54 protein-coding genes and 1 pseudogene (1 of these 55 running past the window's edge) are annotated in these 56,972 nt (G+C 60.4%); 40 read left to right on the plus strand and 15 right to left on the minus strand.

Going from position 1 to position 56,972, the window contains the following annotated elements; all coding sequences use genetic code 11:
* Positions 1–150: pseudogene (locus QVF59_RS15020) on the minus strand (chemotaxis protein CheV); the annotation flags it as partial.
* A gap of 329 nt (positions 151–479) precedes the next feature.
* On the opposite strand from QVF59_RS15020, the gene QVF59_RS15025 reads away from it, so the two are divergent.
* Positions 480–839 (plus strand): TetR/AcrR family transcriptional regulator C-terminal domain-containing protein, encoded by a 360-nt coding sequence (locus tag QVF59_RS15025; protein WP_287881016.1) that lies wholly within the window; start codon positions 480–482, stop codon positions 837–839.
* 132 nt (positions 840–971) lie between these two features.
* Here QVF59_RS15025 and QVF59_RS15030 read toward each other — a convergent pair whose 3' ends face one another.
* Complete coding sequence (locus QVF59_RS15030) at positions 972–1,349, minus strand: hypothetical protein (protein WP_287881017.1); 378 nt, start codon at positions 1,347–1,349, stop codon at positions 972–974.
* 310 nt (positions 1,350–1,659) lie between these two features.
* On the opposite strand from QVF59_RS15030, the gene QVF59_RS15035 reads away from it, so the two are divergent.
* Complete coding sequence (locus tag QVF59_RS15035; protein WP_287881019.1) at positions 1,660–3,762, plus strand: putative bifunctional diguanylate cyclase/phosphodiesterase; 2,103 nt, start codon at positions 1,660–1,662, stop codon at positions 3,760–3,762.
* Between the two features lie 46 nt (positions 3,763–3,808).
* On the opposite strand, the gene eutC is transcribed toward QVF59_RS15035, so the two are convergent.
* The 3 genes from eutC to eat are packed head-to-tail and all read right to left on the minus strand — an operon-like array spanning position 3,809 to position 7,454.
* Positions 3,809–4,621: an ethanolamine ammonia-lyase subunit EutC gene (gene eutC, locus QVF59_RS15040; protein ID WP_287881021.1), complete on the minus strand. Its 813-nt coding sequence runs from the start codon at positions 4,619–4,621 to the stop codon at positions 3,809–3,811.
* The gene (locus QVF59_RS15045) at positions 4,618–6,000 is read right to left on the minus strand and encodes an ethanolamine ammonia-lyase subunit EutB (RefSeq protein ID WP_287881023.1); all 1,383 of its coding nucleotides are present in this window, start codon (positions 5,998–6,000) and stop codon (positions 4,618–4,620) included. The genes eutC and QVF59_RS15045 overlap by 4 nt, the downstream gene beginning before the upstream one ends.
* A gap of 38 nt (positions 6,001–6,038) precedes the next feature.
* Positions 6,039–7,454: an ethanolamine permease gene (gene eat, locus QVF59_RS15050; protein WP_287881024.1), complete on the minus strand. Its 1,416-nt coding sequence runs from the start codon at positions 7,452–7,454 to the stop codon at positions 6,039–6,041.
* Positions 7,455–7,832: 378 nt separating this feature from the next.
* Between eat and QVF59_RS15055 the strand changes: the two genes are divergently transcribed.
* A complete protein-coding gene (locus QVF59_RS15055) occupies positions 7,833–8,807 on the plus strand; it encodes a helix-turn-helix domain-containing protein (protein WP_287881026.1) in 975 nt (324 codons plus the stop codon).
* Between the two features lie 7 nt (positions 8,808–8,814).
* On the opposite strand, the gene QVF59_RS15060 is transcribed toward QVF59_RS15055, so the two are convergent.
* The gene (locus QVF59_RS15060; protein WP_287881027.1) at positions 8,815–10,284 is read right to left on the minus strand and encodes an aminotransferase-like domain-containing protein; all 1,470 of its coding nucleotides are present in this window, start codon (positions 10,282–10,284) and stop codon (positions 8,815–8,817) included.
* Between the two features lie 226 nt (positions 10,285–10,510).
* Between QVF59_RS15060 and QVF59_RS15065 the strand changes: the two genes are divergently transcribed.
* The 6 genes from QVF59_RS15065 to QVF59_RS15090 all read left to right on the plus strand — a co-directional run bounded on the left by QVF59_RS15065 (position 10,511) and on the right by QVF59_RS15090 (position 15,716).
* The gene (locus tag QVF59_RS15065; protein WP_159878267.1) at positions 10,511–11,131 is read left to right on the plus strand and encodes a LysE family translocator; all 621 of its coding nucleotides are present in this window, start codon (positions 10,511–10,513) and stop codon (positions 11,129–11,131) included.
* 105 nt (positions 11,132–11,236) lie between these two features.
* Positions 11,237–11,782 (plus strand): isochorismatase family protein, encoded by a 546-nt coding sequence (locus QVF59_RS15070; protein WP_287881033.1) that lies wholly within the window; start codon positions 11,237–11,239, stop codon positions 11,780–11,782.
* 62 nt (positions 11,783–11,844) lie between these two features.
* On the plus strand, positions 11,845–12,753 hold the full coding sequence (locus QVF59_RS15075) for an EamA family transporter (protein WP_159878263.1): 909 nt from the start codon (positions 11,845–11,847) through the stop codon (positions 12,751–12,753).
* Positions 12,743–13,666 (plus strand): GlxA family transcriptional regulator, encoded by a 924-nt coding sequence (locus QVF59_RS15080; protein ID WP_287881035.1) that lies wholly within the window; start codon positions 12,743–12,745, stop codon positions 13,664–13,666. The genes QVF59_RS15075 and QVF59_RS15080 overlap by 11 nt, the downstream gene beginning before the upstream one ends.
* A gap of 104 nt (positions 13,667–13,770) precedes the next feature.
* A complete protein-coding gene (locus QVF59_RS15085; protein ID WP_159878259.1) occupies positions 13,771–14,421 on the plus strand; it encodes an LPP20 family lipoprotein in 651 nt (216 codons plus the stop codon).
* On the plus strand, positions 14,421–15,716 hold the full coding sequence (locus tag QVF59_RS15090; protein ID WP_287881037.1) for a flagellar assembly protein T N-terminal domain-containing protein: 1,296 nt from the start codon (positions 14,421–14,423) through the stop codon (positions 15,714–15,716). Before QVF59_RS15085 ends, QVF59_RS15090 begins: the two co-directional genes overlap by 1 nt.
* A gap of 54 nt (positions 15,717–15,770) precedes the next feature.
* On the opposite strand, the gene QVF59_RS15095 is transcribed toward QVF59_RS15090, so the two are convergent.
* Positions 15,771–16,253 carry a GNAT family N-acetyltransferase gene (locus QVF59_RS15095; protein WP_287881039.1) on the minus strand — a complete coding sequence of 161 codons (483 nt, stop codon included), beginning with the start codon at positions 16,251–16,253 and terminating at the stop codon, positions 15,771–15,773.
* An 81-nt stretch (positions 16,254–16,334) separates the two neighbouring features.
* Positions 16,335–17,204 carry a serine hydrolase gene (locus QVF59_RS15100; RefSeq protein WP_159878253.1) on the minus strand — a complete coding sequence of 290 codons (870 nt, stop codon included), beginning with the start codon at positions 17,202–17,204 and terminating at the stop codon, positions 16,335–16,337.
* A 236-nt stretch (positions 17,205–17,440) separates the two neighbouring features.
* Here QVF59_RS15100 and uvrB point away from each other — a divergent pair, with 236 nt between their 5' ends.
* A complete protein-coding gene (uvrB, locus tag QVF59_RS15105; RefSeq protein ID WP_287881040.1) occupies positions 17,441–19,453 on the plus strand; it encodes an excinuclease ABC subunit UvrB in 2,013 nt (670 codons plus the stop codon).
* 72 nt (positions 19,454–19,525) lie between these two features.
* Here the strand turns inward: uvrB and QVF59_RS15110 are convergent, their stop codons facing one another.
* Positions 19,526–20,497: a bile acid:sodium symporter family protein gene (locus QVF59_RS15110; protein ID WP_287881042.1), complete on the minus strand. Its 972-nt coding sequence runs from the start codon at positions 20,495–20,497 to the stop codon at positions 19,526–19,528.
* Between the two features lie 99 nt (positions 20,498–20,596).
* Between QVF59_RS15110 and QVF59_RS15115 the strand changes: the two genes are divergently transcribed.
* From QVF59_RS15115 to fliJ, 14 genes are all read left to right on the plus strand, one after another.
* A complete protein-coding gene (locus QVF59_RS15115) occupies positions 20,597–21,544 on the plus strand; it encodes a LysR family transcriptional regulator (RefSeq protein WP_159878247.1) in 948 nt (315 codons plus the stop codon).
* Between the two features lie 97 nt (positions 21,545–21,641).
* Positions 21,642–22,247: a hypothetical protein gene (locus QVF59_RS15120; protein ID WP_159878245.1), complete on the plus strand. Its 606-nt coding sequence runs from the start codon at positions 21,642–21,644 to the stop codon at positions 22,245–22,247.
* A gap of 290 nt (positions 22,248–22,537) precedes the next feature.
* Positions 22,538–26,716 carry a sensor domain-containing protein gene (locus QVF59_RS15125; protein ID WP_287881044.1) on the plus strand — a complete coding sequence of 1,393 codons (4,179 nt, stop codon included), beginning with the start codon at positions 22,538–22,540 and terminating at the stop codon, positions 26,714–26,716.
* Positions 26,717–26,739: 23 nt separating this feature from the next.
* A complete protein-coding gene (locus QVF59_RS15130; RefSeq protein WP_287881045.1) occupies positions 26,740–27,516 on the plus strand; it encodes a substrate-binding periplasmic protein in 777 nt (258 codons plus the stop codon).
* Between the two features lie 92 nt (positions 27,517–27,608).
* Positions 27,609–28,607 carry a 23S rRNA (adenine(1618)-N(6))-methyltransferase RlmF gene (rlmF, locus tag QVF59_RS15135; protein WP_287881046.1) on the plus strand — a complete coding sequence of 333 codons (999 nt, stop codon included), beginning with the start codon at positions 27,609–27,611 and terminating at the stop codon, positions 28,605–28,607.
* 86 nt (positions 28,608–28,693) lie between these two features.
* The gene (locus QVF59_RS15140; protein ID WP_287881048.1) at positions 28,694–29,191 is read left to right on the plus strand and encodes a low molecular weight protein-tyrosine-phosphatase; all 498 of its coding nucleotides are present in this window, start codon (positions 28,694–28,696) and stop codon (positions 29,189–29,191) included.
* A gap of 82 nt (positions 29,192–29,273) precedes the next feature.
* Entirely contained in the window at positions 29,274–29,963 is a 690-nt protein-coding gene (locus QVF59_RS15145; RefSeq protein WP_159878237.1) for a chemotaxis protein CheB, read from the plus strand.
* 9 nt (positions 29,964–29,972) lie between these two features.
* A complete protein-coding gene (locus QVF59_RS15150; RefSeq protein ID WP_159878235.1) occupies positions 29,973–31,346 on the plus strand; it encodes a sigma-54-dependent transcriptional regulator in 1,374 nt (457 codons plus the stop codon).
* 2 nt (positions 31,347–31,348) lie between these two features.
* The gene (gene fliE / locus QVF59_RS15155; RefSeq protein WP_159878233.1) at positions 31,349–31,669 is read left to right on the plus strand and encodes a flagellar hook-basal body complex protein FliE; all 321 of its coding nucleotides are present in this window, start codon (positions 31,349–31,351) and stop codon (positions 31,667–31,669) included.
* Positions 31,670–31,731: 62 nt separating this feature from the next.
* Positions 31,732–33,489 carry a flagellar basal-body MS-ring/collar protein FliF gene (fliF, locus tag QVF59_RS15160; protein ID WP_287881051.1) on the plus strand — a complete coding sequence of 586 codons (1,758 nt, stop codon included), beginning with the start codon at positions 31,732–31,734 and terminating at the stop codon, positions 33,487–33,489.
* Positions 33,482–34,480, plus strand: a complete 999-nt coding sequence (fliG, locus tag QVF59_RS15165; protein WP_059286226.1) for a flagellar motor switch protein FliG — start codon at positions 33,482–33,484, stop codon at positions 34,478–34,480. The genes fliF and fliG overlap by 8 nt, the downstream gene beginning before the upstream one ends.
* Positions 34,470–35,273 (plus strand): FliH/SctL family protein, encoded by an 804-nt coding sequence (locus QVF59_RS15170; protein WP_287881055.1) that lies wholly within the window; start codon positions 34,470–34,472, stop codon positions 35,271–35,273. The genes fliG and QVF59_RS15170 overlap by 11 nt, the downstream gene beginning before the upstream one ends.
* Positions 35,257–36,648: a flagellar protein export ATPase FliI gene (gene fliI, locus QVF59_RS15175; protein WP_159878227.1), complete on the plus strand. Its 1,392-nt coding sequence runs from the start codon at positions 35,257–35,259 to the stop codon at positions 36,646–36,648. The genes QVF59_RS15170 and fliI overlap by 17 nt, the downstream gene beginning before the upstream one ends.
* Before the next feature lie 11 nt (positions 36,649–36,659).
* Positions 36,660–37,109 carry a flagellar export protein FliJ gene (gene fliJ, locus QVF59_RS15180; protein ID WP_159878225.1) on the plus strand — a complete coding sequence of 150 codons (450 nt, stop codon included), beginning with the start codon at positions 36,660–36,662 and terminating at the stop codon, positions 37,107–37,109.
* 22 nt (positions 37,110–37,131) lie between these two features.
* Here the strand turns inward: fliJ and QVF59_RS15185 are convergent, their stop codons facing one another.
* From QVF59_RS15185 to QVF59_RS15195, 3 genes are read right to left on the minus strand one after another with little or no spacing between them, the layout of a single operon-like run.
* Complete coding sequence (locus QVF59_RS15185; RefSeq protein ID WP_287881056.1) at positions 37,132–38,172, minus strand: ABC transporter ATP-binding protein; 1,041 nt, start codon at positions 38,170–38,172, stop codon at positions 37,132–37,134.
* Positions 38,169–39,776, minus strand: a complete 1,608-nt coding sequence (locus QVF59_RS15190; RefSeq protein ID WP_287881058.1) for an ABC transporter permease — start codon at positions 39,774–39,776, stop codon at positions 38,169–38,171. The genes QVF59_RS15185 and QVF59_RS15190 overlap by 4 nt, the downstream gene beginning before the upstream one ends.
* A gap of 4 nt (positions 39,777–39,780) precedes the next feature.
* Positions 39,781–40,794, minus strand: coding sequence for an iron ABC transporter substrate-binding protein (locus QVF59_RS15195; protein WP_287881059.1), 1,014 nt, complete (start codon positions 40,792–40,794; stop codon positions 39,781–39,783).
* Positions 40,795–41,000: 206 nt separating this feature from the next.
* Between QVF59_RS15195 and QVF59_RS15200 the strand changes: the two genes are divergently transcribed.
* The 16 genes from QVF59_RS15200 to QVF59_RS15275 all read left to right on the plus strand — a co-directional run bounded on the left by QVF59_RS15200 (position 41,001) and on the right by QVF59_RS15275 (position 53,384).
* Positions 41,001–41,963 (plus strand): flagellar hook-length control protein FliK, encoded by a 963-nt coding sequence (locus tag QVF59_RS15200; RefSeq protein WP_287881060.1) that lies wholly within the window; start codon positions 41,001–41,003, stop codon positions 41,961–41,963.
* A gap of 106 nt (positions 41,964–42,069) precedes the next feature.
* Complete coding sequence (locus QVF59_RS15205) at positions 42,070–42,600, plus strand: flagellar basal body-associated FliL family protein (RefSeq protein WP_159878215.1); 531 nt, start codon at positions 42,070–42,072, stop codon at positions 42,598–42,600.
* A 3-nt stretch (positions 42,601–42,603) separates the two neighbouring features.
* Positions 42,604–43,608, plus strand: a complete 1,005-nt coding sequence (gene fliM, locus QVF59_RS15210; RefSeq protein ID WP_059287390.1) for a flagellar motor switch protein FliM — start codon at positions 42,604–42,606, stop codon at positions 43,606–43,608.
* A complete protein-coding gene (fliN, locus tag QVF59_RS15215; protein ID WP_159878211.1) occupies positions 43,605–44,051 on the plus strand; it encodes a flagellar motor switch protein FliN in 447 nt (148 codons plus the stop codon). Before fliM ends, fliN begins: the two co-directional genes overlap by 4 nt.
* The gene (gene fliO, locus QVF59_RS15220) at positions 44,051–44,509 is read left to right on the plus strand and encodes a flagellar biosynthetic protein FliO (RefSeq protein WP_287881061.1); all 459 of its coding nucleotides are present in this window, start codon (positions 44,051–44,053) and stop codon (positions 44,507–44,509) included. The genes fliN and fliO overlap by 1 nt, the downstream gene beginning before the upstream one ends.
* Complete coding sequence (gene fliP, locus QVF59_RS15225) at positions 44,509–45,252, plus strand: flagellar type III secretion system pore protein FliP (protein ID WP_287881062.1); 744 nt, start codon at positions 44,509–44,511, stop codon at positions 45,250–45,252. Before fliO ends, fliP begins: the two co-directional genes overlap by 1 nt.
* 2 nt (positions 45,253–45,254) lie before the next feature.
* A complete protein-coding gene (locus QVF59_RS15230; protein WP_287881063.1) occupies positions 45,255–45,755 on the plus strand; it encodes a GNAT family N-acetyltransferase in 501 nt (166 codons plus the stop codon).
* Positions 45,752–46,021 (plus strand): flagellar biosynthesis protein FliQ, encoded by a 270-nt coding sequence (gene fliQ / locus QVF59_RS15235; protein WP_045848343.1) that lies wholly within the window; start codon positions 45,752–45,754, stop codon positions 46,019–46,021. The genes QVF59_RS15230 and fliQ overlap by 4 nt, the downstream gene beginning before the upstream one ends.
* An 11-nt stretch (positions 46,022–46,032) precedes the next feature.
* A complete protein-coding gene (gene fliR / locus QVF59_RS15240; protein ID WP_287881064.1) occupies positions 46,033–46,809 on the plus strand; it encodes a flagellar biosynthetic protein FliR in 777 nt (258 codons plus the stop codon).
* A gap of 75 nt (positions 46,810–46,884) precedes the next feature.
* Positions 46,885–47,610: a YebC/PmpR family DNA-binding transcriptional regulator gene (locus tag QVF59_RS15245; protein ID WP_124644319.1), complete on the plus strand. Its 726-nt coding sequence runs from the start codon at positions 46,885–46,887 to the stop codon at positions 47,608–47,610.
* Positions 47,611–47,761: 151 nt separating this feature from the next.
* Entirely contained in the window at positions 47,762–49,057 is a 1,296-nt protein-coding gene (locus tag QVF59_RS15250) for an aminopeptidase P N-terminal domain-containing protein (RefSeq protein WP_287881065.1), read from the plus strand.
* 2 nt (positions 49,058–49,059) lie between these two features.
* Complete coding sequence (locus QVF59_RS15255; RefSeq protein ID WP_287881066.1) at positions 49,060–50,256, plus strand: FAD-dependent monooxygenase; 1,197 nt, start codon at positions 49,060–49,062, stop codon at positions 50,254–50,256.
* Between the two features lie 11 nt (positions 50,257–50,267).
* Positions 50,268–51,416: a UbiH/UbiF family hydroxylase gene (locus tag QVF59_RS15260; protein ID WP_287881067.1), complete on the plus strand. Its 1,149-nt coding sequence runs from the start codon at positions 50,268–50,270 to the stop codon at positions 51,414–51,416.
* Positions 51,417–51,431: 15 nt separating this feature from the next.
* Complete coding sequence (locus QVF59_RS15265) at positions 51,432–52,169, plus strand: DsbC family protein (RefSeq protein WP_287881069.1); 738 nt, start codon at positions 51,432–51,434, stop codon at positions 52,167–52,169.
* A gap of 27 nt (positions 52,170–52,196) precedes the next feature.
* Positions 52,197–52,982: an energy transducer TonB gene (locus tag QVF59_RS15270; protein WP_287881071.1), complete on the plus strand. Its 786-nt coding sequence runs from the start codon at positions 52,197–52,199 to the stop codon at positions 52,980–52,982.
* A gap of 141 nt (positions 52,983–53,123) precedes the next feature.
* A complete protein-coding gene (locus QVF59_RS15275; RefSeq protein WP_159878191.1) occupies positions 53,124–53,384 on the plus strand; it encodes an acyl-CoA-binding protein in 261 nt (86 codons plus the stop codon).
* Between the two features lie 98 nt (positions 53,385–53,482).
* Here QVF59_RS15275 and ald read toward each other — a convergent pair whose 3' ends face one another.
* The 3 genes from ald to QVF59_RS15290 all read right to left on the minus strand — a co-directional run.
* Positions 53,483–54,607, minus strand: a complete 1,125-nt coding sequence (gene ald / locus QVF59_RS15280; protein ID WP_159878189.1) for an alanine dehydrogenase — start codon at positions 54,605–54,607, stop codon at positions 53,483–53,485.
* 369 nt (positions 54,608–54,976) lie between these two features.
* Positions 54,977–56,578, minus strand: coding sequence for a GGDEF domain-containing protein (locus tag QVF59_RS15285; protein ID WP_287881073.1), 1,602 nt, complete (start codon positions 56,576–56,578; stop codon positions 54,977–54,979).
* A gap of 106 nt (positions 56,579–56,684) precedes the next feature.
* Positions 56,685–56,972, minus strand: the 3' portion of a protein-coding gene (locus QVF59_RS15290; protein ID WP_287881074.1) for a site-specific recombinase. The gene runs 1,758 nt beyond the window's last position; only the last 288 of its 2,046 coding nucleotides appear in the window; its start codon lies off the right edge, out of view; its stop codon occupies positions 56,685–56,687.

The raw sequence follows: 56,972 nt of genomic DNA on the forward strand, positions 1-56,972 counted from the left end.
CATGACTTCGCGGACTTTGAATACATTGATGCCGAAGACTTCCTTTCTCCCGGTACGCTGGTCGTGACCCAGGGAGAACAGCAGGATTTCCAGCTTGTTGGTCCCTGCCAGTTTTGTTCTGGCATCGATTTTTTTAAGAAGGTCTGACACAAGGGCATCCTAGACTAAGTGTGGAAGATAACCGGTACAGGACGATGCCCTTACAGGTGTGCTGCATGCCATGGCGTGCAGCGGTAATTTTTTGTGCATGAAAGACTGGTGCATCCTGCTGCTGGCAGTGAAGGCCAGGGTCTGAATGTTGTTTTATCAGAGAATATTTAAATAATTTTTATTTTTATTTATTATTCTCCAGATCTGGCAATAAGGCACACTATAGCTACTGTTATTGAAAACAACCAAGCACCATCAAAATATCTGTGATGCAGGTCAGGATATCGCAATAATCCCGGACTGCCAGGTAAACCTGCAAGCTGTTTTACATGTTTGCCGTGGTCATCCAGCAGGAGTGCGCCTCGCTGATGAGCACGATACCCACTATCAATGCCAAGTCGCAGGGCTTGGGCTCCACACTGAAAGACATCGGCACCAACTATCTGAACCTCATCCTTTCATCCTCCGGCCTGGCTTTGTACCGGGTGATCGTGGAGGAGGTTCCGCGCTTTCCCGATCTGGCGCGGCAGTTTTATCTGGCCGGCCCCAAGCGGGTGTCCGACCTGCTGACGCAGCGTATGCTGTTTTTTGTCGCGCCGGGGGATTTACAGCTCAAGGGCGTGGGGAGGCTGATGTCACCAAGCTGTTTGTCAGCCTGTTGCGGCATGATGCGCAATTTGAACTGCTGACCCACCCCTCATCCAGGCCATCTGCCGCGTAGATCGACCAGTGGGTGGGGCTGGCGGTCAATGTCTTTCTGCGGGCATTCGGGCGTGACGTTGGCATGGCCTGATGTCCGCAAGGCTGCTGCGTACTCAGGGTTACCAGATTTTGAATATGCCGGCGGCGTTGAGCGGGTGACACATTACACTGCTGCGGATACGGTTGCGGTTGCTATCGCCCGGCAGATCCACAATCCAGCCGCCGGCTGCCGCGGACATTTGCAGGGGGATTTCCTTGCCCTTGCTGAGCATGATGTCGTGGTAGACCGCGGCATCGTCTACATGCAGCTGGCCCTGGTCGGTGGTAATGCTGTAGCTGCTGGCAAAGGCGCTACCGCTGGCTTCCTTGTATTCCCGGCCCCAGCCGATCAGGTATTTCCTGACGTAACAGTCGGTTGCTGGCGTACCCGGCGGGTTGCTGGCAGTGGTACTGGCGCTGGCCTGTGGTCCTGAGAAGGCCTTGTTCAGGGATTGCATAAAGTCCCGGCTGCTTTGCATCAGATTGCTGCAGCCGCCAAGCAGCAGAAGAGTGCTGAGAATGACAATGGCCCGCATGGGTCTCCGGGATCAGGCGAAACTGCGCAAGCGCAGCCGGGTTGCAGAAGTTGGCACCGGACACTGGGCAAGTTGGTGCCTGCATGGCGCATGCTACCGTATTCACCTTGGTGGCGGAATGCTTGCTCATGTAAAGACGCATGCCCCATGCCGTCATTACCCTGCACGAAAAACGGGCATGTTTATTGCTGCGTAACAGCCTGTTATCCAAAGACTGACAGGTTGCACTACCTTGACGCCAAGCACCCAGATTTCCCGTCCCGATCTGCCTCATCCCTTGTCGCTATACCAGCCGAGTGCACTGGAAAACCTGATCCATCACCTGGATGGCATGGCCTATCGCGGTCGGGATGATCCGGCCCGGCGCATGCAGTTTGTCAGCCGTGGTTGTCTGGCGCTGTCCGGCTATTCTGCTGCAGTGCTGATGGCTAGTGATGCCGGCTGGATGGGCGTGATTCACAAGGATGACCGTGTGGTGGTGGCCGACATGCTGGCCAGCAGCTTGCGTGGCAATGGTCGCTTTGAGCTGCAATACCGGATCCGTACTGCTGGCGGGCAGATACGCCATGTGCGGGAGAGTGGAGTGGCTTCCGGAGAGGACGGCTGCATGGTGCTGGAGGGCTTTGTGATGGATGTCACCAGCCAGCAGCGCACCATTCGTGCACTGGCGCAGGCTGAAATGCGTTATCGCACCATTTTCGAGCATGCACAGGAAGGGATATTCCAGAGCAGCAAGACCGGGCGCTATCTGGCGGCCAATCCGGCGCTGGCGCGGCTGTACGGCTATGCCTCGCCGGAGGAGCTGATTCTCAACCTGTCCGACATCAGCTGCCAGTTGTATGTGGAGGCCGGGCGGCGTGAAGCCTTTTTGCACCTGATGGCGACGGCGGGGGAGGTGGTTAACTTCGAGTCCGAGGTATACCGCAAGGATGGCAAGCGCATCTGGATTTCGGAAAACGCCCATGTGGTGTCCTCGGAAAACGGCCGTTTCCTGTATTACGAAGGCACGGTGCAGGATATTTCCGAGCGCAAGCACTACCAGCAGCAACTGGAGATGCAGGCCAATTTTGATGCCCTGACCGGCTTGCCCAACCGCGCCTTGCTGTATGACCGGCTCAGGCAGTGCGTGGCACGGTCGGCACGGGCGCAAAGCCGGCTGGCGGTGGTGTTCATCGACCTGGACAACTTCAAGTTCATCAATGACAACCTGGGGCATGCCGCCGGCGACCAGTTGCTGAAGATTGTGGCCGAGCGTATTGCCGGCAGCATCCGCAAGCTGGATACCGTGGCGCGGCTGGGCGGCGACGAGTTTGTGCTGATTCTCAACGATCTGGACAGCGAAGCAGGCTTGGCCACCCTGCTGGAGCGTATCCGGCTGCGTACCAGCCAGCCAGTGCAGCTGCAGGCGCAAAGCTGCAATGTCAGCGCCAGCCTGGGCGTGGCGCTCTACCCACGCGACGGGCTGGATGAACAAACCCTGCTGCGCCATGCCGATGTCGCCATGTACGCGGCCAAGGCGGCTGGCAAGGATAATCTGCACTTTTTCACCGGCCAGCTGGACCGCCAGTCCGACGAGCGCTTCACTCTGGAGCGGGAAATGCGGCTGGCGTTGGAGCAGGATGGTTTTTCCGTGGCCTACCAGCCCAAGTTTGATCGTGCCGGGCAGATTGTCGGCGTGGAGGCGCTGGCGCGCTGGCAGCATGCGCAGTTGGGAAACATTAGTCCGGACCGCTTCATTCCGGTGGCAGAAGAGTGTGGGCTGATCCAGCCGCTCACCATGGCCATTCTGCGCCAGGCCTGTCGGGCCGTTGCCCGCTGCAATCTGGCGCGCACCCGGCCCATCAGCCTGGCAGTCAACCTGTCGCCACGGCTGTTCGAGCGCGATCATCTGTGCCGTGAACTGGCCAGCGTGCTGGCTGATTGCGGCTTTCCGCCGCAAGATCTGGAGCTGGAAATCACCGAGTCGCTGCTGCTGGGCGATACCGAACACATCATCGGCCAGCTGCAGGACCTGAAAAACTGGGGTGCCCGGCTGGCGATGGATGATTTTGGAACCGGCTACTCTTCCTTGGGGTATCTGGTGCGCTTCCCGCTGGACATCATCAAGATAGACCGCAGCCTGGTGGCGGGAATTGAAAGCAATGAACAGCAACGCATGGTGGTAAGTGCCGTGGTCACGCTGGGGCGCAATCTGGGCAAGGAAGTGGTGGCCGAGGGGGTGGAAACTCCGGCCCAGTTGCAATTTCTGCAGGAGATGGCCTGCAGCCAGTTTCAGGGTTTTGGCCTGTCGATGCCGCTGGATGAGGACGCCCTGCGGCAGCTGTTGGCGGATTGAATCCGTCGGATAGCCGCCACAGGGCTGTGGCGGGGTGGGGTAGCTGCTAGTCGGCAGCCAGTGCCAGCTGTGTTTGCAGCTGTAGCCAGCCGGCCTCTGCCGCGCTGCCATCCTTGAGTGCCACCCCGGTGCCACTGCTGCGACCGGCCCGGATCAGCCAGGCCAGTTTGTAAGCTGCCAGCGGGTAGGGCAGGCCTTGCGGGCGCACATTGGAAATGCAGTTGCGCTCGGAATCCATGCGCCCGCTGCGTGGCGCGCTGGTGAGATACACCCCTAGGCTGTCCGGCGAACTGAGGCCGGGACGCTCGCCAATCAGCATCACCACCATGGCCGCCTGCAGGCATTCACCCACTTCATCGGCCAGCGCTACCCGCGCTTCGGTGGCCAGTACCACCGGCCCCACCCGCAAGCCCTGCTCTTGCAAATAGGGCAGGGTGGCGGCAATCAGCGGCAGCGCATGGCTGGCCACGGCACGGGCCGACAAGCCATCGCCAATCACGAACAGTACATCACAAGGTTCCACTGCGGCAGCCAGCAGGCTGGCACGGCTGTCCGGATGCAGGCGGCGGCCCTGGTCCGGCCGTTGCAGATAGGCGGCGCGGCTGGGTGCGGCGCTGCGCACTTGCAGGCTGGGCAGTTGCAGGTCTTGCAGGGACGCGCTCAGTGCGGACAGCTCCAGCGGCGTGTGCACGGCATCGCGGGCCTGGGCATGGGCCAGGGCAAAGCGCAGGGTTTCGCGGGTGGGCAGGCTGGCTCCCACCCGTCCCAGCGCAATGCGCGCCACGGTGTGGCTGGCCAGGTCCTGCCAACTGTCTTCGGTAATCGGGCTGATACTGCCGTGGCTGAGGGGCGCATTCATGACAAGGTCTCCATCAATTGCAACAGGGCCTGCTGGCGGTCTTGTGCCTGCAGCTTGCCGGCGCGGGTAATGGCCATGCCCTCCAGCCAGTCTTCGAACTCCGGCGCGCGCTTCAGGCCCAGCAACTGGCGCAGGTAGAGCGCATCGTGGAAGGAGGTGCTCTGATAGCCCAGCATGATGTCGTCGGCACCTGGCACGCCAATGATGAAGTGGATGCCCGCCGCACCCAGCAGGGTGAGCAGGCTGTCCATATCGTCCTGGTCGGCTTCGGCGTGATTGGTGTAGCAGATGTCGCAGCCCATGGGCAGGCCCATCAGCTTGCCGCAGAAGTGGTCTTCCAGCCCGGCGCGGATGATCTGCTTGCCGTTGTACAGGTATTCCGGGCCGATAAAGCCCACCACGGTGTTCACCAGCAAGGGTGAGAAGTGCCGCGCCACCGCATAGGCGCGCACTTCGCAGCTTTGCTGGTCCACGTCCCAGTGGGCATTGGCCGACAGCGCGCTGCCCTGGCCGGTTTCGAAATACATCACATTGTCGCCTACCGTGCCGCGGCGCAGCTCCAGTGCGGCCTGCTGCGCTTCGCCCAGTACCGCCAGGTTGATGCCGAAGCCGCTATTGGCTTGTTCCGTACCGGCAATGGACTGAAACACCAGATCCACCGGCGCGCCGCGCTGGATCAGCTCCAGCGTGCTGGTAACGTGGGTGAGTACACAGCTTTGGGTGGGAATGGCATAGCGCTGGCGCACTTCGTCCATCATCGCCAGCATGGTGTGGATGGCTTCCGGGCTGTCGCTGGCCGGATTGATGCCGATCACCGCATCGCCCGCGCCGTACAGCAGGCCGTCCAGCATGGCGGCGGCAATGCCGCGTGCGTCGTCGGTGGGATGGTTGGGCTGCAGCCGCACGCCCATGTGGCCGGGCAGGCCCTGGGTATTGCGAAAGCGGGTGATCACCCGGCATTTGCTGGCCACCCACACCAGGTCCTGGTTGCGCATCAGCTTGCTGACGGCGGACACCATTTCCGGCGTCAGGCCGGGTGCCACTGCCGCCAGCGTGCTGCTATTGGCTGCATCGGACAGCAGCCAGTCGCGCAGGCCGCCAACCGTCAGGTGGCTGATGGGGGCAAAGGCGTGGGCGTCGTGGCTGTCGATGATCAGGCGGCTGACTTCGTCCTGCTCGTAAGGAATCAGCAGCTCTTGCAGGAAGGTGGTGAGTGGCACGTCGGCCAGACACATTTGTGCCGCCACCCGCTCTTCGGCGCTGCTGGCGGCAATCCCGGCCAGCTGGTCGCCAGAACGCAGCGGTGTGGCGCGGGCCAGCAGGGTTTTCAGGTCGTCGAAGCGGTAACGGCGCGGGCCGATGGTGATGGCGTAGGACATGGTTTACCGGGGTGTGCCGGGCACACCCCGCCTCTCTCTTATTCGCTGCGGGCTACAGCAGGTTTCAGCGTGATGGCATCGCCACCTTCCAGCAGATGATCACTGGCGGCTGCCGCGCGCTGGCGGTGGGTGAGCAGGTAGTAGGCATAGGCCACGGCCAGGCTGCCGGCAAAAATCAGTGCCAGTAGCTGGTTGTACCAGATCATGGCCACCAGGCAGACCACGGCGCAGGCCAGTGCCAGGCCGGGCAGCAGCGGGTAGGCCGGTGCGCTGAACGGACGGGCCAGGGTGGGTTCGCTGCGGCGCAGCTTGAACAGCGCCAGCATGGACACGATGTACATCACGATGGCACCGAATACCGACAGGGTGACGATGTTGGCGGTCAGCGGCTGACCGGCGATCTGGATCAGGTCGTCACTGAAAATGGCGGCAATGCCGATAAGGCCGCCCACGATGATGGCGCGATGCGGCGTCTTGAAGCGCGGGTGGATCACCGCCAGCATCGGCGGCAGGTAACCGGCACGGGCCAGCGCGAAGATCTGGCGCGAATAGCCCATGATGATGCCGTGGAAGCTGGCAATCAGGCCCAGCAGGCCCAGCCATACCAGCATGTGCAGCCAGCCGCTGTTGCTGCCCACGATCAGCTTCATCGCCTGCGGCAGCGGGTCGTTGATATTGGCCAGCTTGCTCCAGTCACCGGCACCACCGGCCATGATCATCACGCCCATGGCCAGTGCCACCAGGGTGAGGATGCCGGCCACATAGGCGCGCGGAATGGTACGGCTGGGGTCCTTGGCTTCTTCGGCGGCCATGGCAGCGCCTTCGATGGCGAGGAAGAACCAGATGGCAAACGGAATGGCGGCAAACATGCCACCCACGGCGCTCAGACTGAAGCTGTCGCTACCGGCCCAGCCGTGATGGGTGAAGTTGTCCCAGCTAAAGCCCGGCGACACCACGCCCATGAACAGCAGCAATTCGAAAATGGCCAGCAGGGTGACTACCAGCTCGAACGCTGCGGCCACGCTGACACCGACGATATTCAGCGCCATGAACACGATGTAGGCACCGCAGGCAATCCACTTGGCGCTCAGCTCGGGAAACTGCACGTTCAGATAAGCACCGATGGCCAGCGCGATGGCCGGCGGGGCAAACACGAATTCGCACAAGGTGGCAAAACCGGCGACAAAACCGCCAACCGGGCCAAAGGCGCGGCGCGCATAGGCAAACGGGCCGCCGGCATGTGGAATGGCGGTGGTCAGCTCGGTAAAGCTGAAAATGAAGGCCGTGTACATGATGGCCACGAAGATGGAGCTGAGCAGAAAGCCCAGCGTACCGGCCTGGGCCCAGCCATAGCTCCAGCCAAAGTATTCGCCCGAGATCACCAGCCCGACGGCGATCCCCCATAGTTGCCAGCCGCCCAGCTTGCGCGCCAGGCCGTGATTGTTGCTGCTCATGACATTTCCCTTTTGGTATCACTTCTCCCTGCCCGGTGCGGTGGCATCCGGGGCCTGTGATGCATGCTAGGCAGAGAGGTGCAGGCGGCGTTATCGGAAATCGGAAAAGAAAAACCGTCCACCAACCCGGCTGAAGCCAGCAGCTACGCCAGCTGGATGGTGCAGTGCAAGAGTCGTGCCCGGACCATGATTGCTGACGGTGCGTGCTGGCGGGCTTGTTGCGCCAATCCGGCACCGTGATGAGGCATACTGCTGTCGCGCATGCACCGTGGCGGGGAATTTGCCGATTTACGATAGCGCTGGCGCAGAAAAGCGCCATCAGGGCTGGTGTGCTTCTTGCTAATCATCTGCAGGATCAACGATTTCACGGAGCCGCAGATGGACCCGCTGGCACATGGCTTATCACTGCAGTTTGTCACCCGCCTGGCCGATGATGCTGCCGATCAGGCCGCCTTCATCAGTGGCTGGCAGCAGGATTACGCGCAGATCTCCTGTGGCCGTTTTTCCGGGCGGCTGGATGAGCTGTGCCTGGGGCGCTTGCAGGTGTTCCGCGAATACTCGGCCCGCGAAACCTACCAGCAATGCCAGCCGTGGCAGGGGGCCATCTGGTTTGGCATCCCCGCGCCCGGTAGTGGCGAGCGGCTGCGCTTTCATGGCCGCAGCGTGCCGCCGTCTGCCGTGCTGGTGGCCATGGGCGGCACCGACTTCACCCTGCGCACCCCGGACGACTTCACCATTTACGGCATCGTGCTGGAACAGCAGGTACTGGCGCAGCGCCATCTGGAGCTGTTTGGCCGCGACCTCCCGCCGCACTGGCTGCAGACGGCTGCGGTCTGCCTGGCACCAGACAGGCAGCAGGCCCTGTGCGGACAGATTGCCGAACTGCTGGCGCTGGCGCGGCACACGCCGGACAGCATTGGCCGCCAATTACTGCTGGATTGTTCGGTGGATGCCTTGCTGCTGGCCTTGTCACAGTCTGCCGCAGAACCATTGCTGCGGCGTGAGGGCAGCAGTCAGCGCCACTGGCAATGGGTGGAGCAGGCACGCCAGCGGGCCTTGCAGCCGGCGCAGAACTGGCTGAGCGTGGAGGGCTTGTGCCGTGAGCTGCATGTGACACGCCGCACCTTGCAGAACGGCTTTCAGGAAGTCACCGCCATGAGTCCGCTGCCTTTCCTGCGCGCACTCCGGCTTAATCAGGTGCGTCGCCTGCTGCGCTCACCGGTCAGCGGACAGGAGAGTATCCAGCAACTGGCCGAAGACTGGGGTTTTGCCAGTCCCAGCCATTTCACCTACGACTATCGCCGCCTGTTTGGCGAAACCCCCAGCCAGACGCGGCAGCAGCCACGACACTAAGCCGATATCAGCCGCCTTGCTGCGCCAGTTGCTGTTGCACCAGCATGCCCACGCGGGTGAGGGCGGCGACATAGCGCTCGTCCAGCGGATAGCAGCAGGACAGGCGCATGGCATTGCGGTAACGGCCGCCGGGTGAATACAGCGGGCCGGGCATGATGCTGATGTTCTCGGCAATGGCTGCATGAAACAGCGCCACGCTGTCGCAGCCTTCCGGCAGTTCCAGCCAGATCAGAAAGCCGCCCGCCGGGTCCGTGGCACGGGTGCCGGCCGGGAAGTGACGGGCAATCAGGCCACGCACTTTTTCCACATGCTGGGCGTAATGGCGCTTGAGCGCCCGCAGATGGTGGTCGTAGCCGCCGGATTCCAGAAACGCGCCCAGGGTTTCCGACAGCACCATGGGCTGGGCCACCGAAGAAGCAAACTTCAGCTTGCGCAGCGCCGCGCCAAAGCGCCCGCCTTCCATCCAGCCGATGCGGAAATCCGGTGCCAGCGTCTTGGTATAACTGGTGCAGAAGATGATCCAGCCGTCTTCGTCAAACGCCTTGGCCGCCGGGGCTTGGGTATCGCTGAACTGCAGCTCGGCATACAGGCCGTCCTCAATCAGCGGCACCTGGTATTGATTCACCAGCCGTGCCAGCCTCTTCTTGGCTTCCAGCGGCATGCTGCAGCCCAGCGGATTGTGCACATTGGGCATGGCCACCAGTGCGCTGATGCGGCCTTCGGACAGCAATAGCTCCACCGCATCCACCGACAGGCCGTGCTGCGGGTCGGTGGGAATCTCTACCGCCTTCAAGCCCAGGCTGGCAAACAGCGGCAGCAGGTTGAAATAGGTGGGCGATTCCAGCCCCACGGCATCGCCGGGCCGGGTGACCGCGCGCAGCGCCAGTTGCAGCGCCTCCATGCAGCCATTGGTGAGGATGATGTTTTCCGCCTGCAAGGCCATGCCCAGCTCCATGCTGCGGCGGGCAATCTGTACCCGCAACCGCTCGGAGCCGGGCGGCAGGGCATAGGTGCTGACCATGCCGGGCTGGCGACGCAATATCTGCCCCATCAGCCTGGCCAGCTTGTTGCCGGGGTAGAAGTCGCTGCCGCGCGGGCAGGCCAGTGCCAGGTCGATGAAGCCGGGAGTCTGCTGCGCATCCAGTACCGCACCGATCAGATCCAGCACCTTGCTTTCCGTGGGCTTGGCCACGCTGCTCTGGGTCATCACCGGACGGGCGGGCGAGGGCAGGCGCGCCCGCACATAGTAGCCGGACTGTGGCCGGGCCTCGATCAGCCCCCGATCTTCCAGTACCCGGTAGGCCGCCACCACCGTGTTCAGGCTCAGTTGCCGGCTTTGCGAGGTGCGCCGTACCGATGGCAGGCGCGAGCCGGGCGGCAAGGTGCCACGGGCAATGGCCAGCGACAGGTCTTCCGCCAGTTGCTGGTATAGGGTGGCACTGGCGGCGGTGCTGCGGGGCAGGCTTTCTGGAGGCATGGCGGGTATTCCGGGCAAGACAGGGCAAGGATCAACAATGCCGCAGCATGGCTGCCGGCGACAGTGACAGTGCTCATCATAGTCTGTGGTGACAGTTTCGGTAAAATCGCAACTGTCACCGTGACAATAGTAGATTGTTGCAGCTGTCACCATGTGCCGCTCCCGCCTTAGCATGATGGAAGCGCATCACCAAACCGGCTGATGCATTGCCATGAGGAGCCCTGACATGCTGGAAGTCGCCTTGCTGTCCTATGTGGGTGTGATGTCCATCACGCCCGGTCCCAACAACCTGATGCTGGCTACCTCCGGGGTCAATTACGGTTTCCGTCGCACCTTGCCGCACATGCTGGGCATCAGTATCGGTTGCGCGGCCCAGGTATTCATTACCGCCAGCCTGCTGGCCTGGGCCTTGCAATGGATACAGGCGGCGCGGCTGCCGCTGGCGGTGGCCGGCTGTATCTATTTGCTGTGGCTGTCGTGGAAGATTGCCCGTTCTGCCGCACCGCAGGGCGGGGAGAGCGGCAAGCCGATGAGCTTTCTGGCGGCCGCACTGTTCCAGTGGGTCAACCCCAAGGCCTGGGTGATGGTGCTCAATGCTTCCATTCTGTTCATGCCTGCCGATGCCGAGGCACGTCTGGGCGCGGCCATGCTGCTGGCTGTCATCTTTGCGCTGGTCAACCTGCCCTGTATCAGCCTGTGGGCGTGGATGGGCGAGCGGCTGCGTCATCTGCTCAGCGCAGCACCTGCCTTGCTGCTGTTCAACCTGCTGATGGGTCTGCTGATGGGAGGCACCGCGCTGTGGTTGCTGCTGGATGAAATCCGCCATGCCTGGCCCGGCCTGCTGTAAGCTGAAAACAATGTCCTGATCTGGCAGCATCTTGTCTGTAAGCAGCATCTGGCCTGGCTATGGGTGTCCTTAGACTGTGTCCATGATCTGAACCGGAGCATGGACATGAACAAGGCAGCACTGCTGGTGATTGATGTGCAGGATTCCTTCTTGCAGCGTGATTATTGGGATGAAACGGCCTTGCCGCCATTTCGCCAGAACGTGCTGGCGCTGATTGCCGGCGCGCGCGCGGCAGGCATGCCGGTGGTGTATGTGTTGCATGAGGACGGTGACGGCCCGTTTGCTGCGGAAAGTGGTCTGGTGCGGCCTATGGCGTGGTTGCCGGCTAATCCGGATGCCATCTTCATCAAACATGTGCACAATGCCATGCTGGATTCCGGCTTGCAGCCCTGGCTGGCCGAGCGCGGCATCCGCAAGCTGCTGGTGTCGGGCATCCGCACCGAGCAGTGCTGCGAAACCACCACCCGGGTGGCGTCCGATCTGGGTTTTGCGGTGGATTTTGTCAGTGAGGCCACGCTCACCTTTGCCATGTGCCACCCGCTCAGTGGCAAGCTGTTTGGCGCTGAGGAAATCCGGGAAAAGACCGAACTGGTGCTGGCCGGGCGCTTTGCCAGCATTGTGACCGTGGAGCAGGCGCTGGCGCGTCTGTAGGTAGTGTTTTTATCGATCAGCCCATTCGCGCCGGGTGTGGCTGGTATGACGGAGCGTATTTCATGCCTTTGAAGGATGTGTTGCAGGCGCTGGCCATCGTGCTGATCTGGGGCGTCAATTTCGTGGTGATCAAGTACGGCGTGGCCGATGTGCCGCCCTTGTTGCTGGGTGCCCTGCGTTTCATGCTGGCTGCCTTCCCGGCGGTGCTGCTGGTGCGCAGGCCCCGCCTACCCTGGGGCTGGGTGGCGGCTTATGGCCTGTCTGTTGGCGTGGGGCAGTTTGCCTTCTTGTTTTCCGCCATCAAGCTGGGCATGCCGGCGGGTCTCGCCTCGGTGGTATTGCAGTCGCAGGCCTTCTTTACCCTGATTCTGGCCGGGCTGATGCTGCATGAGCGCTGGCAGGCCGCACAGATTCTCGGCCTGTTGTGCGCCTGTGCCGGTCTGGCGCTGATCGGGCTGGCCAAGGGCGGCAGCATGACGGCCATCGGTTTTGGCCTGACGCTGGCGGCGGCTTTCTGCTGGGCTTCGTCCAATATCATCGTGCGGCTGATGGGTAAGGCCGGGCACAAGGTGGAGCCGCTGAATCTGGTGGTGTGGTCCAGCCTGGTGCCGCCGCTGCCGTATCTGGCCTTGTCCTGGTGGCTGGAGGGGCCGCAGCGCATGGAAATCGCCTTGCGCCATTTCTCGCTCGGTTCTTTCCTGGCGGTGGCCTATCTTGCCTTCATGGCCACTTTGCTGGGTTATGGCATGTGGAGCCGCCTGCTCAGCCGCCATCCGGCCAACAAGGTCGCCCCATTCTCGCTGCTGGTGCCGGTGGTGGGCGTGCTGACTTCGGCCCTGCTGCTGGGTGAGCGGCTGAGTCTGCTGCAGGCCGCCGGCAGCGTGCTGTTGCTGGCCGGACTGGTGGTGAACGTGTTTGGCGGCATGCTGCTGGCTCGCTGGCGGCGCGGGACATTGGCCCATGGCGCGTGAAGTCTGGTTTGTCCTGCCGCCGCGCTTCATGCTGCTGGATTTTGCCGGTCCGGCAGAAGCCATGCGCATTGCCACCGAGTTTGGTGCGGATTTTCAGCTGCACTATGCTGCCTGCGATGTGCAGACATCTTGCTCGCTGGGCTTGCCGCTAGGTGGTTTGCAGCCCTTGCCGGTACAACTGCCGGACGACAGCCTGATTATCATCCCCGGGGCTGATTGCTCGGCTGAAGCCTATGCCCTGCCGGAGGCACGCCGGATTGTAGGCTGGCTGAACAGCTGCTTCGACCCGCAACGGCATGTGCTGGCTACCATCTGCTCTGCGGCCTTGCTTGCCGGCATGGCCGGTTTGCTGGCACATCGCCAATGTACAACGCACCACAGCCTGATCACCCGGCTGCAAGACAGTGACAATAGCGCCAGCGTGCTGGAAAACCGGGTGTTTGTGCAGGATGGTGCGGTATGGACCAGCGCCGGCATCACCGCCGGCATCGATCTGGCGTTGCAGCTGATCAGCCAACTGGCCAGCCCGGCCATCACCCGCGAGGTGGCGCGGGAAATGGTGGTGTACTTCCGCCGCTCCGGCCAGGATGTGCAGCTGTCACCGTGGCTGGCGCATCGCAACCATCTGCATCCTGCGGTACACAAGGTGCAGGATCTGATTGCCGCCAGCCCGGAGCAGGACTGGAGCCTTTCCGCGCTGGCCGGACAGGTACATGTCAGCGTGCGTCACCTGTCGCGTTTGTTCCGCGAGCACGCGGGTGTTTCGGTGCATGACTACCATCTGGCGCTACGCGCTGCGCGGGCCAACCAGTGGCGGACAGCCGGCTTGTCCAAGGAGAAGGCGGCGCTGGCCGCCGGTTTTTCTTCGGCGCGGCAGTGGCAGCGGGTGCAGGCTGCGGCAAAGGTTTCCTGACAAAAATTAACTCAAGTTTACCTGATGACTGTCGATATAATGCTGACGTCGCGCCGTGCTGCGCCGGTATGTCGCCCCCAGAACAAGTAGAAATGGTTACCGTCATGAACATCCGCACCCGCCGTATGGCTGCCGTATCCCTGTTGCTGGGCCTGACTGCCTGTGCCTCCGCCAGTCAGCCGCTTGCCGAGTCCGCCCGTCCGCAGGCCATGCCGGTGGCTGCTACGGCCTCCTTTACCGGCGTGGGCTATGCTGGTCCGGGCATCGAGCCGGAAGCCCCCAGGGTGGTGGTGAAGGAAATCAATCCCAATGCGCCCATTGTCATCCGGGCCACTGGCAGCGGGGCGGCACCTTATTCCTCGGCACTGACTCCGTCGCAGCGCAAGCTGCTGTCCATGCGTGCTGCGCGGCTGGATGCCTTCCGTTCTATCGCCGAACAGGTGCAGGGCATGAAGCTGGTGGGTAACAGCTCGGTAGCCAATATGGTGGCCACCAGCGACGGCTTCCGCACTTATGTCGATGCCTATCTGCGCGGCGTGCATCTGGTGTCCACCAATATATTGCCGGATGGCACCAGCGAGGCGGTGGCGGAAATCACCCTCGACCAGGATTTCTACAAACAGTACAAGAATGCGCTGGAAAAAACCGGCAGTGTGATGAAGGCTGCCCAGCAAGATGGCGTGGCCGGCCTGGAGTGCGCCGAAGGCAACTGCGGTGCCACGCGTTATGAAAGCAACTTCTACGTAGCCCACTGATGACGACACGGCTTGTTTCCCGCATGGTAGCCGCCCTTGTGGCGGCTTTTGCGTTGGCGGCTTCACTGCATGCCGCTCCCATCATTGCCGAAGGGGTGGCTGATATGGAGGCCGGCAGTCCGGCTGCGCGTGAAATGGCCATCCGTGATGCCCTGCAGCAGGCGGCCATCAGCAACGGTGCTGCGCTGCAATCTCTGCAATTGCTTCAGTCCGGCAATGTCAGCGAAAGCAGCGCCTTGTCGGCACCTTCCCTGCAAGGCAAGGTAAAGATCCTGCAGGAGTACAGCAGCGACGGCATGTACCATGTCCGTCTCAGCATCGATCCGCAAGCCAGTGCCGCCGGTCCGGTCGGGGCTGCGCCGCAGCCGGCGCAGAATGCCAATTGCGGCATGCCCGCCGGGCGCAGCCTGCGGCGCAAATTGCTGACCACCTATTTTTATGTGGTGAATCCGGCTGAAGCCAACGATCTGCGTAATCTGGCCAGTCGCCTGCCGGCCGATCTGGCCCGCCGTCTGCGCCAGCAAAACCAGTTTGATGTACGCAATGCCGGCCATCTCACCGTGCTAAGCAATATGGCGGCGGATGAACCGGTAGCTGGCTGGGAGACCGTGCGCGAGCTGGGGAGGCGCGAAGATGTGCAGTTTGTGGTGGCTGGGCGGGTATTGTCTACCGGGGTGGTGAGCAAGAGCCTGCGTCACACCATGTATGAATCCAACAATACCAGTCAGCAGGGGGCGTATTACACCGGACCGCTGGCCGGCCTGTTTGGCGGTGCACTCAAATATGCGCCGTCGGCGCGGCAGTTTGATCTGGAAGTATGGATTTACGATGCGCTGACTGGCGCGGTGCTGGCCGACCAGCGCATCAGCCGCATTGCCCAGGGCCAGGTGGTGGCACAGCTGCCGGCAGACTTTGCCACTACTGCCTTCTGGCAGGGTGATTATGGCCGGGTGGTGGATGATCTGCTCGACCAAGCCACCCGTCAGCTGGTGGAGGTAGTTAGCTGTATTCCGCTATCGGCCAAGGTGGTTAAAGTGGAGGAGGGCAGGCAGGTATTCGTCAATGTCGGCGGGCTGGATGGCATGAAGGTGGGCGACCAGATGCTGCTGTACAAGCCGCGTTCGGCGCAGATCGTGCGTAGTGGCGGCGGTGTGCGCGAACTGGGCGTGCCAGAGGAGCTGTCCGGCACCATCACCCTGACCCAGGTGCAGCCCAATTTCTCCATTGCCCAGGTACAAAGCGCCAAGCTCAAGGTGGAAGAGGGCGATTACGTCCGTTTCATGACCCGGCGTTGAGCCACTGAATAAAGCCCCGCCAGATGCGGGGCTTTTTGCTGGAAGCGGGGTAAATCAGGCCTGCTCGGCAAACTTCAGCAGCGCATCGCCCGTCAGGCGGTATTTCACCCATTCCGCCTGGGCAGCTGCACCGAATGATTCATAAAAATCAATGGCCGGCTGATTCCAGTCCAGCACGCTCCATTCGAAGCGGCCACAGCCACGGGCAACAGCCAGTTGCGCCAGGTGACGCAACAGCTTTTTGCCGGCACCGCTGCCACGCGCTGCCGGGGTGATGTAGAGGTCTTCCAGATACAGGCCGGACTTGCCCTGCCAGGTGGAATAATTGAAGAAATACACCGCATAGCCCACCGGCTGGCCATCCTGCAGGCAGATCAGGCCATGGGCGGTGCTGTCCGGGCCGAACAGCGACTGTTCGATATCGGCCACACTGGCCACCACTTCGTGTTCGGCCTTTTCATAAATGGCCAGTTCGCGGATATAGCCCAGAATCAGTGCGGCATCGTCATGGGTGGCGGGGCGAATTTCTATGGTCACAAGCGAAGTCCTTTGATACGCCATCAGGCGTGCAAAATGAAAAAGGCCGGTTGCCCGGCCCTGTGTCTGTGCCTGCAGGGTTCAACCTGCCAGCCAGTTGCCCGGATGGGCCTCCAGCCAGGTCTTGATGCTGCGTGCATCGTTGACGCGGGCGGAATTGCCGCCTGCGGCCAGCAACACGATGATCAGCGGCTGCGAGCCCACGGTGGTTTGCATCACCATGCAGCGGCCAGCTTCCTGGATGTAGCCGGTTTTCTGGATGCTGATATCCCAGTTGCCCTCGCGCACCAGCGCATTGCTGTTGCGATATTGCAGCACACGGTTGCGTACCGAGACAATCTGGTGATCCGGCGTGGTGGTGAAGGCGCGGATCAGCGGGTAGTTGTGCGCGGCTTTCACCATGCGTGCCAGATCATGCGCGGTGGAAGTGTTGCGCAGGTCCAGGCCGGTGGGGTCGTAGAACACTGATTCGTTCATGCCCAGGCTGCGCGCCTTCTTGTTCATGCGCTCGACAAAGGCGGCGGTGCCACCAGGCAGGGCGGTGCGGGCCAGCGTGGCGGCGGCACGGTTTTCCGAGGACATCAGCGCCAGCAACAGCATTTCCTTGCGCGGCAGCGTGGTGCCCACGGCCAGGCGCGAGGTAGTGTTCTTCAGGCGGTCGATCTCGGCATCGGAAACTGAAACTTCCTGATCCAGTGACACGCCGGAGTCCAGCAGCACCATGGCCGTCATCAGCTTGGTGATGGAGGCAATGGGCATGCGCTGGTGAATGTTCTTTTCGTACAGCGGCTCGCCGGTATTGCCATTGAGCACCAGCACCGAATGGGAATTCAGGCGCGGTACGGCATGGTCGGCCATCTGACTGGCAACCATAACGCCAGGCGGCGGCGCAGCCACTGCCGGCATCGCCAGGGCGGCGGAAACCAGCAGGGCGGCAAATTTTCTCAGCATAAGAGATACACTCCCGTGTCTTGTCGTTGGAGATACAGCCTTGCAGAAACGCCTGTCACCACCATGTTGATGGGCAAGGATTCTTCATCTCGGCTCGTGATCGGGTTGCCTACATTTTAAACAATGTTTTGCCTCTGTGGCAGGCAATTTCACAGATAAAAATCAATTGTGCGCCGGGAGTGAGTTCATCCTGTTATCGGCGTAAAATCGCTACACTTGAACCGCGCGAAAACACCATGCTGCTTACCTTTCCGGATAGTCCCTTCCGTTTGCACCAGCCCTTCCCGCCTGCTGGCGACCAGCCCAATGCCATTGCCCAACTGGTGGACGGTCTGGAGGATGGCCTGTCCTATCAAACCCTGCTGGGGGTCACCGGTTCGGGCAAGACCTACACCATGGCCAATGTCATTGCCCGCACCGGCAGGCCGGCCATCATCATGGCGCACAACAAGACGCTGGCGGCGCAGCTGTACAGCGAAATGCGCGAGTTTTTCCCGGAGAATGCAGTCGAGTATTTTGTTTCCTACTACGACTACTACCAGCCGGAGGCTTACGTTCCCAGCCGCGACCTGTTCATTGAAAAAGACTCCAGCATCAATGAACACATCGAACAGATGCGGCTGTCCGCCACCAAATCCATTCTGGAGCGGCCGGACTGCATCATCGTGGCCACCGTGTCGGCCATTTACGGTATTGGCGATCCGTCCGACTACCACCAGATGATCCTGCATCTGAAGGAAGGGGAAACCACGCCACAGCGCAGCATCATCAGCCGTCTCACCACCATGCAGTACGACCGCAATGATGTGGATTTCGGCCGCGGCACCTTCCGTGTGCGCGGTGATGTGATTGACATCTTCCCGGCGGAAAGCAGCGACACCGCCTTGCGGGTCAGCCTGTTCGACGATGAAGTGGAAACGCTTACCCTGTTCGATCCGTTGACAGGCGTCACCAAACAGCGGGTGGGCCGCTATACCGTGTTTCCGTCCAGCCACTATGTGACGCCGCGCGACACCGTGCTCAAGGCTTGCGAAAAGATCAAGCTGGAGCTGGCCGAGCGCATCCAGTGGTATCAGAAGGAAGGCAAGCTGGTGGAGGCGCAGCGCATCGAGCAGCGCACCCGGTTTGACCTGGAAATGTTGTACGAGATGGGCTTTTGCAAGGGCATCGAAAACTACTCGCGCCATTTTTCCGGTCGGGCACCGGGTGATGCGCCGCCGACGCTGATCGACTACCTGCCCAAGAACGCCTTGATGTTCATCGACGAATCCCACGTCACCGTGCCGCAGGTGGGGGCGATGTACAAGGGCGATGCCGCGCGCAAGAGCAATCTGGTGGATTACGGTTTCCGCCTGCCATCCGCCGTGGATAACCGGCCGCTGAAATTCCACGAATTCGAACAGCTGATGCCGCAAACCATCTTTGTTTCCGCTACCCCGGCCGCGTATGAAAAAGAGCATGCCGGTCAGGTGGTGGAGCAGGTGGTGCGTCCTACCGGCCTGGTAGACCCGGTGATCGAAATCCGCCCGGTGGCCACCCAGGTGGACGATTTGCTGTCGGAAATCCGCTTGCGCATGGACCTGGGCGAGCGGGTGCTGGTGACCACGCTGACCAAGCGCATGGCCGAACAGCTGGCCGACTACTACACCGAGCACGGTATCAAGGTGCGCTACCTGCATAGCGACATCGATACCGTGGAACGGGTAGAAATCATCCGCGACCTGCGGCTGGGCATGTTCGACGTGCTGATTGGCATCAACCTGCTGCGCGAGGGGCTGGATATTCCCGAGGTCAGCCTGGTGGCCATTCTGGATGCCGACAAGGAAGGCTTCCTGCGCTCGGACCGCTCGCTGATCCAGACCATCGGTCGTGCCGCGCGTAACCTCAACGGCAAGGCGCTGTTGTACGCTGACCGCATCACCGACTCCATGCGCCGTGCCATGGACGAAACCGAACGCCGCCGCGCCAAGCAGTTGGCTTTCAATGCCGAGCACGGCATTGTGCCGCAGGGCATCAACAAGAAGATCAAGGACATCATCGACGGCGTCTACAGCGTGGAAGACCAGCGCAAGAAACTGGTGGATGAAGCCAAAGTGGCGATGATGGATGAAAAGACGCTGGCCAAGGAAATCAAACGGCTGGAGAAGGAAATGATGGAAGCGGCGCGCAATCTGGAATTCGAAAAAGCCGCCCGTCTGCGCGACGAGTTGAAGGCGCTGAAGGAGAAGATGTTCATCAGCGATCTGTAAGCGCTGCTGTCACGCCAACAGAAAGCCCCGCCAGTGTAATGCTGACGGGGCTTTGTCCTGAGTGAGCCGTATTTATGCAGTCTGGGCTGCCAGCTGCTGCTTGCGATAGCGCTGGGCCAGTACCGCGCAGGTCATCAGCTGGATCTGATGAAACAGCATCAAGGGCAACACGATGGAACCGATGGGGTGGCCGGCAAACAGCACCTTGGCCATTGGCACCCCGCTGGCCAGGCTCTTTTTCGAACCGCAAAATACGATGGTGATCTGGTCGGCGCGGTCAAAACCCAGCTTGCGGCTGGAGTAAGCAGTCAGCCCCAGCAGGATGGCCAGCAGCAGGCCACACACCACCAGCAGGCCCAGCAAGGATTGCGGCGGGGTTTGCTGCCACAGGCCGGTAATCACCGCCGCACTGAAGGCGGTGTACACCACCAGCAGGATGGAGCCCTGGTCTACATAGCGCAGCAGCGGCTTGTGCTTGTCCACCCAGCCGCCAATCCAGCGGCGGGCAATCTGCCCGGCAATAAAGGGCAGCAGCAGTTGCAACACGATGTCGGTGATGGAGCCCATGCCCTGATCGCTGCCGTGATGGCTGATCACCAGCATGCCCACCAGCAAGGGCGTGATGAAAATGCCGAAGATATTGGACGCAGTGGCGCTGCAGATGGCCGCCGGGATATTGCCTTGTGCCATCGAGGTAAAGGCAATCGACGATTGCACCGTGGACGGTAGCATGCATAGATAGAGCACGCCCAGGTACAGCTCTGGAGTCACCAGCGGCCCCAGCAGCGGCTTGAGCGCCAGCCCCAGCACCGGAAACAGCACAAAAGTGCAGGCCATCACCGTCAGGTGCAGCTTCCAGTGGGTGGCACCGGCAATCACGGCTTCGCGCGACAGCTTGGCCCCGTGCAGGAAAAACAGCAGGCCGATGGCCAGGGTGGTGATCAGGTTCATGGCCTGTGCCACCTCGCCCTGACAGGGCAGCAGGCTGGCCAGGGTGACCGTGGCAATCAGCGCCAGGGTGAAGGAGTCGATCATTTTCAGCATGAGAGCACCGTCTTGCAGCAAGGAAACATGCTTGCTATTGAAACCTGAATTAATTCAGACTACAAATTGATTTATCAGATCAATACATGATTATTTTTTATGAATATCAGTTTGCGTCAGCTGCAAGTGTTTCGGGCCGTGGCCCGTCTGCGTAGCTTCAGCCGTGCCGGTGATGAAATCGGCCTTACCCAGCCGGCGGTCAGCCGCTGCATCCGCGAGCTGGAAGCCGAGCTGGGCATGCGCCTGTTGGACCGCACCACGCGCGAGGTGGCGCTGACCGCCGCCGGCCTGCGTTTTGCCGGTCAACTGGCTCGTTTGCTGGACGAATTGCAGCTGCTGCTGGAAGAGGCGCGCAAGGAGGGTGAACAGGCCCACGGCACCGTGCACATCGCCAGCAGCCCCACCTTGTCGGCCAGCCTGATGCCGGATTTGCTGGCACAATGCGCGCGGCAGTTTCCGCATATCAGGCCGGTATTGCACGACCAGGTGCAGCGCTTGAACGTGGAGAGCGTACGCAGCGGCGAGGTGGATTTCGGCATCGTGGTGGAACCGGGGGAGGTGGATGATCTGGAATGCCTGCCCTTGCTGGATGACGGCTTCTGGCTGATCTGTCGCGACGATCATCTGCTGGCCGCGCTGCCTGCCGTGTCATGGCAGCAACTGGAAGGCTTGCCGCTGGTGTTGCTGGATTACAGCTCCGGCAGCCGCCCCATCATCGACCGCATTCTGGCCGCCCAGGGCGTGCGCTGCCCGGTGGCGCAGCAGCTGGGCCATTCCAGCTCGGTCTTTCAGATGGTGCAGGCCGGCATCGGCATCAGCGTATCGCCGGGACTGGCGCTGCCGCTGCCAGCCGGCAGCCGGCTGACGGTAAGACCGCTGCTGCCGGAACAGCGCCGCAACATCATGCTGATCCGCCGCCGTCAGCGTTCGCTGTCACCAGTGGCCGAGCGGCTGTGGCAGCTGGCGCTGCAACTGGGGCCGCAATTGCAGGCCATTGCCAGCCAGCATGGTGCTGCCAGCCAAGGCCCGCTAGCCTGGGCTGGGTGATTACGCCAAGCGGCAGCAGGTGTTTTCTGCTAGCCTGCCGGCACTTTCCGCCGGTCCTGTGACTGGTACTGATTCCGCTATTTTCCGGATATTCCTGATGAACAAGACCCTGCGCCCGCTGGCGCTGCTGTTGGGGCTGCTGTGTGGCAGCAGCCATGCCGACGAAACCATCGTGCTGTTCCGCCATGCCGAAAAACCGGCGGCCGGTCTGGGGCAGCTTAGCTGTCAGGGCCTTAACCGCGCGTTGGCCCTGCCGGCGGTGTTGCAGCGCAAGTTTGATCGCCCGGCAGCCCTGTTTGCACCCAATCCCGGCGTGCGCAAGAAAGACGGCGGTATCGAATACAACTATATCCGTCCGCTGGCTACCATTGAGCCCACCGCCATCCGCCTTGGCATGCCGGTGAATGTCGATTTCGGGCTGGATGATCTGGCCGCACTGCAGACTGCCATCACCCAGCCGGCGTACCGGGATGCCACCGTGTTGGTGGCCTGGGAGCACCGTCTGGTGGCAAAGCTGGCCGGGCAGCTGCTGGGCGCTTACGGTGCCGATGCTGCCCAGGTGCCGGCATGGCATTACAGTGATTTCGATAGCCTGTATGTCATTACCCTGCATCGGCAAGACGGGCAGACCAGAGCCAGCTTCCGCGTAGAGCAGCAGGGGCTCAATCAGCAGCCCGCCCGCTGTCCGGGCACGGAAAACTAGGTAACAAAGGGTATTTCAGCCAGCATGTTGAGAAATCACCATAGTGTGCAGACTGTGTCGCGGACTGTGGCAAGGCCAGGTCTGGTCCATGTATATGTAGATTCAGGCTGTTTCCGGCAATGGAAGGCTTGGCAGTTTTCTGTTATCTACTACCGTTGAAGAATATTCTGTTTGATTTTGCCGTTGTATCTTGTTGTGTTTGCGGTTTTTCTGGTGGTCGATTTTTGCCTGATAATGGCTGTATCGGCTTTTTCTTACCGTATCTTCAGTGAGGCAAGGCTGTCGCCGGTATGGTCGCTCCCGCTCGAACCCGCTTCATCCGGCTGGTGGTCGCCGCCTATTGCGTGCTGGCCCTGCTGTGGATCCTGTTGTCGGACAGCTTGCTCTCCTTGCTGGCTGATGCCGACACCATGGTGCAGTTGTCGACCTGGAAAGGCGTCGTCTTTGTCCTGATGACGGCGGTGATGCTGTATTTTTCACTGCGCGCAGTGCCCGCTGCCGAACACAACCCGGCTGCCGGTTTGCTGGAAAGCTGGTCGGAGCGTATGTCGCGCGACCGTATTCCGGCCTGGCTGGCCTATCTGTTTTCCTTTCTTGCCACCGTGGCCGTGCTGGGGCTGCGTCATCTGTTGCCGATGAGCGTATATGAGCGGCCCATGCTCATCATGTTCATGTTTCCCATCATCCTGAGTGCCTTGCTGGGTGGTATCGGTCCAGGCTTGCTGGCAACGGTGCTGACGGTTGCCGGCATCGACCTGCTGGCATCCCCGCACTTTCACAGTGCGGCAGCCGAGCCGGCCTTTGCTTTGCAATGGGGGTTTCTTGGCCTGTGCGGAATTACCGTCAGCCTGTTCAGCGGTTTGCTGCGCGGGTTGTCCGAGCGCAACGAGACACACCGCAGCCTGCTGGATGCGGTTGTCAGTGGTACTTCCGATGCCGTCTTCGTCAAGGACCGGCAGGGCCGCTACCTGATGGTGAACGAGGCAGCGGCCCGCTTTGTCGGGCGCGCAGCTGCCGACATCATCGGCCAGGATGACCGCGCCTTGTTTGATGCTGACTCTGCCGTGGCACTGATGGAGGGAGACGATGCCATCATGAAGGCTGGCAAGCTGCATGCCGCCGAGGAGTATCTGCGCTTGCAGGATGGGGCGGAAATGGTGTTCCAGGTCAGCAAGGGCCCGGTATTTGGTATGGACGGGCAGGTTGTCGGTTTGTTTGGCATCTCGCGTGATATCACCCGGCAACAGCAGGATCAGCAGCGACTGCAGCAAAATGAAGCCGATTTGCGCGCAGCACAGCGCATGGCCGGTATTGGCAACTGGAGTTGGGATGTTGTGCACGACCGGCACGAGTGGTCGAGCGAGATCTATTGCATTTATGGCCGTGCAGCGGATTTGCCGCCGGCAGTGTATCCAGAAGTAGCCAGCTACTTTACGCCGGAAAGCTGGGCCAGCCTGTCAGCGCTGGTGGAGCAGTGCCTGCAGGATGGCAAGTCCTACCAGTGTGATGCCGAGGTGATCCGCCCTGATGGTGAGCGCCGCTGGATTACCGCCCGTGGCGAAGCATTGTGCGATGCAGAAGGCCGGGTACAGCGCTTGCAAGGCACGGTGCAGGACATCAGTGAACGTATGCGGCTGACCATGCAGATCCGCAGCAGCGAACGCCGTTTGCAGCAGGTGGTGGAAGCCACCAGCGATGGTTTCTGGGACTGGGATCTGCGCACCGGCTATGTGTATCGCTCGGCACGCTATTACACCCTTACCGGCTACCGGCCGGAAGACGATACCCATGATGTCCAGTTTTTCCGCCAGTTGCTGCTCAGTGATGACGTGGCTATCTGGCAGCAGGCGCTGAATGCCCACCTGCGAGGGGAAACTGCCCAGATGGAGTTTGATGTCCGGCTGATTACCCGTAGTGGGGAATTGCGCTGGATCCGCGTGCGGGGCCGGGCCGTGGAGCGCGGTGATAGCGGCGAAGTACTACGCCTGGTCGGCACCCTGTCTGATATCACCGAGCGGCGCCGGCTGGATGAAGATCTCCACTTGGTATTGAACGAAGCCGGCGATGCAATTTGGATAGCTGATGAAAACGGTCGCTATCTGTTTGCCAACCCTTCGGCCTGCCGCATGACAGGGCACAGCCAGAGCCAGTTGCTGCAAATGCATATTGTCGACCTGTTGGCACCATCCAGTCTGGTTGTATTGCCAAGCCACCTGCGCGCGCTGGAGGAGCAGCGCTTCATCCGAAGCGAATGGGAGCTGAACCGGGTGGATGGCAGCGTTGTGGTGGCCGAACTCACCACCGTACGCATGCAGGATGGCCGCTATATGGCATTTGGCCGCGACCTGACGGAAAAAAAGGCAGCGGAGCGCACTCTGCAGTCGCGCGAACAGCAACTGGCACGGGTAATCGAGGGCTCCGACCAAGGCTATTGGGACTGGAATGTCCAGACCGACGATTTCCAGGTCAGCCTGCGCTGGAAAGCCATGCTGGGCTATGAGCCCGATGCCATGGACATCACGCGGCAGGTGTGGCTGTCCCATATTCATCCCGAAGACCTGCCGCTGGTGGAAGACACCATGCAGCGCCATCTTGATGGCCTGACACCGGCCTATGAAATGGAAATGCGCTGCAAAAGCCTGCGCGGCGGATGGCGCTGGATACTGTCGCGCGGCAGGGTGGTGGAGCGGGACGAACATGGCCAGCCACTGATGATGTCTGGCACCCATACCGACATTACCGAACACAAGATCCACGCGCTGGCGCAAAAAGAAGCGGCCATCGTGTTCGACAGCAGCTACGAAGGCATCATGGTGGTATCGCCAGCCCGGCGCATCACCAAGGTCAATACGGCCTTTACCCGCATTACCGGCTTTGCCGAGAACGAAGCCCTGGGCCAGTCTCCCGGCATACTGTCATCCGGCCAGCATGGCCCCGGTTTCTATCAGGAAATGTGGTCCATGGTGCGCCAGCACGACTTCTGGCGTGGCGAAATATGGAACCGGCGCAAGAATGGCGATCTTTACGCCGAGCTGCTGTCCATCTCGGTAGTGCGTGACCAGTTTGGCCAGATCCAGCACTACATCGGGATATTCTCCGACATCACCCAGCTCAAGGCACATGAGGCCGAGCTGAACCGCATTGCCAATTACGACCCGCTCACCGGTGTACCCAACCGGCGCTTGCTGTCAGACCGGCTGGAGCAAGCCCTCACCCGCAGCCGGCGCAAGGGGCAGACCTGCGCCGTATGCTTTCTCGACCTGGACGGGTTCAAGACCGTCAACGATTTGCATGGGCACGAATCCGGCGATCAATTGCTGATTGCCGTGACCGAACGGCTCAAGGGCGTGCTGCGGGCGGATGACACCCTGGCACGGCTGGGCGGAGACGAGTTTGTGCTGCTGCTGTCCGATCTGGATGGCAGTGACGAATGCATTCCCATCCTGGACCGGGTGCTCAGTGCCGTCAGCCAGGAAGTCATTATCGACAAGGCCTGCATCAGTACCAGTGCCAGCGTCGGCGTCACCCTGTATCCGCAGGATGATGCCGACGCGGACACCCTGCTGCGCCATGCCGACCAGGCCATGTACCAGGCTAAGGAGGCCGGCAAAAACCGCTATCAACTGTTCGACCCGGAAAGCGACCGCAAGGCGCAGCTGCACCGGCGCACGCTGGAATCGCTGGGCCGGGCTTTGCAACAACAGCAATTCCTGCTGTACTACCAGCCCAAGGTGGATCTGACCGATGGCCGGGTGATCGGCGTGGAAGCCCTCATTCGCTGGCGGCATCCGGAACGCGGCTTGCTGGCCCCGGCCGATTTCCTGCCTGCCCTGCAAAACAGCGAGCTGGAAGTGACATTCGGCCGCTGGGTGCTAGAGGAAAGCATGGCGCAGGCAGCGCGCTGGCAGGAAGACAGCATGGCAATGGCCATCAGCGTCAATATCAGCGCCAATTACCTGTTGCACCCGGATTTCTACAGCCACCTGCAGCAGGTGATGCAGCGTCATCCCGTCGTCAACCCGGCCCAGCTGGAACTGGAAGTACTGGAGTCGGCAGCGTTGGATGACATGGAAGAAGCCTTGCGCGTGATGCAGCAATGCCGGGCGTTGGGAGTGCACTTTGCGCTGGATGATTTTGGTACCGGCTACTCTTCGCTCACCTATCTGCGCAAGTTGCCGCTGGACACGCTGAAAATCGACCAGAGCTTTGTGCTGGGAATGCTGGATGATGCCGATGACCTGGGTATCGTGGCCGGTGTCATCCAGCTGGCAACCGTATTCAAGCGGCAGGTCATTGCCGAAGGGGTGGAAACCTTGGAGCATGGGGCCGCCCTGCGGCAAATGGGCTGCAGCCAGGTGCAGGGCTATGGCATTGCAGCGCCGATGCCGGCTGCAGCACTGTCCGCGTGGGCAAGCCAATGGCAGCAGCAAGGGGTATGGCAACAACTTGGCGATGGGCCGTCCATCTGATCATGGTGGCAAGGGCAGGGGAAATGATAACAAGACAGACCCTTTTTCTAGGTATCTGCTGTCTGCTGGGCAGCCTGCCGGTACTGGCGGTTACTGGAAGCGGTGGCCGGGCCGTGATTCTGCAGATCGGCTTTGGCAGCAACAAACCACCTTATGTGTTCGAGTCCGAGCGGCGCGGACTGGAGGTCGACATCATCGTGGCCGCCGCTCGGCGTGCCGGCATGGATGTTCAACCCTTCTTCGCACCCATGGAGCGCCTGCAGAGCATGCTGCAGCAGGGCAGGCTGGACGGTATTGCCACTACCAACCCCTACAGCCAGCTCAAGGCCTTTTTTTCCCAGCCTTATCTGGAGTATCACAATGTGGCGGTGGCCCTGACACAGCGCAAGCTGGTGCTGAACGATATCAGCGATCTGTCACGCTATTCGGTCAGTACCTTCCAGCGTGCCCGGCAGTTGCTGGGGCCGCAGTTCGAAGCCATGGCCAATGCCAACTCGCGCTATCGCGAAGAGGGCGACCAGCAAGTGCGCAATCTGCTGCTTTATGCTGGCCGGGTCGACGTGATTGTCGGTGATTGGCGCATCATCAGCTATTTCAACCAGCAATTGCCGGCAGAGCTGGTGGCGCGCCAGCCGGTCACCGTATATCGCCTGTTTCCAGCTACCCCTTACCAGATGGCTTTCCGTTATCAATGGCAGCGCGACAATTTTGATCGAGGACTGGAGTTGCTGCGCAAGAGTGGCGGCTATCATGAAATCGAATCCCGTTACGAAAATACCCCGGCAGCTCCCCATCCCTGAAACCATGCCGGGGATAGCGTGGGCCGGACAGCATGGCGGAATGCTGGCACAATGCCGGCTTTTCGCCGTTTCCCCGCCGTCAAGGAGCCCGCATGCAAGCCAAGCCGCATGCACAAGCCAAGCCCGCCGCCGCCCGCTTGCATCCGCGTAACCGCCATCAGGGTCAGTATGACTTTGCCGCACTGATTGCCGTCTGCCCGGCACTCAAGCCCCACGTCAAAGCCAATGCCCATGGCCAGCCCAGCATTGACTTTGCCCGACCGCAGGCGGTGAAACTGCTTAACCAGGCGCTGCTGGCGCAGCTCTACGGCATTCAGGGCTGGGATATTCCACCCGGTTATCTGTGCCCGCCCATTCCGGGGCGTGCCGATTACATCCATTGCATTGCCGATCTACTGGCTGGCTGCCAGCAAGGCCGGCTGCCACAAGGCCCGGCCATCCGCCTGCTGGACATCGGTACCGGGGCTAATCTGGTTTATCCACTGCTGGCGCATGCCGAGTATGGCTGGGACTGCGTCGGTGCCGACATCGACAAACCGGCGCTAGCCAATGCCCAGACCATTCTGCAGGCCAACCCGCGCTTTGCCGCGCATGTGGAATTACGCCACCAGCCCCGCGCCGATGCCATGTTTGCCGGCATTATCCGCCCCGGCGAGCGTTTTGATGTCACGGTATGCAACCCACCCTTCCATGCTTCGCGCGCAGATGCCGCGGCGGGTAGCCAGCGCAAATGGCGCCAGTTGGGCAAGCAGGATGACAAACGGGGCGGGCGCAATCCGCTGCTGAATTTTGGTGGGCAGCAGCAGGAGCTGTGCTACCCCGGGGGCGAACGCGCCTTTGTGGCGGCAATGATTGCCCAAAGCACGCGTTTTGCCCGCCAGTGCTGCTGGTTTACCAGCCTGTTATCCAGTTCCGACAGCCTGCCCGCCCTGCAGCACGCCTTGCGTGAGGCTGGTGTGCGGCAAAGCCGGGTAGTGCAAATGGCCCAGGGACAAAAGCGCAGCCGTCTGCTGGCCTGGAGCTTTCTGGAGCAGGCCGGCCAGCAGGCATGGGCTGCGCGTCATTGGCAGGAAGACAGCACTGGCGGTTAACTGGTTTATGCTGCAAGCCAGATTGGTTTATGTTGAAGGGATGACGGACCTCCACGGTGGAGCCCGCAAGGCAAGAGCAGGAAAACATGAACAAGCAATTCGCTATCCTGATGGTTTGCATGGGAAACATCTGCCGCTCACCCACGGCTGAAGGCGTGCTGCGCACCCGTCTGCAGCAGGCCGGTCTGGATGGGCTGGTCGGCGTGGATTCTGCAGGCACACACGCCTACCATCTGGGAGAAGCACCCGACCCGCGCAGCTGCCGCGCTGCCGGCAAGCGTGGCTATGACCTCTCGCTGCAACGTGCACGCCAGGTCAGCGCTGTGGATTTTGAGCGCTTCGACCTGATCCTGGCTGCGGACCGCCATAACATGACCGCCCTGCGGGCCATGCGCCCTCCGACGAGCCGGGCGCAGTTGGATTACATCCTGGCCCCGTTGGGCAAAGAGCCGCCACAGGAAGTACCCGACCCGTATTATGGTGGCCCGCATGGTTTCGATCTGGTATTGGATCTGATCGAAGCCGCCAGCGATGGCTGGATCAGCCAGTTGAAACAATGGGGAATATCACAGCCGGCAGGCTGATTGTATTGGCATAATGCTGGTGTGGGCTTAAGCTAGGCACCCGGATACGGCTGCGACTGCAGTAAAAATTGCAAGGAAACAAATGGGACAGTTTTCGCGGGAACCAATGGCACCAATGGAAGTGGTACCCAGTCACAGCGCCGATGTCATTTTGCCGCGCCAGACCGGTCGTACGCCGCTGGCACGCCAGACTGTCATCGTGGTGGGTTCGTCCACTGGCGGAACCGAGGCGCTGCGGATCCTGCTCAGTGCGCTGCCGGCCAGCATGCCGCCCATCCTCGTTACCCAGCACATGCCGGAACTGTTTACCAAATCCTTTGCTGCCCGGCTGGATTCATTGTGCCAGCTGCATGTAAAGGAGGCGGAAGACGGCGAGCGCCTGCAACCTGGCACGGTTTATATTGCCCCCGGTCACTCGCACCTGCTGCTCAAGTCAGCTCCCACCATAGGCTATGCCACCTCCCTGCACAGTGGACCGCCGGTCAACCGCCACCGGCCATCGGTTGATGTGTTGTTCCGTTCTGCGGCCAATCTGGCTGGCAAGAACTGCATCGGCATCATTCTCACCGGCATGGGGCGTGATGGTGCCTTGGGCATGCTGGAGCTGAAAGAGGCCGGGGCCTATAACATTGCTCAGGATGAGGCCAGCTGCGTGGTATTCGGCATGCCCAAGGAAGCGATTGCCCTGAAGGGCAATCACGAAGTATTGCCCCTGACCTCCATTGCCAGCCGCCTGGTGGCACTGGTCGCCCAACGTCAGCCAACCGTATAAGAAGAACCGATGAAGTTGCCCATTCTTGTCGTCGAAGACGACGCCGATCTGCGTGAAGCCATAATCGACACCCTCAGCCTGGCTGGTTATCCCACGCTGGAAGCCGGTGACGGCAGTGCCGCTTTACTGCAGTTGAAGAAAACCCCGGTGGGGCTGATCATCTCCGATGCCCAGATGGTCCCGATGGATGGCTACAGCCTGTTCGAAGAGGTAAAAATTCGTTATCCCGGCGTGCCTTTCATCCTGATGACGGCCTACGGCATCATCGAGCGCGCCATTGCCTTGTTGCGCGCCGGAGCCACCCACTATCTGCTCAAGCCGTTCGAACCGGCCAGCCTGATTGCCGAAGTGGAAAAGCACATCCTCAAGCTGCCCGAAGGCGAGCGCGACGAAGCCGTAGCCGAATCACCGCAAATGCGCCAGTTGCTGGCGCTGGCCAGCCGCGTGGCCGGCAGCGATGCCAGCGTGATGATTACCGGCCCCAGCGGCGCGGGCAAGGAAGTGCTGGCGCGTTATATTCATCGGCACTCCAAGCGGCACGATGGCCCCTTCGTGGCGGTGAACTGTGCCGCTATTCCGGACAATTTGCTGGAATCCACGCTGTTCGGCCATGAAAAAGGTGCTTTTACCGGTGCCGCACAGGCCTTGCCAGGCAAGTTCGAACAGGCGCAGGGCGGTACCATCCTGCTGGATGAAGTCACCGAAATGCCCATGTCCTTGCAAGCCAAACTGTTGCGGGTGCTGCAGGAGCGCGAAGTGGAGCGGGTGGGCAGCACCCGCACCATCAAGCTGGATATCCGCGTACTGGCTACCTCCAACCGTGATGTCGCCGCCGAGGTGGACGCCGGGCGTTTCCGCGAAGACCTGTATTTCCGCCTGAATGTTTTCCCGCTGCGCATCCCGGCGTTGTGCGAGCGGCGCGAGGACATCCTGCCGCTGGCACGGCTTGTGCTTACCAAGTACGCTGAAGCGGCCGGACGTTCCGGATTGAGCCTCTCCGAAGAGGCGGAACGTCAATTGACGGCCTATAGTTGGGAAGGTAACATCCGCGAATTGGAAAATGTCATGCAGCGGGCGGTGATTCTTGCCGCCGGGCCGGCAATTCTTGCCGCCGACCTGCTGCTGGATGATGTTTCCGGTTCGACACCGCTTACCCGGACAGAAACCACAGTCCCGCCTATCATGACGGCAGAGTCCGACATGAAAACGCTGGAAAAACGTCATATTCTGGATACACTGGCAGCAGTGGGAGGAGTCAAGAAACTCGCTGCTGAAAAACTGGGCATCAGTGAACGCACCTTGCGCTACAAACTGCAGCGCTACCGCGAAGAAGATGGCCAGGACGAGGATCCGGATGACCTGGACGTACGTAGTACGGAGTAGCCATGTCGATTAATAATGTAGACCAGATGTTGAGCGAGCTGCGGGCCGCATCGGCCCTGGCTGGCGGAAAGCCTGCCACGCAGTCGCAGGACGCGTCGCAAGTTGACTTTGCCGATGTTCTCAAATCAACGATTGAGCAGGTGAATTCTGCTCAGCAAACTTCGCAGGAAATGCAGAAGCAGTTCGAGTTGGGAGACGAGGGGGTTAACCTGCAGGACGTGATGGTCTCCTTGCAGAAAGCCAGCCTGTCGTTCCAGACCATGGTCCAGGCGCGCAACAAGCTGGTGTCCGCCTATCAGGAAATCATGAATACCCAGGTATAGCCTGGCCGCCACCATATCCTTATGCTGCCGGCAGTGGCTGTGCCTGAAACTAAAACCACTGTATGGCTGATCTGGCAGAACAAAACGCAACTCCTGTTTGGCGAACCCGGCTCAACGATGCTTCCGAGCGTTTCAAGTCGCTTCCCAACAATAAAAAAATCCTCTTCCTGGTGGCTCTGGCCGCCATTTTCTCTGTCATTGTCGGCGCTGCGGTGCTGAATCGGCAGCCCAGTTACAAAATCCTGTTTTCCAATATTGCCGACCGCGATGGCGGTCAGGTGACCGCTGCGCTGCAGCAGATGAACATTCCCTACCAGTTGGGTGATGGCGGTACCGTGTCCGTTCCGGCTGACAAGGTGTACGACGCACGTCTACGTCTTGCCGCCCAAGGCCTGCCCAAGGCGGGTGGGGTGGGTTTCGAACTGATGGACAACCAGAAGTTCGGCATCAGTCAGTTTGCCGAGCAGGTTAACTACCAGCGCGCCATCGAGGGCGAACTGGCACGTACCATCGAAGCCATCGGCTCGGTGGAAACCGCCCGTATTCATATTGCCATTCCCAAGCAAAGCGTGTTCGTGCGCGACCAGCAGCAGCCGACGGCCTCGGTGATGCTCAATCTGTTCCGCGGTCGTACTCTGGATCAGGGCCAGGTAGCCGGTATCGTGCATCTGGTATCCAGTGCTGTACCCAATCTGCCGGTGAAGAATGTCACGGTGGTGGATCAGGACGGCAATATGCTGTCCAAGCTGTCCGACAAGGACACCGCGGGCATGGATCAGACTCAGCTGGGCTATGTACGTCAGGTGGAAGATGGCTACGTCAAGCGCATCGAAAGCATTCTTGAGCCCATTTTCGGTCAGGGTAATATTCACGCCCAGGTTACGGCGAATGTGGATTTCTCCGAAGTAGAACAGACTTCAGAAAGCTATCGCCCCAACTCCACGCCCAATCCGTCCGCCACCCGCAGCCAGCAAATCGTGGAGCGACTGGGCAGTGGTGCCGGTAATGCCGGTGGCGTGCCGGGCGCATTGTCCAACCAGCCACCGTCGTCTGCATCGGCTCCCATCACCCTGCCGCCTGGCGCGGCTCCCGGCACCGCCACCCTGTCCGGGCAGGCCATGGGGCAGTCCGGTGCACTGGAGCGTGACATCACCACCAATTACGAGGTGGACAAGACCATCCAGCACACCAAGATGCCGCAAGGCGTGGTGAAGCGTCTGTCTGCTGCCGTGGTGGTGAACTACCGCAAGATGCCGGACAAGAACGGCGAGGTGAAGCCAACACCGTTGACGGCCCAGGAAATTCAGCAGATCAACAATCTGGTCAAGGAAACCATGGGTTACAACAATCAGCGTGGGGATACGCTGAATGTGGTGAATGCAGCCTTTGCCGATGCCGCAGTGCCGGTGACCATGCAGGAAAAAGTTACCGATTACCTGACCAATAATGCGTCCAGCCTGATCAAGTACGCTCTGCTCACCATTGCCGTGCTGTATTTGCTGTTTGGTGTGGTGCGGCCTATCGTCAAGGATCTGGTCAAACCGCAGGATGCTGTCAAGAAAGGCCCGGATGGCAAGCCGCTTACCGATGCCGGTGGCCGCCTGCTGGCCGTGGCGGGCGACGACGAGGAGGGGGGCGCGAGTGCCGCCGCCGGTGGCAAGGGTGCTGCGGCTACACACGCAGATGGCACACCGGAAAATCCGAAGGATGCCCAGATGCGTCAGTACAACCTGAATCTGGAAGCTGCGCGTGAGCTGGTGAAGTCTGATCCGCGTATGGCCGCCCAGATCATCAAGGAATGGATAAGCTCCGATGAGTGATAACGGCGTTCACCGCAGTGCGGTCCTGCTGTTCAGCCTGGGGCAGGCCGAAGCGGTGGAAGTGTTCAAGTACCTGGGCCCCAAGGAAGTGCAGAAGATTTCGCTGGCCATGGCGGCCATCAATAATCTGAGCTACGACCAGATCGACGATATTGTCGGCAAATTCCGCGAGGAGTGTGCGGCACGGGCCAGCATTGGCGCTTCCGACGAATACCTGCGCAATGTGCTGATCGAAGCGCTGGGTCCGGACAAGGCGGCCAACCTGCTGGACAAGATCATGCAGGGCAACGATCACAGCGGTATCGAAAGCCTGAAGTGGATGGACCCGTCCTCCGCGGCCGATCTGATCCGCCACGAACACCCGCAGATCATTGCCACCATTCTGGTGCATCTGGAGCCGGACCTGTCCAGCTCCATCCTGGCCTTCTTCCCGGAGCGGCTGCGCAACGAGGTGCTGATCCGTACTGCCACCCTGGAAGGGGTGCAGCCACAAGCCCTGCGCGAGCTCAACGATGTGCTCACCCAGCTGTTGTCCGGTTCGGACCGTATCAAGAAGAGCGCATCCGGCGGTATCAGTCTCACTGCGGAAATCCTCAACTTCATGGGTTCCAATGTGGAAGGCTCTGCGCTCAACTACATTCGGGAATACGACCCGGAACTGGCGCAGCGCATCCAGGACAAGATGTTCGTGTTCGAAAATATCCTCGACATCGACGATCGCTCCATTCAGACCATTCTGCGCGAAGTGCAGTCCGACTCGCTGGTGGTGGCACTCAAGGGCACCAGTGCCGAGCTCAAGGACAAGATCTTCCGCAATATGTCGCAGCGCGCTGCCGAAATGCTGCGCGACGATCTGGAATCCAAAGGACCGGTCAAACTGTCCGAAGTGGAAGCCGAGCAGAAGGAAATCCTCAAGGTGGTCCGCAAGCTGGCCGACGATGGTCAGATCGTGCTAGGCAGCAAGGGTGGTGACGAAGGCCTTGTCGAATAATCCCATTATTCCGGGCGAGCAACTGGATGGCTGGCAAAGCTGGATACCGGCCGAGCTCACCCAGAACGACGGCAGTTTCAGCCCGACCCAACTGGCCGGGCTGGATGCTCTGCGCCGACACCTGGAACAGGCACCGACGGTGGCGGATGCCGAGTTGGCCGCGTCTGCCGAAGCAGCAGAGGAAGCCATCGAACCGGATGTCGAACCGGCAGCTGCATCCGGCTATCCCACTGCTTCCGAACTGGAAGCCATTCATCAGGAAGCCTGGCAAACCGGCTACGACGAAGGCGTACAGGCAGGCCATGCCGAAGGTCTGGCACAAGGACTGCAGCAAGGACATGATCAAGCTGCCGTGCAGTTTGCCCAGCTGTGGACGCCGCTGCAGGAAATGTCAGCCAGTTTTGCCCGCGAACTGGGACGGGTGGAAGAAGAACTGGCTACTTCCCTGCTGACGTTGGCGGTGCAGATGGCCGAGCGCCTGGCCGCAGAGCACTTGCTGCAAAGTGAAAGCGCCATTATTGCCCAGTTGCGCCAGGTGCTGAATGAATTGCCCGCCACCATGAGCCAGGCCCGCTTGCGGGTGAATCCGGCTGATCTGGACGCCGTGCGCCAGTTCCTGCAGCAGGAAACACCGGAAACCCAGTGGCAGTGGATTGAAGACCCGCACATCCAGCGCGGCGGCTGCATCATCGATACTGCTGCCTTGCAGCTGGATCTGCGCCTGTCGGCGCGCGTGGCAGCGCTGCGCAGTGCCATGGGGCTGGAAGCCACATCCGATGACCACACTGATTGATAGACAGCGTCATTTTCTGAGCGACTGTACCCGTGCGGCACGGGAGGCACCGCTGTGGCAGCCCTGTGGCCGCCTGTTGCGGGTAACCGGCATGGTGATGGAAGCCACCGGCATCAAGCTGCCGGTGGGCAGCGCTTGCCAGGTGGAGCTGGCAGACAACCATGTGGTGGAAGCTGAAGTGGTCGGTTTTTCCGGCGACAGGGTTTTCCTGATGCCGCTGGCCAATGTGCATGGCCTGCTGCCCGGTACGCCGGTACGGCCATTGGCTCCATCCCATCCCCCTTGTTATGGCCAGAATGTCGTCTCGGCCCGCGTCAATGGCCCGGCAGGCCGCCAGGTACCGGTGGGCGAAAGCCTGCTGGGCCGCATTCTCGACTCGCTGGGCCGTCCGCTGGACGGCAAGGGGCCCATCCATCCCGAAGCCTATTTTCCTCTGCACAGCCAGCCGATGAACCCGCTGGACCGCTCGCCGGTCAAGCAGGTGCTGGATGTCGGTGTGCGCGCCATCAACGGTCTGCTGACGGTGGGGCGTGGACAGCGGCTGGGCCTGTTTGCCGGCTCCGGTGTCGGCAAGTCGGTATTGCTGGGCATGATGGCGCGCTTCACCCGTGCCGATGTGGTGGTGGTGGGGCTGATTGGCGAGCGGGGGCGCGAGGTCAAGGACTTCATCGAAAACATTCTGGGCGAGGAGGGCATCGCCCGTGCCGTGGTGGTGGCGGCCCCCGCCGACATGCCGCCGCTGATGCGTCTGCACGGTGCCGCCTACGCCACCGCTCTGGCCGAGTACTTTCGCGCCCAGGGCAAGGACGTGCTGCTGCTGATGGATTCGGTTACCCGTTACGCGATGGCGCAGCGGGAAATCGCACTGGCCATTGGCGAACCGCCGGTCACCAAGGGCTATCCGCCTTCGGTGTTTGCCCGCCTGCCGCAATTGATTGAACGTGCCGGCAATGCTGCCAATGGTGGTGGCTCCATTACCGGTTTCTATACCGTGCTATCCGAAGGCGATGACCAGCAGGACCCGATTGCCGACTCGGCGCGGGCCATTCTGGATGGTCACTTCGTGCTGTCGCGCGAGCTGGCCGAGGCCGGCCACTATCCGGCCATCGATATCGAACAGTCGATCAGCCGCGTGATGGTGGACGTGGTGCCATCCAAGCAGATGGACCAGGCACGCTATTTCAAGCAACTGTACTCACGCTACCAGCGCAATCGTGACCTGATCAGCGTCGGTGCCTACGTGCCAGGGTCGGACCCGGTGCTGGACGAAGCCATGCGCCGCCAACTGCAGATGACCAGCTTCCTCACCCAGCCCATGCACGAATCGCAGGACTACACCACCAGCCAGTTGCAGCTGGAAAGTGTGCTGGCATAGGCATTTAGGCCATGGCGCAAAGCAAATACACCTTTTTGATCAAGCTGGCCGAGGACAAGCAGGCGGCAGCAGCCGAGCGCATGCGCCAGGCGCAGGCCAAGCTGCTGGATGCGATGAGCCGGCAGGAGCAACTGGAAAATTTCCGTGGTGAATACCGCGAACGGCTGACTTCCGGCGGTATGAAGGGGATGAGTATTGCCCAGTGGCAGGATTTCCAGAAATTCCTTGGCCGGCTGGACGAGGCCGTGCGCATCCAGCAGGGTGATGCCGAGTTTGCCAAGCAACGCTTCATCATGGAGCGCCAGGCCTGGCGTAACGAGCACAAGAAGCTCAAGGCTTACGAGAAGCTGCTGGAACGCGAGCACGAGCGCGAACAGCTGGCTCAGGCACGCCGCGAACAGAAAACGACGGATGAATTTGCCACCCGTCGCTTCTGGGATCAGACCCACGGCGACGATTAGCCGTCCTGGTCTGACATCGGACTCAGGCTGACAGCAGGTGCGCCCGTCCCTGGATCGCCAGTCCCACCGTAGTGCCATGCGCGGGCAGCGCCCAACTGCTGGTACGCAATTGCAGTAGTTTGTCCACTCCCGGCAGTTGCAGGCTCAACAGACTGTCATGTCCGCCAAAATCACATTCCACCACCCGGGCCTGCGCCGTCAGTTCCGGACTGTTGTCAGGCAGCAGGGTCAGTTGTTCCGGGCGCAGCATGATGCGTGCGTCGCCGCTGAACTGGGTATTATCGACCACGACTCGGCCCAGTGCGCAGCTTGCCCTGCCGGCATGGATGTGGGCGGGCAGAATGACGGCCTCTCCCAGAAACAGCGCCGTGGCCTCATCCACCGGCTGGCTGTACAGCTGCTGCGGGCTACCGGCCTGAACCAGCCGGCCCTGACGCATGACGGCCAGTTGGTCGGCAAAGGACAGTGCTTCGGCCTGATCGTGCGTCACCAGAATGGCGGTGATGCCAGCCTCGCCCAGCAACTTGGCCACCATTTTGCGCATGGCGGCGCGCAGCCCGGTATCCAGTGCCGAGAAAGGCTCATCCAGCAGCATCAGTTGCGGTTGCTGCGCCAGGGCTCGGGCCAGGGCGATGCGTTGTTGCTGGCCCCCGGACAGCTCGTGTGGCCAGCGCGACAGCATGGTTGCATCCAGCGCCACCATTTCCACCAGCTCGGCAATGCGCCGGGTGCGTTCTTGTCCCTTGAGTGTCAGCCCAAAGCCGATATTATCGGCCACCGTCAGATGGGGAAACAGTGCGCCATCTTGCGCCACGTAGCCAATGCCACGCAGGTGAGCAGGCAGGATGCGTCCGTCAGCGGCAAAAGTCTTGCCGTTCAGGCTGATGCTGCCCTGGTCGGGATGTTCGAAGCCGGCAATCATGCGCAGCAGGGTGGTCTTGCCCGAGCCGGAAGGGCCGACAATGGCCAGGCGGCTGCCTTGCTTGGCCGTCAGCGAAACATCGTCGACAGCACGGGTTGTGCCAAAGTGTTTGCTTAGATGCTGCAGGTGCAGGGATGTCATCGTCCGGCACTCCGTTTTGAATGGTAATGAAGCAGCCAGGTCAGCGGCAGCGATAGCAGCACCATCAGCAGCGCATAAGGTGCCGCCATGATGTAGTCGATTTCGCTGGTCATGGCCCAGAAGCCGGTTGCCAGCGTGCGCGTGCCATTAGGGGCCAGCAGCAGGGTGGCGGTCAGCTCGTTGCTGATGGCCAGAAACACCATTGCCATGCCGGCTGCCGCGCCGGGGGCGGCCAGGCGCAGTGTTACCCGCCATAGTGCCTGGCTGGGGGTGCTGCCCAGGCTGCGGGCGGCATTTTCCAGCTCGGTGGGGGCCTGGGCAATGCCGGCGCGCAGGCTGACCAGTGCCCGGGGCAGGAACATCAGCAGATAAGCCAGCAGGATGGTGAATACGGTCTGGTACAGCGGGCGGGCAAAGTTGATGGTGATGGTGACCAGCGCCAGCGCCGTAACAATGCCAGGCAAGGCGCTGGTGATGTAGTTGCAACCTTCCTGCAGCCTTTGCAGCTTGCTGGGCGCGCGGATAGACAGCCATGCCAGTGGAATGGCTGCCAGCACGGTCAGTACCGCTCCCAGCGCCCCGAACAGCATGGTCTGCTGCAATGCCGGCCACAGGCTGTCGTTATTCCATGCGGCCAAACCGCCTTCCCATAGCCAGTGGCCCAGAGTGATCAGCGGTACGCCCAGCGTCAGGGCTGCACTCAGCAGGCATAGCAGCAGCGCGGGCAGGGTCCAGCGCCATCCCAGGCGTACTGGCGCGCTGTTGCGAGCCGAGCCGGTCCCCAGTCTTGCATAGCGGGCATTACCGCGTGTACCCGCCTCCAGCCACAGTAGCGCCAGACAGCACAGCGCCAATACGCCGGCCAGCATATTGGCTGCCGGGCCATTAAAACTGGACTGGAACTGGTCGAAGATGGCGGTGGTGAAGGTATCGAAGCGCAGCATGGCGTACAGGCCGTATTCGGCCAGCAGGTGCAGGCTGACCAGCAAGGTACCTCCCCATATCGCCAGCTTGAGTTGCGGCATGGTTACCCGACGGAATACAGCCCAGGGGCTCAGCCCCAGCGAAGCAGCGCTGTCTTCCAGAGCCGGATCCATGCGGCGCAGGGCCGCCGAGGCGGGAAGGTAGATAAACGGGAAATAGGCTATTACCGATAGCAATACCGCCGCACTCAGTCCGTTAAAGGCGGGTAGCAGGCTGATCCAGGCATAACTGTGGACAAAGGCAGGCACCGCCAGCGGAGTGATGGCCAGCACCGACCAGATGCGCCGCCCCGGCAGATTGCTGCGTTCGGTCAGCCAGGCCATGGCGATGCCTACAGCCACACATAGCGGCACAGTAATCAGCATCAGCATGCTAGTGTTAAGCAGCAACTCGCCGACGCGTGGCCGGAAAACCAGCTGGACAACGTTATCCCAGCCGGTTTGCAGCGAAACGGCGATGATGAAGGCCAGTGGCAACAGTGCCAGCACGGAAACCAGCAGCGAGCTGGCCTGCAGCCAGGCCGGCAACTGCCTGCCCGGCAGGCGCAGGCCAGCGGGCAGGATGGTGTTGCTTGTTGTCGGCAACTGCCCGTCAGAAACGGGAGAGTGCGATGTGCTCATGGCTTTACAGCAGGCCCGCCTGGGTCATCAGTTCGACGGTCTTGCGGCTGTTGAGACGCGAAGCATCGATTTTCGGTGCGTCCAGATTTTTCAGCGGCACCAGCTTGGGGTTGGATTGCGTACCCAGGCCCACGGCGTATTCGAAGGAGTTTTCAGTTTTCAGGATGGTTTGCCCGCCCTTGCCGGTAATCCACTTCAGGAAAGCCTGCGCTTCTTCCTTATGCTTGCTGGAGGCTAGTACGCCACCACCAGACAGGCTGACAAAAGCACCCGGGTCCTGTTGCTTGAAGTAGTGCAGGGCAGTGTTCTTGCTGTTTTCACCAGTCTTGTTCTGATCGCCGAAATAATAGTAGTGGTAGATCACGCCGCCATCGATCTGGCTGGCATTTACCGCCTTCATCACCACGCTGTTGCCCTTGTAGGGCAGGGCATTGGTTTTCATCGCTTTCAGCCAGCCCAGGGTGACTGCCTCGCCTTTCTGCTCTAGCAGGGCGCTGACGATAGCCTGGAAGTCGGCTCCGGCCGGGGCCGCACCCCAGCGGCCCTTCCATTCCGGCTTGGCCAGATCCAGCAGGGATTTGGGCAATTCCTTCTGTGTCACGCGGTTCTTGTTGTAGACAAATACGGTGGAGCGAGCGGCAATGCCTACCCACTTACCCTGTGCCGGGCGGAAGGCCGGATCGACCTGAGCCAGCGTGCTTGCTTCCACCGGTGCCAGCAGACGGGCATTGTCAACCAGTACCATGGCCGGGGAGTTCTCGGTCAGGAACACGTCTGCGGGGGAAGATGCCCCTTCCTGCACGATCTGGTTACCCATTTCGCTGTCGCTGCCATTGCGCACGGTTACCTTGATGCCGGTTTCTTTGGTAAAGCCTTCAACCCAGGATTTGGTCAGGCTTTCATGCTGGGCGTTGTAAACCACGATGCCTTCGGCGCTGGGGGCGGCATGGGCAGCGGCAGAGAACAGGGTGGAAACCAGCAGGGCGGTGGTGAGGATGCGTGCGGACGGACGGGACATCTGGGTATGCTCCTTGCAGATATTCAACGGGAACTGCGGTAGTCAGGTGCGTTTGGGCACTGGTTTTGGCAGGATTCTTTACAATTGTAATGCAAAAGATAATGATTCGCATTAATAAAATTAATCAGATGCATGGTTAACTGAGGGGCGATCTGCTGGCATGCAAATTGCTGCTAAGTCTGCATCTTTCCCCAGGGGTTTCGGCCATGACAATTACCGTAATGCCGGCGAGCAGCGCCAAGACAGCCATGCCGCCAGGACAGGCGGACACCGGTACGCAAGATGCCGGCGGTTTGTTTGCCAGTTTGTTGGGGGCGCAGATCGGCAGCCTGAGCACGGCCTTGCCAACACAGACGGATACCGGTTCCGGTGCCGGCAAAGGCAAGCAGGACAAGGATTCCATGTCAGAGGACAACACGGCATCTACCGATAACAGTGCCAATATGCTGCTGGCAGCATTGCCGCTGCTACAGGCTGGTTTGCAAGTGCAGCCGGTGCAGGACAAGCCCACGGCTACGCCAGTGACAACCGATGTGGCCAGTACCGGTATCAAGGACACCGCCATCGATCCTTTGTTGCAAGCTGCTGCGCCGCAGAAGCATCCTGCAGGTTTGCAGGCGCAAGAATTGCCGGGCAAGGATGCCGCGGCACTGCAATTCTTGCCGCCCAATGCTGATCAGCTGGCCAGTGCCAACCAGGCAGCCAATCAGGCAGCCCAGGCGGCACAGCAGACCAGCCAGGCCAAGAACCTGACCATTTCCCAGCCGATGACCGATCCCAACTGGTCCAAGGCCTTGGGCGATCAGGTGCTGTCCATGGTCAGCATGAAGATGGACAAGGCAACCATCCAGGTGAATCCGCCGCAATTGGGGCCGGTGGAAGTCACACTGAAAATGAATGGCAATGATCAGGCACAGGTGATTTTTACCTCCGCCGTACCGGCAACCCGAGAAATAATCGAAAACAACATGCCGAAACTGGTTTCCATGATGGCTTCCAGTGGTATAGCTCTTGCCGATGCACAGGTTTCCAGCGGACAATCCGGGAATCGGCAACAGCAATTCAACCAGAACCAGAATGGCCGCCGCCAGAATGCCGCTGGCAACGATGAAGACGACACGCTGGCAGCCATCCAGTCCGCACGAGGGATACTCAGTATCTTCGCCTGATTTTGCTCAAAAGGGGGCTCTATTCAGTTCGTGCGGAAATCTGGAAAATATAATAGGGAAATGGCTTAAGCTTTCCCTATAAACCTAACGTACGGACTGATGACCCATGGCAGAAGACAAAAAAGCGGATAAAGCGGACAAGGGCGAGAAAAAAGCAGGGGGTGGCAATAAGCTGATGCTGGTGGTGGTGATTCTTCTGGTTCTGGTACTGGCCGGCATGGGTGGCCTTGCCTACGTGATGTTCACCAATATGAACAAACCGCATGACGCTGCTGCCCAGACTGAGCAGACCAAGGAAAAAACCAAGAAGAAAAAAGAAGGTCCTCCCATCTTTGAAAAGCTGGAAACCTTTGTTGTCAATCTGTCTGGCGGTGATGGCAGCCTGCTGCAGGTGGACATGCAGGCCGAACTGGGTGACGAAGAAGCCAAGAAGAAGTTTACCGACTACATGCCCAAGATTCGCAGTGCGCTGATCCTGCTGCTGTCCTCGAAGTCGGCGGCCGAGCTGTCCACCCCGGATGGCAAGGTCAAGCTGAAGGCCCAGGTCAAGCAGATCATCAACGAGTCCATGGATTCTGGCGAAGAAGAGCTGGTTCAGAGCGTACTCTTTACTTCCTTCATCATTCAGAAGCAGTAAGCGATGGGCGACGATATCCTGTCCCAGGAAGAGGTGGATGCCCTGCTCAGGGGCGTCACCGGCGAGGACGAAGATGATGACAGTGCGCAGGACTCGCAGGGAGTCCGCGGCTATGATATCGGTCGGCAGGAGCGCATCGTGCGCGGTCGCATGCCGACGCTGGAAATCATCAATGAACGTTTCGCCCGTAACCTGCGTATAGGCTTGTTCAATTTCATCCGGCGCAATGCGGAAATCTCTGTTGGGCCGGTACGCGTGCAGAAGTACAGCGAATTCATTCGCAATCTGGTGGTGCCCACCAACCTCAATCTGGTTCATGTGAAGCCGTTGCGCGGCACCGGGCTGCTGATTTTCGATCCGGATCTGGTATTCCTGATCGTGGACAATCTGTTCGGTAGCGATGGCCGCTATCATGTACGCGTGGAAGGCCGGGACTTTACTCCGACCGAGCAGCGCATCATCCGCCGCCTGCTGGAAGTGGTATTCACCGAGTGCCAGAAAGCATGGGAGCCGGTGCACCCCATCGAATTTGTTTATCTGCGCTCGGAAATGAACACCCAGTTTGCCAACATCGCCACACCCACCGAAGTGGTGGTGGCAATGACTTTTCATATCGAACTGGGGGCTGGCGGCGGTGATTTTCACATCTGTCTGCCATACTCCATGGTCGAGCCAATTCGTGATGTGCTGTCCAGTACCATGCAGGCCGACCGTACTGAAGTGGACAACCGCTGGGTCAGCCTGATGACGCATCAGGTGCAGGCGGCCGAGGTGGAACTGGTTGCTACCCTGGCGGAAACCAAGGTAACGCTGGGGCAGATCCTCAATTTGAAAAACGGTGATGTCGTGATGCTGGATGTGCCGGAGGCCGTGGTGGTGGATGTTTCCGGCATTCCGGTACTGGAATGCCACTATGGCACCGTGCAGGGGCGTTATGCCCTCAAGGTAGACAAGGTATTGGCCGGGGCTGGCGAATTCGCCGAGCCCGCAGGAGACAACAAGCAATGACTGAGCAGCTAGAAGAAGGTCAGACCCCGGGGGCGGCAGAAGAGGAAGTATCGATGGATGACTGGGCTGCCGCCATGGCAGAGCAGGAAACCAGCGATGCAGAGCAGGCTCCCGCCAATGTGCAGCCAGCAACCAATCTGTTCCAGGAACTGGGCAGCAGCGATGCCGCACTGAATGTACCCAGCAATCTGGACATGATTCTGGACATTCCAGTCCAGCTTACGGTTGAGCTGGGTCGAACCAAAATTGCCATCCGCAACCTGTTGCAGCTGGCACAGGGTTCGGTGGTGGAGCTGGATGGTCTGGCTGGCGAGCCCATGGATGTGCTGGTCAACGGCTGCCTGATCGCCCAGGGTGAAGTGGTGGTGGTCAATGACAAGTTTGGTATCCGCCTGACCGACATCATCACGCCGGCGGAACGTATCCGTCGCCTGCAGAAGTAATGCGCGTCACTGGCAAGGTTGGTGGTCTTTTTCCGTTGGCATGGTCTTGTACCACGCTGGCGGGGATTGCTACCTCGCAACCGCTGGTAGCAGCCAGCAGCCCAACACCGTTTACCAGCCTGCTGCAGGTCATTCTTGGTCTGGCTGTGGTGCTGGCTGCCATTGTCGGTTTGGCCTGGCTGTTCCGCCGCATGTCCGGTGGCATGCTGGGCGGCAGCAACCGCTTGCGCGTGGTCAGCGGTGTGCTGGTAGGGCAGCGTGAAAAGGTGGTGATTGTCGAGCTGGAAGGCGAATGGCTGGTATTGGGTGTCACCAGTCATAGTGTCAACCTGCTGACCAAGATGGACCGCCCGCCCGATGCCGGGACTGATGTCGTGCAGCCTGGCGAACCCTTCGCCCGCTGGCTGAAGGCGGCCATGGAAAAGGGCCGTCAGAAATCCGAAGCCGTAAACAGATAATGAAATTCACATCTCGCGTGTTGCCCTGGCTGCTGCTGGGGCTGCCCATGCTGGCACAGGCTGCCGGCCTGCCCTTGATGACCAGTACTCCGGGTGCCGGTGGCGGCCAGAATTATTCCCTGTCCTTGCAAATGCTGTTGTTCATGACGGCGCTGGGTTTTATCCCGGCCATGCTGCTGATGACCACTGCATTCACTCGCATCGTGATTGTGCTGTCACTGCTGCGCCAGGCCATGGGTGTGACCCAGTCGCCACCTAATCAGGTGATTCTGGGCTTGTCGCTGTTCCTTACCCTGTTTGTGATGGGGCCAACGTTTGATCAGGTGTACAACAAGGCCTGGGCACCGTTTTCCGACGACAAGATCAGCTTCAACCAGGCGGTGGACGAGGCCAGCAAGCCGATGAAGGCTTTTATGCTCAGCCAGACCCGTGAGAAGGATCTGGCCTTCTTCATCGAGATTTCCCGCTCGGAAAAACCAGCCACCAAGGCTGATGTTTCCATGAAAACGCTGATTCCGGCCTATGTCATCAGCGAACTGAAAACCGCGTTCCAGATCGGCTTCATGGTGTTCATCCCCTTCATGATCATCGACCTGGTGGTGGCCAGCATCCTGATGGCCATGGGGATGATGATGGTGTCACCGGTCACCATATCCTTGCCCTTCAAGCTGATGCTATTTGTGCTGGTGGACGGCTGGACTCTGCTGATGGGTTCGCTGGTCCAAAGCTTTTATACGGGCTAGGCATGGAATTCCACCCCATTACGCCGGACATGCTGCCGCTGTGTCATGCCTTGTGTGCCGATTGCATAGCCGCCTTGCCGGATGAGGCTTACCCCTTGGCGGTCCGCCTGGCCTGGGCCGGTATCTGGGATGATGAAACCGCTTCAGCCTGGGCTGCGCGCCTGTCCGCTAGCTGGAGTGTCGGTGTCAGCGCTGGTGGTGAGTTGCTTGGTTTTGCCTGGCTGACCCATGCCGGAGAGTTCGACATGCTGTATGTGACGCCTGCCGCGCAGCGACGCGGGCTGGCCATGCAAATGATCCAGCAGCTGGAAGACGTGGCGGCACAGGCCGGGCTTGTGGCCCTGCATGCCTGGGCCAGTCATGCTGCCCGGCCGGTATTCGAACAGGCCGGCTATGCGGTGTTGCGCGCCAACACCGTCACGCGGGATGGCGAGACGCTGGAAAACTGGCTGATGGCCAAAGGTGGCTGGCAGGAGCCTGCCGGTACAAGGAGAGAATCATGAGTCCGGAACTGGTCATCAATCTGGTGCAGAACGCACTGTACATCCTGATCATCGTCTCGGCACCAGTGCTGCTGGTGTCGCTGGTGGTGGGTCTGTTGGTGAGCGTGTTGCAGGCCGCCACACAAATCAATGAAATGACGCTCACCTTCATTCCCAAGCTGCTGGCGATGTTTCTGGTGCTGGTGCTGGCTGGACCATGGATGCTCAACACCCTGGTGGAATACACCACCCGGCTGTTCCAGAGCATTCCCAGTGTGATTGGCTGACGCAGCGCGCCATGTTCAGTATCTCTGATGCGCAGATCAATGCGCTGGTGGCCATGTTTGCCTGGCCGTTTGCCCGCATCATCGGCCTGTTTCTGGTCGAGCCGCTGTATGCCTATCGCGGTGTGCCGCGTCGTTTCAAGGCTGGCTTTGCCCTGATGCTGACCGTGCTGGTGGTGCCGCTGCTGCCGCCCACGCCGGCGGTGCCAGTCATCTCGGCTGCCGGTATTGCCATCTTGTTCCAGCAATTGCTGATTGGTCTGGCCATGGGCTTTGTCATGCGCCTTACCATGACCGCGGTGGAAATGGCCGGCTTCATCATGGGTGCACAAACCGGTTTGGGCTTTGCCATGTTCTTCGACCCCATGCACGCGGCCCAGGTGCCGGTGGTGTCCCAGCTGCTGTCCATGTTTGTCTTCCTGCTGTTCCTCACCTTTGACGGCCATCAAGTCGTTATTTCCACCTTGGTGGAAAGCTTCCAGGTGCTGCCCATCGGCATGAGCATGCCGGCGCAGGGGCTGAAGGCGCTGGTGTTATGGGGCAGCCACATCATTTCCTGGGGCATCTGGCTGTCGATGCCGGTCATTGGCGCACTGCTGGTCACCAACCTCGCGATTGGCGTGATGACCCGTGCAGCACCGCAGTTCAATATTTTTACCTTTGGTTTTCCGCTGACGCTGATGATCGGTTTCATCACCATTTATCTGACGTTACCGCTGATGGTGCCGGCCATCGAACAGATATATGGTCAGGCCTTCACCTTCATGTTGGCCATGCTGAAGGCGAAATAGCTTTCTGCTAGAATAGCGGCCAAATTTTCGGCATTAAACCGGCCCGGTAACGGGCCAAACCAGATTGAGGCAATTATGGCAGGTCATAGCAAATGGGCGAACATCCAGCACCGCAAGGGTCGTCAGGATGCCAAGCGTGGCAAGATCTTCACCCGTCTGATCAAGGAAATCACCGTTGCTGCCAAGATGGGCGGCGGCGATGTCAACATGAACCCGCGTCTGCGTCTGGCAGTGGACAAGGCCAAGGCCGAATCCATGCCCAAGGACAATATCGATAACGCCATCAAGCGCGGTACCGGCCAGCTTGAAGGCGTGGATTATGTCGAGTGCCGTTACGAAGGTTATGGCATTGGCGGCGCTGCCGTGATGGTGGACTGCCTGACCGACAACAAGACCCGTACCGTGGCCGATGTGCGTCATGCCTTCTCCAAGTATGGCGGTAATATGGGCACCGACGGCTGTGTGGCCTTCCAGTTCAGCCATTGTGGTTTCCTGGTGTTTGCCCCGGGCGTGGACGAAGATGCGCTGATGGAAGCGGCACTGGAATGCGGCGCCGAAGACGTGATCACCAATGATGACGGCTCCATCGAAGTCATCACTGGCCCTTACGAATTCAGTGACGTGAAACAGGCGCTGGAAGACAAGGGTTTCAAGGCCGAAATGGGCGAAGTGACCATGAAGCCGCAAAACGAAACCGAACTGGCCGGCGAAGATGCCATGCGCATGCAAAAGCTGCTGGATGCGCTGGAAGACCTGGACGACGTGCAGGACGTGTACACCTCGGCCACCCTGCTGGATTGATAGTGTAAAGCCGGATGCAAGGCTTGCCTGCTGGCAAGCCTTTTTCATGCCCGGCGTTGGCTGACCATCAGCATCGGCAGCATGGTCGCAGCAGTGTAAACTGCAGTCATGCCGGGACGTTGGCCGGTTCAAGTCATGCGAAAGAGTCATCATGTACCAGAGTCATGCCGAACGCCGTACGCGACTGATGCAGCAAATGGGGGAGGGCATTGCCATCCTGCCTACCGCGCCCGAAGTGGTGCGCAACGCCGACAGTCACTATCCCTACCGGGCGGACAGCCATTTTCTCTACCTTACCGGCTTTGCCGAGCCGGAAGCCGTACTGGTGCTGGACGCCGGTGCCGGCAAATCCATCCTGTTCTGCCGGGAAAAGAATCTGGAACGCGAGGTGTGGGAAGGTTTCCGTTTTGGCCCTGATGGCGCGCGTGAAGCCTTCGGCTTTGATGAAGCCTATCCTGTCGGTGAGCTGGATATCCGCCTGCCCGACTTGCTGAGCGGCCAGAAATCGCTGTGGTGGAATGTCGGCCGTCAGCCCGCTTTCGATGTGCGGGTGAATGGCTGGCTGGACGCTGTTCGCCAGCGTTACCGCAGTGGTGAGCAGCCGCCCGCGCTATACCACGACCTGCTGGTATTGCTGGATGAAATGCGCATGTTCAAGGACGCTGGCGAACGCGCCACCTTGCGCCGGGCCGGACAGATTTCTGCCCAAGGCCATATCCAGGCCATGCGTGCCACCCGGCCGGGGATGATGGAATACCAGGTGGAAGCGGAAATCCTGCATACCTTCATTCGCAATGGTGCACGCTACCCTTCCTACGAAAGCATCGTGGCCGGCGGTGCCAATGCCTGCACCCTGCATTACGCGGCCAATAACGCACGCCTGAACGCCGGGGATTTGCTGCTGATTGATGCCGGTTGTGAACTGAATGGCTATGCTGGAGATATCACGCGTACCTTTCCGGTCAGTGGCAAATTCAGCCCGGCTCAGCGTGATGTTTACGAAATTGTGCTGGCGGCGGAACTGGCCGGCATTGCCGCGGTCAAGCCTGGTGCACTGTGGAATGCGCCAGGCGATGCAGCCCTCGCGGTGCTGGTGCAGGGCATGCTGGACCTGAAGCTGCTCACCGGCAGCGTGGAAGGAGTGATCGAATCCGGTGCCTTCCGCCAGTTCTACATGCATGGCATCGGCCACATGATAGGCCTGGATGTTCACGATGTCGGCCAGCGCAAGCAAGGTGGCCAATGGCGTACTTACCAGCCCGGCATGTGCACCACCATCGAGCCCGGTTTGTATATCCGCCCGGCGGATAATGTACCGCCGGCGCTGCACAATATCGGTATCCGCATCGAGGACGATGTGCTGGTAACCGAAAACGGCCACGAGGTGTATACCGCCGACGTACCCAAAGAAATAGATGCAATTGAAATCCTGATGCAGGGTGTCTGAACATGAAAAACACAGACAGACAACACGGCCGCGACTGCGGCCACGATGGCGGCGAGCACGCCGACATCATTATTGTGGGTGGCGGGCCGGTCGGCGCGCTGGCCGCATTGCGTTTTGCCGCTTCCGGACGGCGGGTGCTGCTGGTGGAAGCCCGCGCCAAGAATGCACCGTTCAATGATGCGCGCGCACTGGCGCTATCCTGGTACAGCCGCGAAGCCCTGACCGCCTCCGGTGCATGGCCGGACGACTTGCCCGCCAGCATGATCGACAGCGTGCATGTGTCGCAGCAGGGGGCCTTTGGTCGTACCCGGCTGGATGCTGCCGATCTCAAACTGCCCCATCTGGGCGTGGTGGTGGATTACCCGGCGCTCACCCTGGCCATCAATGCCCGGCTGGAACAGGCCGGCGTGCAGGTTTGGTGGGAAACCCGGGTGGAGTCAGTCAACAGCATGGCCTGCTATGCCACGGTGAAAACCAGTGGTGTGCATGGCGATATCAGCCTCACTGCCCGTCTGGTGGTGCTGGCTGAAGGCGGTGCGCTGGCGGACAGCCTGCCCGGTATCAAGCGCCTGGTACATGACTACCAGCAATGCGCGGTTCTGGCCGAAGTCAGCACCGAACAGCCGCCGGCCGGTGTGGCGTATGAACGCTTCTCGAAGCAGGGGCCGTTTGCCCTGCTGCCACACGGTGACAATTACATGCTGGTGTGGACGCGTAGCCACGACGATGCGAAGGCCTTGCAACAAGCGCCGGATGAACAGGTGATGGCCGAGTTGCAGCAAGCCTTTGGCGAGCGCCAGGGCAAGGTGCTGTCCATCGGCCCGCGTGCCAGCTTTCCGCTGGCACTGCGCCAGGTCAACCGTGTCAGCAGTGGCCGGGTGGTGCTGATTGGCAACGCGGCCCAGACCATGCATCCGGTGGCGGCACAGGGCCTGAACCTGGGTTTGCGCGATGCCATCGGCCTGACAGAAGCGTTGAATGATGTCAGTGATCCGGGCGATGCAGCCGCACTGGCGGTATATGCCGCCAGCCGCAAGCTGGACAGCCATGCCGTGGTGGGTTTTACCCATGGACTGATCAAATTGTTTGATGGTGATTCGGCCCTGGTCAGCGCACTGAGGGGCATGGGAATGAGCACGCTGGACAGCGTACCGCCATTGCGCCGCGCATTTGCCCGTCATCTGGTGTTCGGGCTTTAGGAAACAGATTCATGACCCAGTACGATGTCATCATTGTTGGTGGTGGTCTGGTCGGTGCCAGTCTGGCACTGGCGCTAGCCGGCAGTGGACGCAAGATCGCCCTGCTGGAAGGTGCAGCCGCCCGCTTTGACGAGCTGGAGCAGGGCTGGGACGCCCGCATCTATGCGGTCAGCCCGCTCAACCGCCGTTTTCTGGAACAACTGCAAGCCTGGCCGGACATGGCGCGCATTGGCACCATTGCCAGCATGGATGTCTGCGGCGATGCCGGTGGTCGTATCCAGTTTTCCGCCAGCGATGCCGGTGCCAGCGCGCTGGCCTGGATTGTGGAAAACCGCTGGCTGCTGGCCAGCCTGTGGCAGCGCCTGGCCGACAGCCCGGTTACCTGCCTGACCGGCGTGCGCCCTGTCTCACTCTCCACGACCGCCAGCATGGCCAGCCTGACGCTGGACGATGGCCGGGTGTTGCAAGCCAGTCTCGTCGTGGGGGCGGATGGAGCCAACTCCTGGGTGCGCAGCCAGACTGATCTGGCCGCCAGCATCAAGCCCTATGGCCAAAGCGGTGTGGTAGCCAACTTTGCCTGTGAGAAACCCCATGGCAATATCGCCCGGCAATGGTTTACCGGTGACAGTATCCTGGCCTGGCTGCCCATGGCGGGGAATCGCATTTCCATGGTGTGGTCTACTGCCAAACCCGATGAATTGATGGCTTTGTCCCCCGAGCAGTTGTGCGCACGCGTGGCCGCGGCGGGCAATCACCAGTTGGGCCATCTGAGCCTGCTGGGACCGGCGGCAGCTTTTCCCTTGCGCTTGATCCAGCCAGAAGCGGTGGTCAGCCAGCGGCTGGCACTGGTGGGTGATGCGGCACACACCGTGCATCCGTTGGCGGGGCAGGGGGTCAACCTGGGGTTTCAGGATGCAGCCAAGCTGGCTGCCTTGCTGCAAGCACCGGGAGACGCCGGCAACTGGATGCTGTTGCGCCGTTACGAACGTGAACGGCGCGAGGCGGTCAAGACCATGCAACTGACCTGCGATGGCCTGTACCGTCTGTTTCATACCCAACATGTGCCCGGCCTGTCCTGGCTGCGCAATACCGGCCTTAGCCTGACCAACCGGCTGGCACCGCTCAAGCGCCAGTTTGCTCGTCATGCCATTGGCTTCTGAACCCGAGGAATGTGAATGAAAACCACTGTAAAAGCCCTGGCGCTGGCCGCCTCCTTGTTGCTGAGCATGACTGCCTGCAATGCCAACGCCACTTCTACCGGTACCGAGCAGGTAAAAAAAGCGTTTACCACCCGCTTTCCCAACCGTCAGGTGCTGAGCGTCAGCGAAACCCCGGTGCAAGGTATTTATGAAGTAGTGGTAAAGGGCAAGCAGATTGTTTACACCGATGCGTCTGCAAAGTACCTGTTTGTCGGCGATCTGATCGATGCCGATGCCAAGACCAGCCTGACTGAGAAGACGATGGCCGACCTGAATCGTCTGGACTTCAACAAGCTGCCGTTGAAGTACGCTATCAAGGAAGTGCGTGGCAACGGTGCACGCAAGCTGGCGGTGTTTACCGACCCGGACTGCCCGTACTGCAAGCAGCTGGAGCGTGAAAGTCTGCCTGATATCACCAATGTCACCATCTACACCTTCCTGTACCCGCTGGCCCAGCTGCACCCGGATGCACCGCGCAAGGCACGCCAGATCTGGTGCTCCAAGGACAGACTGAAAACCTGGACAGCTTTCATGCGTGATGGTCAGGAGCTGACCGGCACCGACAAGTGCGATACCTCGGCGCTGGACAAGATCGAAGCCATGGGTGACGAACTGGGCATTACCGGCACGCCAGGCCTGATTTTTGCCAATGGCCGACTGGTACCGGGTGCTATCGCCAAAGAAGACATCGAAAAGCTGCTGGATGCCAAATAAGCTTTCTGCCGGAGCTTGCCCGGCATCATGAAACTGCCGTTCGGGCTGCGCTGGCTCCCGCAAATCTGGCGTTGGTCGGCCTTGTCCGAGGCCGACAGGCTGATGCTGGCGCTTAGCCTGTCATTGTTGCTGCATGCACCATTATTGATGCGACTGGCATCCGAAGGCAGCCTGCGTGGCCAGCCGCAGCGCATGACGGTGCGCCTGGCTGGCAATGCCGGCCAGGCGACAGCGGACAGGGCGCAGCCCATTACCCCGCCTCATCAGGCCAGAGCACTGTCTGCGCCAGTCGTCAAGCCATTGGCCGGCAAGGTCATGCTGTCAAAGCGGCAGAAGCTGCATCTGGCCAATGCCGCTAGCGCAGCGCAGGCGCAGCAGCCAGTACCGGTGCATTTCCCGTCTGTTTCCAGTGATACCTCGGCCCCGTTCGCGCTGGCGCAGGACAGTGCCATTACGGTGGCCTCGGGCGAAGATGCCAGTGCGCAACTACTGGGCTTTGACTTTTACTATGCTGCCCGGCAGGTGGATGTGCTGGCACTGGAGCAAGTGCCGATCCAACTGCTTGCGCCCTATGGTCTTGGAATGGATGATGTTGACATCACCTTGCGGGTTTATATCAACGAACAGGGCACTGTGGACGCGGTACAGATGGTGTCGGCGCGTCCGGCAGGGGCGGAGCTGCCGTTGATGGAGATCTTCCGCCAGGCCACTTTCTATCCGGCCATACGCGATGGCCGTGCGGTGAAGAGCTTCAAGCTGATCCGCATCGGTCTGCAAGCGGATGGCGATAGCGGAACGGTACCGAACAATTGAAACCATGGCCGCACCGGTTGGCATGGTTTCATGCTAAATTCAGCCAGTCCGGCACTGGCGTTGCTGCGTGGCAAGCCTGCCGGAGTTGATTCAATACAGCGGAACATACCGCTTTGATAATCCGACCACGAAGGAAGAAACATGTCTGATCTGAACGCGCTGTTCACCCAGGCCCAAGCCGATGTCACCTCGCTGTCCGAACGCCCGGACAACCAGACCCTGCTGCAGCTGTACGCACTGTACAAGCAAGCCAGCGAGGGCGATGTGGCCGGTGAACGTCCCGGCATGATGGATTTCATCAACCGCGCCAAATACGACGCCTGGGACAAGCTCAAGGGCATGGCCAGCGATGAAGCCAAGCAAGGCTATGTCGATGTAGTACAGAAGCTGTTGGCCGAGTAAGCGGCGCAGCAGACCATGCTGCCGGGCTGTTGTGCCGGTAGATAGATGAAAAAACCGCTGTCCGGCATGGGCAGCGGTTTTTTAACTGGCGTTGCAGCTCAGGACGCTGCCTTGATGGCCTCCACCGGGTCCACATAGGGATAGCCCAGATCATCCGCCACGGCCTTGTAAGTAATCTTGCCATGACAGACATTCAGGCCGTTGCGTAGATGCGGATTATCCAGCAATGCCTGGCGCCAGCCTTTGTCGGCCAGTTCCTGGGTGAAGGGCAGGGTGGCGTTGTTCAGTGCCTGGGTGGAAGTGCGGGCCACGCCGCCGGGCATATTGGCTACACAGTAATGCACGATGCCATCCACCACATAGATAGGGTCCTGATGGGTGGTGGCACGGCTGGTTTCGAAGCAGCCACCCTGGTCGATGGCCACATCCACCAGCACCGCACCGGGTTTCATATTACCCAGCATGGCACGCGTCACCAGCTTGGGGGCTGCGGCACCGGGAATCAGCACCGCACCAACCACCATGTCGGCTTCGCGGATGCATTCATCGATATTGGCGGTATTGGACACCAGGGTCTTGATGCGACCGCTGAATACCATGTCGATTTCCTTCAGCCTCGGCAGGGATTTGTCCAGGATGGTGACATCTGCCCCGAGTCCGGCTGCCATGCGTGCCGCATTCAGTCCGACCACGCCGCCGCCAATTACCACCACCCGGGCCGGAGCCACGCCAGGGACGCCACCCAGCAGCACACCACGGCCACCTTGGGCTTTTTCCAGCGCGTGTGCGCCCGCCTGGATTGCCATGCGACCTGCCACTTCCGACATCGGTGCCAGCAAGGGCAGGCCGCCGCGCTCGTCGGTTACCGTTTCGTAGGCAATGGCAATCGCACCGGATTCGGTCAGCAGCTTGGTTTGCTCCGGGTCCGGTGCCAGGTGCAGATAGGTGAACAGGATTTGTCCCTGGCGCAGCATGCGGCATTCCACTGGCTGGGGTTCCTTTACCTTCACCACCATGTCGGCCTTGGCGAATACCTCATCCGCGGAAGAAGCAATCGAAGCGCCAGACTGGATGTACTGCTCGTCGGTAAAGCCGATGGCGAGCCCGGCCTGGGTCTGCACCAGTACCTTGTGACCATGGCCTACCAGTTCTCGTACACCGGCAGGGGTGAGACCAACGCGATACTCGTGGTTTTTGATTTCCTTGGGAACACCGATCAACATTACCGTCTCCTTCTGTTATTTGGATGGAAGCAACAGCAAACGTCACGGGCAGGGGGGAGCAGTCTGCATAGGGCAGGCTGCCTGCTCGACTGGCTGGAATACCGGCAGGGAATGGGGCCTGACATGCCGCCATGGTGCAAGTTTCCGGCTTTGGGTGATTTGTAGTATATGGAGCCGGCCTTGGTCTTATTCACTGTAGTTTTTTACTACAACAGGGCTATCACCTGGAAATGGTATGATTTTTGGTGATGGGGTGCTGAAATTGAAGCCGGTATCGGCTGGCTTGATCGCGATCAAAAGACAGGTTTTGGCTGAGGCTATTTTTCTAGTATGGATATTGCGCTGCAGCAGCCGATAGTGGCCCGCGCCTTAGTTGTGCCGCAGGCAGTCGCCACCGTTGTACTTGGCCAGGTACATCGCCTGATCCGCCTCCTGCATCAACGAATCTGCCGTACTGTCGGTGCGGTCCAGTGCAATGCCGATGGAGATGCCCACTTTGAATTTTGCACCGCCAATCAGAAGCAGCGGCTGCATGGCGGCAATGCATTTGTCGGCCACAGTGCGGGCCATTTCTGCAGCCTGTGTATCTAGATGGCTCATCAGCAGGACGAATTCGTCACCGCCAATGCGCGCCAGGGTGTCGGACTCGCGCACAATCGCTTGCAGCCGTGCCGTCACCATGCACAGGGCTTCGTCGCCAGCATCATGCCCCAGGCTGTCGTTGATGCGTTTGAAACCATCCAGATCCATGAACAGCAAGGCCAGATGCGTGCCGTGGCGGCGTGATTGCGCCAGCGCAAGTTTCAGGCGATCTGCAAGAAGGCGGCGGTTCGGCAGCCCGGTAAGGGTATCGTGATGAGCCAGCCGTTCCAGCTGGCCCTGTTGTTCGTGCAGTTTGCCCAGCAGACGGTTGAAGGCGGCAATCAGGTGGCCGACTTCATCACGGCGGCGGATAGACAGGGGTAACAGCGGCATGTCGCCGTGTGCCATGCGTTCGGCGTCTTCGGCAGCCTGAAACAACGGAAGCAACACAAAATACATGCAGACGGTAGCCAGCAGGGCAAACAGTATGGTGGCGATGATGGCCCCCTTGATGGCAAAAAGCTGTGCATGGCCAACGGTGGCAAACGCTTCGCTGGCAGGAAGCTGTGCCACGACAAACCAGTTGGTGCTGGGGACTGTGACCATGGCGGCAACTTCTTCCTCGCCATTGGCATTGGTGGTGATGCCACTGCCGCGATAACCGGCCATGGCACGGTCATGCAGCGGATTGTTTCCGCGCGGGGGCAGGGGGGCAAGCGCCATCTTTTTTTGCGAAGTGGCGATGTACATATTGTCGCGTGGCGACACCAGCAGGAAGCCGCCCTTGCCATGGCCGATCTGGGTTTTTTGCAGCAGATCAAGGAAGCCGGGCGAAGAGAGCGGCGTAATGCCGACCAGAATGGCACTCACCCGCCTGTTGCTGTCAAACAGGGGAATGGCCATGGGAAGGATGGGCGTGCGCAGCGCAAAGCCGATGACCGGTTTGCCGATATATCTGCTGCCCTTGGCGGCAGACTGGATGTAGTCACGTTCTGCGTAGCTGTGGTTCTGTCGGCCCGGTGCCGTGGGGTAGTCGGCAATTACGCGGCCATGCGGATCGGTAACGAACAGGCCGCCGGGAAACAGGCTATGGTAACGATAGTGTTGACGCAGCCAGTCTTGCAGGGCTGCCGGTTGTACCAGCATGGCTTGCGGCAGGTCGGTGGCCAGTTGGGCCAGCAGAGTCTGCCGCTGGGTGATCTTGTCATCGATATCCCTAGCCACATAGCCCGCCATGGCCTGTTGCTGCTCCTGCACCACGGTGGATAGTTCCTGCCGCAGAAAGCTGCCCAGTGCATAGTAACGTATCACAGTTCCCAGGCAGACCAGGCAGACCACCATGATCACCAGCCGGGTGATGATGCTGTCGAAGATACGGCGCTTGGTCATCAGGGAGGACAAATGAATGAATGAGCGGCAAGTTTAACCGAGGTGCCATGCCGCGTATATCCATATTGCCCTTTCCCGCAAAAGGGTGTTGCCCGTGGGCTGTGGCTTAATGTTCCTGCTGTCCGGGCTGGTGTGCGGCATCCTCAGCCCGGTTGCCGTGCGCGGTGGCTGGCGGGATGAAAAACTGCAGCGGCTGGCGTACAAAGCGTTTCAACAGCAAGGGCAGCAGAGGTAGCACCTGCCGTCCGTCCAGCTTGCGCGAGCGCAGCGCAACCCATAGAGCCAGACTGAAGCTGACTGCCAGATTGGTCATGCCAATCAGGGCTAGGCCGCCGCAATACACTGCCACCATGCCAAGTGGCAGCTGGAAATCCAGTGTGACCAGGCCAAACGC

Origin of the sequence: Aquitalea sp., assembly GCF_030150775.1 — a bacterium.
In the GTDB taxonomy this organism is placed as follows: Bacteria; Pseudomonadota; Gammaproteobacteria; order Burkholderiales; family Chromobacteriaceae; genus Aquitalea; species Aquitalea denitrificans.

Coding starts and splice junctions, on each gene's coding strand:
- fliJ (WP_159878225.1), top strand. CDS start 36,660: ATGGCGCAAAGCAAATACACCTTTTTGATCAAGCTGGCCGAGGACAAG.
- QVF59_RS15070 (WP_287881033.1), top strand. CDS start 11,237: ATGAACAAGGCAGCACTGCTGGTGATTGATGTGCAGGATTCCTTCTTG.
- QVF59_RS15230 (WP_287881063.1), top strand. CDS start 45,255: ATGGAATTCCACCCCATTACGCCGGACATGCTGCCGCTGTGTCATGCC.
- QVF59_RS15090 (WP_287881037.1), top strand. CDS start 14,421: ATGACGACACGGCTTGTTTCCCGCATGGTAGCCGCCCTTGTGGCGGCT.
- QVF59_RS15190 (WP_287881058.1), bottom strand. CDS start 39,776: ATGAGCACATCGCACTCTCCCGTTTCTGACGGGCAGTTGCCGACAACA.
- fliE (WP_159878233.1), top strand. CDS start 31,349: ATGTCGATTAATAATGTAGACCAGATGTTGAGCGAGCTGCGGGCCGCA.
- QVF59_RS15125 (WP_287881044.1), top strand. CDS start 22,538: ATGGTCGCTCCCGCTCGAACCCGCTTCATCCGGCTGGTGGTCGCCGCC.
- fliM (WP_059287390.1), top strand. CDS start 42,604: ATGGGCGACGATATCCTGTCCCAGGAAGAGGTGGATGCCCTGCTCAGG.
- QVF59_RS15055 (WP_287881026.1), top strand. CDS start 7,833: ATGGACCCGCTGGCACATGGCTTATCACTGCAGTTTGTCACCCGCCTG.
- fliG (WP_059286226.1), top strand. CDS start 33,482: ATGAGTGATAACGGCGTTCACCGCAGTGCGGTCCTGCTGTTCAGCCTG.
- uvrB (WP_287881040.1), top strand. CDS start 17,441: ATGCTGCTTACCTTTCCGGATAGTCCCTTCCGTTTGCACCAGCCCTTC.
- fliQ (WP_045848343.1), top strand. CDS start 45,752: ATGAGTCCGGAACTGGTCATCAATCTGGTGCAGAACGCACTGTACATC.
- fliF (WP_287881051.1), top strand. CDS start 31,732: ATGGCTGATCTGGCAGAACAAAACGCAACTCCTGTTTGGCGAACCCGG.
- fliR (WP_287881064.1), top strand. CDS start 46,033: ATGTTCAGTATCTCTGATGCGCAGATCAATGCGCTGGTGGCCATGTTT.
- QVF59_RS15115 (WP_159878247.1), top strand. CDS start 20,597: ATGAATATCAGTTTGCGTCAGCTGCAAGTGTTTCGGGCCGTGGCCCGT.
- fliN (WP_159878211.1), top strand. CDS start 43,605: ATGACTGAGCAGCTAGAAGAAGGTCAGACCCCGGGGGCGGCAGAAGAG.
- QVF59_RS15140 (WP_287881048.1), top strand. CDS start 28,694: ATGAACAAGCAATTCGCTATCCTGATGGTTTGCATGGGAAACATCTGC.
- fliI (WP_159878227.1), top strand. CDS start 35,257: ATGACCACACTGATTGATAGACAGCGTCATTTTCTGAGCGACTGTACC.
- QVF59_RS15085 (WP_159878259.1), top strand. CDS start 13,771: ATGAACATCCGCACCCGCCGTATGGCTGCCGTATCCCTGTTGCTGGGC.
- QVF59_RS15045 (WP_287881023.1), bottom strand. CDS start 6,000: ATGTCCTACGCCATCACCATCGGCCCGCGCCGTTACCGCTTCGACGAC.
- QVF59_RS15110 (WP_287881042.1), bottom strand. CDS start 20,497: ATGCTGAAAATGATCGACTCCTTCACCCTGGCGCTGATTGCCACGGTC.
- QVF59_RS15080 (WP_287881035.1), top strand. CDS start 12,743: ATGGCGCGTGAAGTCTGGTTTGTCCTGCCGCCGCGCTTCATGCTGCTG.
- ald (WP_159878189.1), bottom strand. CDS start 54,607: ATGTTGATCGGTGTTCCCAAGGAAATCAAAAACCACGAGTATCGCGTT.
- QVF59_RS15130 (WP_287881045.1), top strand. CDS start 26,740: ATGATAACAAGACAGACCCTTTTTCTAGGTATCTGCTGTCTGCTGGGC.
- QVF59_RS15245 (WP_124644319.1), top strand. CDS start 46,885: ATGGCAGGTCATAGCAAATGGGCGAACATCCAGCACCGCAAGGGTCGT.
- QVF59_RS15205 (WP_159878215.1), top strand. CDS start 42,070: ATGGCAGAAGACAAAAAAGCGGATAAAGCGGACAAGGGCGAGAAAAAA.
- QVF59_RS15260 (WP_287881067.1), top strand. CDS start 50,268: ATGACCCAGTACGATGTCATCATTGTTGGTGGTGGTCTGGTCGGTGCC.
- QVF59_RS15185 (WP_287881056.1), bottom strand. CDS start 38,172: ATGACATCCCTGCACCTGCAGCATCTAAGCAAACACTTTGGCACAACC.
- fliP (WP_287881062.1), top strand. CDS start 44,509: ATGAAATTCACATCTCGCGTGTTGCCCTGGCTGCTGCTGGGGCTGCCC.
- fliO (WP_287881061.1), top strand. CDS start 44,051: ATGCGCGTCACTGGCAAGGTTGGTGGTCTTTTTCCGTTGGCATGGTCT.
- QVF59_RS15250 (WP_287881065.1), top strand. CDS start 47,762: ATGTACCAGAGTCATGCCGAACGCCGTACGCGACTGATGCAGCAAATG.
- QVF59_RS15255 (WP_287881066.1), top strand. CDS start 49,060: ATGAAAAACACAGACAGACAACACGGCCGCGACTGCGGCCACGATGGC.
- QVF59_RS15025 (WP_287881016.1), top strand. CDS start 480: ATGTTTGCCGTGGTCATCCAGCAGGAGTGCGCCTCGCTGATGAGCACG.
- eutC (WP_287881021.1), bottom strand. CDS start 4,621: ATGAATGCGCCCCTCAGCCACGGCAGTATCAGCCCGATTACCGAAGAC.
- QVF59_RS15270 (WP_287881071.1), top strand. CDS start 52,197: ATGAAACTGCCGTTCGGGCTGCGCTGGCTCCCGCAAATCTGGCGTTGG.
- QVF59_RS15285 (WP_287881073.1), bottom strand. CDS start 56,578: ATGACCAAGCGCCGTATCTTCGACAGCATCATCACCCGGCTGGTGATC.
- rlmF (WP_287881046.1), top strand. CDS start 27,609: ATGCAAGCCAAGCCGCATGCACAAGCCAAGCCCGCCGCCGCCCGCTTG.
- QVF59_RS15200 (WP_287881060.1), top strand. CDS start 41,001: ATGACAATTACCGTAATGCCGGCGAGCAGCGCCAAGACAGCCATGCCG.
- QVF59_RS15100 (WP_159878253.1), bottom strand. CDS start 17,204: ATGCTGAGAAAATTTGCCGCCCTGCTGGTTTCCGCCGCCCTGGCGATG.
- QVF59_RS15030 (WP_287881017.1), bottom strand. CDS start 1,349: ATGCAATCCCTGAACAAGGCCTTCTCAGGACCACAGGCCAGCGCCAGT.
- QVF59_RS15265 (WP_287881069.1), top strand. CDS start 51,432: ATGAAAACCACTGTAAAAGCCCTGGCGCTGGCCGCCTCCTTGTTGCTG.
- QVF59_RS15195 (WP_287881059.1), bottom strand. CDS start 40,794: ATGTCCCGTCCGTCCGCACGCATCCTCACCACCGCCCTGCTGGTTTCC.
- QVF59_RS15120 (WP_159878245.1), top strand. CDS start 21,642: ATGAACAAGACCCTGCGCCCGCTGGCGCTGCTGTTGGGGCTGCTGTGT.
- QVF59_RS15275 (WP_159878191.1), top strand. CDS start 53,124: ATGTCTGATCTGAACGCGCTGTTCACCCAGGCCCAAGCCGATGTCACC.
- QVF59_RS15150 (WP_159878235.1), top strand. CDS start 29,973: ATGAAGTTGCCCATTCTTGTCGTCGAAGACGACGCCGATCTGCGTGAA.
- eat (WP_287881024.1), bottom strand. CDS start 7,454: ATGAGCAGCAACAATCACGGCCTGGCGCGCAAGCTGGGCGGCTGGCAA.
- QVF59_RS15075 (WP_159878263.1), top strand. CDS start 11,845: ATGCCTTTGAAGGATGTGTTGCAGGCGCTGGCCATCGTGCTGATCTGG.
- QVF59_RS15145 (WP_159878237.1), top strand. CDS start 29,274: ATGGGACAGTTTTCGCGGGAACCAATGGCACCAATGGAAGTGGTACCC.
- QVF59_RS15065 (WP_159878267.1), top strand. CDS start 10,511: ATGCTGGAAGTCGCCTTGCTGTCCTATGTGGGTGTGATGTCCATCACG.
- QVF59_RS15060 (WP_287881027.1), bottom strand. CDS start 10,284: ATGCCTCCAGAAAGCCTGCCCCGCAGCACCGCCGCCAGTGCCACCCTA.